Genomic DNA, 56,768 nt, shown 5'->3' on the forward strand with positions numbered 1-56,768 from the left:
CGGGGTGGTGCAAGAGTACGTCCGCGATCACGATCATGCCGCTGCTCGGCGCCACATAGGCGCCGGGCTCGTAGGCCGCCAGCGCCGCATCGACGCTGTCATGGACGGACCGGTCGATCACGACATGACGCTTGCCCGTCGCATGGCAGAAGGCGGTGAATTGATCGGTATAGTCGTCGCAGAAATCATCGAGTTCCGGATGCGACAGCGCCAGCGGCGCACGCAGGGCAGCGAATTTACCGGGATCGCGCACGCTCCAGATTTCGGAGGCGGAGGCGACGGCTGGGCTCTTGCGCCATTCGGCCGAACCCAGCATGGCGCGCGCCGGCCGGCCGGTATTGCAAACCGCGACGACATGGGTCCGGCTGCCGCCGGCACCCATGGAGCGGCAATCGTTGAAGCGGATCACCAGATCGGCGGCGTCGATCTCTTCCGTGACCCCTTCCGCAATCTCACCGTTGCCGACGATCATGATCGTGCGCTTCGCGCTCACTGCGCGCCCTCCGATCCATCTGCCAGCACCTTCAGCTCCTTGGTCCGCTGCTGCGTCAAAGTCGTCTTGCAACCGGAAACGAGCAGCGGCTCCATCGTTCCGCCCCGGGCTTCGAAACCTTCCGCCTCGCACTGGCTGTCACGGAAATCGATCCAGGCGCGCTGTGCCTTCACCAATGCCTTTTCCGCGCCCTTGATATCGGCGTCGAGGTCGGCATCTATCGCGACCATGGCGGTACGGGTCTTCTTGTATTGCTCGTTCAGCGCCTTGTCGGCCCTCTGAAAATCGAGGGCGGCGCAGGTGTTCATATCCGTCTGCGTCTGGGCATTCTTGCAATCGATTTTCGGTTGATCCGCGTCGCTTTGCGCAAACGCCTGACCGCACATCAAAACCGCCGCAACAAACGGACCGAATGCAACCAATTTCAAAGACATGTCGCTCCCCCGCGAGCCTAGAGCTTGCCCATGACCTGCTGCCGAAAGCCATAGACTTCGCGCTTGCCGGAAAGTGGGATGAGCGTCACCGAGCGCGTCTGGCCCGGCTCGAAACGCACCGCGGTGCCGGCGGGAATATCGAGCCGCATGCCCTTCGCCCTGTCGCGATCGAAGGATAGGCCGCCGTTCGTTTCGGCAAAATGATAGTGGCTGCCGACCTGCACCGGCCTGTCGCCGGTATTGGAAACCTCAAGCGTTACTGTGGGTGCACCGACATTGAGTTCGATATCGCCGCTTGCGGCAATGATTTCGCCTGGGATCATGGTCTTTCTCCTTATGCAGCCCGGACGGGCGCACAGCCTTCCGCTTTCAGAACACGTTTGGTCGACGCAGGATATTTGGCGAGCAACGCCGCCGGGCGAATGGGACGCTGAACGAGTTCGCCGCCGCAATTCGGGCAGATGCCGCCGAGAACATTACCGACGCAATTAACGCAGAACGTGCACTCGAAGGTGCAGATCATCGCATCAAGGCTTTCCGGCGGCAAATTCCGGTCGCAGCATTCGCAATTGGGTCTGAGTTCCAGCATCGCAACCTCAGCGGATTGGTTCGTGCACGGTCACCAGCTTGGTTCCATCCGGAAACGTCGCCTCGACCTGTACGTCATGGATCATCTCGGCAATGCCCTCCATCACCTGATCGCGGGTGATGACGTGGGCGCCGGCCTCCATCAGCTCGGCAACCGGACGGCCATCCCGCGCGCCCTCGACCACGAAGTCGGTGATCAGCGCGATGGCCTCGGGATGATTGAGCTTGACGCCACGCTCCAGCCGCCGCCGCGCCACCATTGCCGCCATGGAAATCAGCAGCTTGTCTTTTTCTCTCGGAGTGAGGTTCATCGCCTACCTATGTAATTGCTGTTTTCTCGGACTACAGGTTCCAGACTTTCGGCACTGGCGCTCCGTTGCGCAAGGCGGAAATGATCGGGATCAGGATTTTTCTGAGCGCGAAACCATCGGAGGCCGCAAGCCGCACCACGAGCTTCTCTCTCCAGTGGCTGACGCCTCCCATATGGCTTTCGACAAGCGGCCGGACCTGGCGCAGATAGGTTTCCGCCAGCGGTCCGGCATAAAGCAGCGTCGCGAAGGCGACCTGGCCGCTGAGCACGGCATTCTCGGCCGTCAAAGCCGCAATATCGCCACCAAGCCTCAGTTCCTCGGCATGGATCAGGCGCCCGTCGCGGCGGATGCGCCAACGATCACGGAACAGCCCCTGCACCATCGTCTCGCCCATTGCCTTCCGTCCCAGCAGAATCGCCTCAACGGCAAGAAATTCGGCTGTTTCGTCAAGCTCGACATGCAGCTTGCGAGACAGCGAGGCGCGGTCGAACAGGATGGTTTCCTGCGGCAGCCAATCGACGCGCGCGCCGGCACCGACCCTGATTGATGTCTCCACCACGGCGCTATCGGCCGAAGCCTTGTAGATCTTCTCACAGGCCTGGGTGGTCACGTCAATGCGCGTGCTAGGCCCGGCAACGACGCTCCAATCCATACGGTCACCGCCGGTGAGCCCGCCGGCGGTATTGATGATGACCGCTTCCATGGAACTGTCGAAAGTCTCGGGCAACCGGATCTTCGCCGCTCCTTCCTGGTAAAGCTCGGCAAGACGCGTGCGACCGCCAAGCGACTTGGCCGCCAGATGGCCGCGACCTCGCGCCCTCTGCGGTCTCGTGCTCGCCGCTGCCATTGCCATTCGGTCTCTCCGCTCAACACACCATGCCAATACCCAGGCATTGAAACCCGGCAGGGAATAAACGCAAGCAATTTCTGTGCCTTATGCAATCGCCTGCAATGGCGATCTGCAATAGGCGACGCCCGCTGCATTTTTCACCAGACGCTGAAAAGAAAGGCATTCGCCTCAGACGGTCAGATGTCTGCGGGCTTCAGGTGTATCCAGCGACTCCGCCAGGCCCTCATGCGCGATCTCGCCGCGATCCATGATGTAGACGTAATCGGCAAGCTCGCGGCAGAAATCGAGATATTGCTCGACCAGCAGGATCGCCATACCGGTGGAATCCCTGAGATAGCGGATCGCCCGGCCGATATCCTTGATGATCGATGGCTGAATGCCCTCCGTCGGTTCGTCCAGCACCAATATTTTCGGCCGCGTCACCATGGCCCGCCCGATCGCCAGTTGCTGCTGCTGCCCGCCGGAAAGATCGCCGCCCCGTCGCGACAGCATGGATTTCAGCACCGGAAACAGGCTGTAGATGTCGTCAGGGATATTGCGGTCGCGGCGAGAGACCGGCGCGTAGCCGGTCTCCAGATTTTCCTTCACGGTCAACAGAGGAAAGATCTCGCGGCCCTGCGGCACATAGCCGATGCCCTGCCTGGCGCGGGTAAAGGGCGCCATGCCGTTCAGCGTCACGCCGTTAAAGGCGACCGTGCCAGCCGACAGCGCATGCTGGCCGGTGACGGCGCGCAACAGCGAACTCTTGCCGACGCCGTTGCGCCCAAGGACACAGGTGATCTTGCCCATCTCGGCCTTGATGGAGATGCCGCGCAGCGCCTGTGCCGCGCCATAATGCAGATTTGCGTTTTCGACTGTCAGCATCTCACCGCCCCAAATAATTCTCGATCACCTTCGGATCGCTGCTGACGAAATCGATCGAACCCTCGGCCAGCACCGAGCCTTCCGCCAAACATGTCACCTTGACGCCAAGGTCGCGGATGAAGCCCATGTCGTGCTCGACCACCACGACCGAGCGCGTCTTGGCGATCTCCTTCAGCAAGACCGCTGTCTCCGCCGTCTCCGCATCCGTCATGCCGGCAACGGGCTCGTCCACCAAGAGCAGCTTTGGCTCCTGCGCGAGCAGCATGCCGATCTCCAGCCATTGCTTCTGGCCGTGGGAGAGATTGGCCGCCAGTTCGTCCCGGCGATGCGACAGGCGCACCGTCTCGAGGATTTCGTCGATGCGGTCGCGATCTGCCGGCGTCAGGCGATAGAACAGCGTCGCGAAGACGCCGCGATTGCGGTTGAGCGCCAGTTCGAGATTGTCCCAGACGGTGTGGCTTTCGAAGACGGTCGGCTTCTGGAATTTGCGGCCGATGCCGAGCTGGGCGATATCGGCCTCGTCCTTCTTGGTCAGGTCGACCTGGCCGTTGAAGAACACCTCGCCCTCGTCGGGTCGCGTCTTGCCGGTGATGATATCCATCATCGTGGTCTTGCCGGCGCCGTTCGGGCCGATGATGGCGCGAAGCTCCCCCGGCTCGATGACGATCGACAGCGCATTCAGGGCCTTGAACCCGTCGAACGAGACCGAGACGTTGTTGAGATAAAGCATGCTGTTGGGCTTGATATCCGGGATCATGGTCTCACTCCGCCGCCTGTACGGGCTTGCTGGCTTCGTCTTCCGCGGCTTTGGGCTGCGGGCTCTCCGGCTTGCGCCCTCTGCCGATGTAGGGAGCGATCGTTCCGACGATGCCCTTGGGCAGGAACAGCGTCACCGCGACGAACAGGCCGCCGAGCGCAAACAGCCAGAAGCTCGGGAACAGGCCGGTGAAAACCGTCTTGCCGCCATTGACGAGGATGGCGCCGATGATCGGGCCGATCAGCGTTGCCCGGCCGCCAACCGCCGTCCAGATGACCACTTCGATCGAGTTGGCCGGTGCGAACTCGCCGGGGTTGATGATGCCGATCTGCGGCACATAGAGCGCGCCGGCAATGCCCGCCATCATCGCCGATACCACGAAGACGAAGAGCTTCATGTGCTCGACGCGGTAGCCGAGGAAACGCGTGCGGCTTTCCGCGTCGCGCACGCCGACCAGCACCTTGCCGAACTTCGAGCGCACGATGGCCGAGGACAGCATCAGCGCCAGCGCCAGGATCAGCGCTGTGATGGCGAAGAGCACGGCGCGCGTCCCGTCGGCCTGGATGTTGAAACCGAGGATATCCTTGAAGTCGGTCAGACCGTTGTTGCCGCCAAAGCCCATGTCGTTGCGGAAGAAGGCGAGCAGCAGGGCATAGGTCATCGCCTGCGTGATGATCGACAGATAGACGCCGTTGACGCGTGAGCGGAAGGCGAACCAGCCAAAGATGAAGGCAAGGAGGCCGGGTGCCGCCAGCACCATGATCATGGCGAACCAGAAATGGTCGAAGCCGTACCAGAACCATGGCAGTTCCTTCCAGTTCAGGAAGACCATGAAGTCAGGCAGGATCGGGTTGCCATAGGTGCCGCGCGAGCCGATCTGCCGCATCAGATACATGCCCATCGCATAGCCGCCGAGCGCGAAGAAGGCGCCGTGGCCGAGCGAGAGAATGCCGCAATAGCCCCAGACGAGGTCGAGCGCCAAGGCGAGCAGCGCATAGGTCAGATACTTGCCGAGCAACGACATCAGGTAGGTCGGCACATGCAGTGCGCTGGTTTCCGGCAGAGCCAAGTTCGACAGTGGCACGAGGAAGGCGACGGCGATCAATATCGCGATGGCGATGCTGATGCGGCGGTCGAGAGAGCGGAGGATGAAGGCCGTGATCATGCTTCCACCGCCCTTCCCTTGAGCGCGAACAGACCGCGCGGACGCTTCTGGATGAAGAGGATGATGAGGACGAGCACGAGGATCTTGCCGAGCACCGCCCCCGCATAGGGCTCGAGGAACTTGTTGAGAATGCCGAGCGAGAAAGCGCCGACCAGCGTGCCCCAGAGATTGCCGACCCCGCCGAACACCACGACCATGAAGCTGTCGATGATGTAGCTCTGGCCAAGGTTCGGCGAGACGTTGTCGATCTGCGAGAGCGCGACACCCGCCATGCCGGCAATGCCGGAACCCAGAGCAAAGGTGAAGGCATCGACCCAGGGCGTGCGAATGCCCATGGAGGAAGCCATGCGCCTGTTCTGCGTCACCGCCCGCATCTGCAGGCCGAAGGCGGAACGCTTCAGCAGCAACAGCAGCGCCACGAAGACACCGAGCGCGAAGACGATGATCCAGAGACGGTTCCAGGTGACGGAGAGATAGCCGAGATCGAAGGAACCCGACATCCAGGAGGGATTGCCGACTTCCTGATTGGTCGGCCCGAAGATAGAACGTACCGCCTGCTGCAGGATCAGCGAGATGCCCCAGGTGGCAAGCAGCGTCTCCAGCGGCCGGCCGTAGAGAAAGCGGATGACGCCGCGCTCGATGACGAGGCCGACAGCGCCGGTCACGATGAAGGCGACCGGCAAGGCGATCGCCAGCGACCAGTCGAAGAGTTCCGGATAGGATGTGCGGATGACGCTCTGGACCATGAAGGTGGAATAGGCGCCGAGCATCACCATTTCGCCATGCGCCATGTTGATGATGCCCATGACGCCGAAGGTGATGGCAAGGCCGATGGCCGCCAGAAGCAGCACCGAGCCGAGCGACAGGCCGTACCAGACGTTCTGCAACGCATCCCAGAACTTCAACTGTTCCTGGATGCCGGCAATCGCGGCTGCGACGTCCGGCTTGAGACTGTCATCGACGGAAACGGAGGAGAGGATGCCGATGGCATCACGACCGCCCTCGACCTTGATCGTCTCGATTGCGGCCTTCTTGTCTTCCACAGGGCGATCGGAGCTGAGCACGGCAACAGCTCGTGCCCGTTCAAGAGCGACACGAATTTCTGCGTCCTTCTCGTTCTGCAGCGCCGTCTCGACAGCCTCCAGCGAATCCGCGCTCGGCGATTTCAACACCGATTGCGCCGCCTCCAGGCGGACACCGCGATCCGGGCTCATCAGCGTCAAACTGCCGAGAGCCGCACGAACGGCGCGGCGGAGACTGTTGTTGATCTTGATCTTGCCGAGATTGTCCTGGGCTTCCTGCCCGGCCGCCTGCCCCGTAAGTGGGTCCACCAGGGCCATCGCATCGCCGGAGGACTTGGCGATGAAGACCTGGTTGTCGGATTTCCTGATATAGAGATCGCCATCGGAGAAGGCCTGCAGTGCCGGCACGACCTTGGGGTCGCCGGTCTTTGCAAGATTCTGGACGATTGCAGCGGCCTGCTGGAAATTGGCCTGACCGAGCGAATTGATGAGGCCGTGAGCATCCTCCTGGGCGCGCAGGCTCGTGGCCGTCAGCGCCAGCACCAGGCAGAAGCAGGCGACGAGCGCCAAAGCCATGCGGTAAACGAATTTGTCGAACATTGCGCTTGTCCCCTCAAGCTGCCACGGGCAGAAAAGCCTGCCCGCGGCGGTCTTGCGTTACGGCGGCGAAAATCAGGAACCCTTGCCGCCGCACTTGCCGGTGGAAACGTTGAAGTTGCCGCAGTTCATCGGCATGCGCCAATCCGAGATCAGATCCTTGCTGTCGGGCAGATAATCGGACCATTCCTTGCCGACCACTGCAGGGGTCTGCGAAACCACGTCGAACTGGCCGTTCTCCTGCACTTCGCCGATCAGAACCGGCTTGGTGATGTAGTGGTTCGGCATCATGGTGGCGTAACCGCCGGTGAGGTTCGGAACCGAGACGCCGACGAGTGCGTCGATGACCTTATCGGGATCGGTCGTGCCGGCCTTTTCGACCGCCTTCACCCACATGTTGAAGCCGATATAGGCGGCTTCCATCGGGTCGTTGGTCACGCGCTTGTCGTTTTTGGTGTAGGCGTGCCATTCCTTGATGAAGGCGGCATTGGCGGGCGTGTCGACAGACTGGAAGTAGTTCCAGGCGGCCAGATGCCCCACAAGCGGCTTGGTGTCGACGCCGGCCAGTTCCTCTTCGCCGACCGAGAAGGCGACGACCGGGATATCTTCGGCCTTGACGCCCTGGTTGCCCAGTTCCTTGTAGAAGGGCACGTTGGCATCGCCGTTGATGGTCGAGACGACGGCCGTCTTCTTGCCGGCTGCGCCGAAGGCCTTGATCTTCGAGACTTCCGTCTGCCAGTCGGAGAAGCCGAACGGCGTGTAGTTGATGATGATGTCTTCGTCCTTGACGCCCTTGGACTTCAGATAGGCTTCGAGGATCTTGTTGGTCGTGCGCGGATAGACATAGTCGGTGCCTTCGAGCACCCAGCGCTGCACGCCTTCGTTCTTCATCAGGTAGTCGACGGCGGGGATCGCCTGCTGATTGGGAGCAGCACCCGTATAGAAGACGTTGCGCTCGGACTCTTCACCTTCGAACTGAACCGGATAGAACAGGATCGAGTCCAATTCCTTGAAGACGGGCAGAACCGACTTGCGCGACACGGAGGTCCAGCATCCGAAGACGGCCGAGACCTTGTCCTTCTGGATCAGCTCGCGGGCCTTTTCGGCAAAGAGCGGCCAGTCGGAAGCCGGGTCGACGACGACGGGCTCGAGCTTCTTGCCGAGAACGCCGCCCTTCTTGTTCTGCTCGGCGATGAGCATCAGCATGGCGTCCTTGAGCGTCGTTTCCGAAATCGCCATGGTGCCGGAAAGGGAATGAAGGACACCGACCTTGATGGTGTCGTCGGCGGCAAAGGCGCCGTGGAATGCGGTGGTGGACATGATGGCGCCAAGCAGCGCGCCGGAGACGAGAGTCTTCAGTTTCATTTGTGGTTCCCCTCTTTTGTCTGCCGCAACGGCCGGTAACGAAGATTAACCGTTGCCTTCCGCGACTATCCGGCAGCCCCTGGGGAAACCACATACGTAATATGACGTAGGCGCCGGGGCGAAATGTGCAGTCTATGGTGCCCTCATGCCCTTAAGCACGGTATCGATCCATGTTACGACATTTCTGGACTGCCGGAGTACGATGGGCGGGATTGCTGAAGGGTAAGCATGGCTGCGCGGCAACGCATTATTCCTGTGAGACGCGAGTATAACCGCTGGGTCGCGAACCAGACGCTGGAAGACTACGCCCTGCGTTTCACCGCCAAGAGCGCCCGGCAATTCTCCTCGCAACGCATCTCGCAGACGGCGATCGGCGCTATCTCGTTCCTGGCACTGGAAGCGATCGGTGGCGCGATCACGCTATCCTACGGCACGACCAACGCCTTCTACGCTATCGTCGTCGCCAGCATCGTCATGCTGGCGATCGGGCTGCCGATCAGCCGCTATGCCATCCGCCACGGCGTCGACATCGACCTGCTGACGCGCGGCGCGAGTTTCGGCTATATCGGCTCGACCATCACATCGCTGATCTATGCCAGCTTCACCTTCATGCTGTTTGCGATCGAAGCATCGATCATGTCGGGCGCACTGGAGCTGACGCTCGGCATACCCCTGTGGATCGGCTATATCATCAGCGCCGTGATGGTGATCCCGCTGGTGACCTATGGCGTGCGCCTGATCAGCCGGTTCCAGTTGCTGACGCAGCCCTTCTGGATCGTTCTCAACATCCTGCCCTTCGTCTTCATCGCCTTTTCCGACTGGGGGAAATTCGATCTCTGGCGGGCTTTCGCCGGCATTCATCACGCATCGAGCGCGCCGGGAAGTGCCGCACCCTTCGATCTCGTGGAATTCGGCGCCGCCTCCGCCGTCATTCTGGCGCTGATGTCGCAGATCGGCGAGCAGGCCGATTTCCTGCGTTTCCTTCCGCCGGAAGGGCACCGCAAATGGCGCCATCGCCTGGCGATCTTCCTCGCAGGCCCCGGCTGGGTGATCATCGGTGCGCCGAAGCTGCTGGCCGGCTCGTTCCTCGTCGTCTTGACCTTGACCTCAGGCGTGCCAGCCGATCGTGCCGCCGATCCCGCCCAGATGTACCTCACCGCCTTCGGCTACATGATCCCCTGGCACAATGCCGCGCTGCTCCTCATGGCGGCTTTCGTCATGGTCTCGCAGCTGAAGATCAACGTCATGAACGCCTATGCCGGCTCGCTCGCCTGGTCGAACTTCTTTTCGCGACTGACGCACAGCCATCCCGGCCGCGTCATCTGGCTGGTCTTCAACGTCGCCATCGCCCTGCTTTTGATGGAGCTCGGCATCTACCGGCTGCTGGAGGAGACGCTCGGCATCTTCTCGATCATTTCCATGGCCTGGCTCTGCACGATCTCCGCCGATCTCTTCATCAATAAGCCGCTCGGGCTGGCGCCGCCGGGTATCGAATTCAAGCGCGCGCATCTCTATGACATCAATCCGGTCGGCCTCGGCGCCATGGCACTGTCAGCGACGATCTCGCTGATCGCCCATTTCGGCGCTTTCGGCGCGGTCGCCGCCTCGCTTGCGCCCTACATCACCCTGATCGTCGCGCTCATCGCCTCGCCTCTTCTCGCCTGGGCCACCAAGGGCAAATATTATCTGGCCCGCAAGCCGCGCCAGAGCTGGAAGAATCTCTCGACCATCACCTGCTCGATCTGCGAACATCCCTTCGAGCCGGAAGACATGGCCTGGTGCCCGGCCTATGCCGCGCCGATCTGCTCGCTCTGCTGCTCGCTCGACAGCCGCTGCCACGATATGTGCAAGCCGAAAGCACGGCTCAACACGCAAGTCGGCACCGTCGCCAAGACGCTTCTGCCCGAAAGCATCGTCGCCAGGCTCGCCACGCGTCTCGGTCGCTATGGCATCGCTGTCGCCGTGGCATTGACCGCCGTCGGCGCCATCCTGGCGATGATCGCGCATGAGGTCGGCGCCGCCTCGCCCGAAACGGCTGTCGTGGTCAACCGCACCATCCTCATCGTCTTCTTCGTCTTCGCCGTCATCGCCGGCGTCGTCTGCTGGTTCTACGTACTTGCCCATGACAGTCGCGTGGTGGCGGAGGAGGAATCCTCGCGCCAGAACACGCTTCTCTTGAAGGAAATCGCCGCGCACAAGAAGACGGACGCCGCCTTGCAGAGCGCCAAGGAAGTGGCGGAAGCAGCAAACCGCGCCAAGAGCCGTTATGTCGTGGGTCTCAGCCACGAATTGCGCACGCCGCTCAATGCCGTGCTCGGCTACGCCCAGATCCTCGAGCGCGACGAGACCATTCCAGCTCCCCGCCAATCCTCGCTGAAGGTCATCCGCCGCAGCGCCGAGCATCTGTCCGGCCTGATCGACGGGCTGCTCGACATATCGAAGATCGAGGCCGGCCGCCTGCAGGTCTATTCCAACGAGATCAACATCCACGACTTCCTCGACCAGATCGTCGACATGTTCCATCCGCAGGCGCAGGCGAAAGGACTGGCCTTCATCCATGAGCGCTCGGCCGCCCTGCCCGACTATGTTCGCACCGACGAGAAACGCCTGCGGCAGATCCTCGTCAACCTGCTGTCCAATGCCATCAAATTCACCGATGCGGGCACCGTTCGCTTCGAGGTCGGCTACCGCAACCAGGTCGCCACCTTCACCGTTTCGGATACGGGCCGGGGCATCGCCGAAAAGGATCTCACCCGCATCTACGAGCCTTTCCAGCGCGGCGAGGCCGACAGCGTAAGGCCCATGCCCGGCCTCGGCCTCGGCCTGACCATCACGCAATTGCTGACGAATACGCTCGGCGGCGAGATCTCCGTCGCCAGCGAGAAGGACAAGGGCTCGACATTCCGTGTCCGCCTGATGCTGTCGGCCGTGCTTCGCCCGATGAAGCCGCCGCCACAGGAGCAGCGCATCGTCGGTTATGAGGGGCCGCGCCGCACCGTCGTCGTCGTCGATGACAATGAAGACCATCGCGAGCTGATGCGCGAAGTGCTGTCACCGCTCGATTTCATCGTGCTGACCGCTGCCGGCGGTCCCGATTGCCTGACGCTGATCGAAGGCATCAAGCCGGACCTTTTCCTGGTCGATATCTCCATGCCCGGCATGAACGGCTGGCAGCTGGTCTCGCGGCTGAGAGAAAGCGGCCAGACGGCGCCGATCCTGATGCTGTCGGCCAATATCGGCGATGCCGCCGCCGCAGCCGATAGCGACGACAGCCACAATGACGCCGTCTCCAAGCCCATCGACATCCGCCAGCTTCGCGACAAGCTCGCCCTGCATCTCGGCCTCAAGTGGGCATATGCCGACGCATCGGCCCCGGTCGCCCCGAAACCGCCACCGCCCTTGAAGAGCCCGGGGATGGAGCATGTGCACGAATTGATGCGGCTGGGCGAGATCGGCTATGTCAGAGGCATCGAGGCAAAACTTTCCGACCTCGCCAAGCTGGACGAAAACAAGCCCTTCACCGACGCTTTGCGCACCTATGTCCAGGCCTTCGATCTTGGCGGCTTCCTGGAAGCACTGCGTACCTTCGACAACGAAAAGGTAGAACAGATTGGCTGAGCCCACCCTGCCCCGCGATATAGTCTTGCTGGTGGACGATTCGCCGGAGGCGCTCGGCTTCCTGACCGATGCCCTCGAACAATCCGGCTTCTCGGTGCTGATCGCCACGTCGGGATCGGCGGCGCTGAATATCGTCGAGCGTATCACGCCCGACCTCATCCTGCTCGATGCCGTCATGCCGTCGATGGATGGTTTCGAGACCTGCCGCCGGCTGAAGGCCAATGCGGGCATCGCCCAGATTCCCGTCGTCTTCATGACCGGCCTCACCGAGACCGAGCATGTGGTGCACGCACTGGAATCCGGCGGCGTCGATTATCTCACCAAGCCGATCAATGTCGACGAGCTGCGCGCCCGCATCCGCGTTCACCTGCGCAATGCCCGCTCTGCCCAGAGTGCGCGAGTGGCGCTCGATGCCGCAGGTCGTCATCTCTTGGCGGTCAAAGGCAATGGTTCGATCCATTGGTCGACGCCGCAGGCGACACGCCTCATCAACGCCGCCACCGGCAGCGACGACGGCCTCGATCTCGCGTCGAAACACATCGCTGCCTTCATGCTCGAACGCGAACGGCTCGGCCCGGCGCGCGACAACATCGTTTCGATCAGCAATGGCGGTCAGGCCGCCCTCCAATTCGCTTTCCTCGGCGCCATCGGCCCCGACGAATACCTGTTTCGCCTGACGGCAACCAATCAACGCGCCGACGACGAGATCCTGCGCCAGCACTTCTCGCTGACGCAACGCGAATCCGAGGTGCTGCTATGGATCGCCAAGGGCAAATCCAACCGCGACATCGGCGAAATCCTTGGGCTTTCAGCCCGCACGGTGAACAAGCATCTGGAGCAGATCTACGTGAAGCTCGGGGTGGAAAACCGGGCGTCCGCCGCCGTCAAGGCCGCTCATGTGCTGCACGAGATCTAGATGCGATCACCCTTCTCCTCGCCTTGCGGGGCGAAGGAGCTAGACCACCCGATCTGGCGGCTCGCGCCCCGCAAAGAAGGCGGTGATGTTGTCCACCACCTTCATGCCCATGGCCGTGCGCGTCTCTTCGGTGGCGCTGCCGAGATGCGGCAGAAGCACCACGTTGTCCATCGCTCTCAACCGCTCCGGCACGTTCGGTTCCGCCTCGTAAACGTCGAGACCGGCGCCGCGGATCGTGCCCAGCTCAAGCGCCGAGATCAGCGCTGCCTCATCGACGACATCACCGCGCGCAGTATTGATCAGGAAGGCGCTCCGCTTCATTGCGGCAAAACGGGCGGCATTCATCAGGTGATGGTTTTCCGCACCGCCGGGGCAATGCAGGGAGACGAAGTCGGAGACTGCAAGCACATCCTCCACCGTCGGCAATTGCATAGCGCCATAGCGCGCGGCTTCCATCGGATCGATAGCGGAGCGACTATGGAAGACGACATCCATGCCGAAACCGAAATGGCAGCGCTGCGCGAACGCCCTGCCGATGCGGCCGAAGCCGATGATGCCGACGGTCTTGCCGGTAACCTTGGTGCCGACCAGATGTGTGGGCCGCCAGCCGGTCCACGCGCCGGCGCGCAATTCCCGCTCGCCCTCCCCGCCACGGCGGGCGACGGACAGCAACAGCAGCATGGCGATATCGGCGGTGCAATCCGTCAGCACGCCGGGCGTATTGGTGACAACGATACCCTTCGCCCGGGCGGCGGCGATATCGATGTGATTGAAGCCGACACCGAAATTGCCGAGGATCTTCGTCCTGATCGCATCACCCTCGAAAAGGGCTGCCGGAAGCTTGTCGGAAACGGTCGGCAGAACCGCATCATAAGCTCGCAGCGCCTCGTGCAGCTGCCCCGCATCAAGAGCAATGTCATCCTTATTCAGCGTGACGTCGAAGCGCTCTGAAAGGACCGCTTCGACCGTAGCAGGCCAGCGCCGGGTAACGAGAATACGGGGTCTGCTCATGCTGCACCTCCTCCTGTCGATATCGGGCAGACTTAAAGCAGGTTCGCCGCGAAGAAAATGGCGATCCTCTGCCGGGAACAATGAAAAAAGCCCGGCCAATGGCCGGGCTCCTCAGATCGAACGAATGCCGGCAAGCCGGCAGCGCGAAGATTACTTCGAGATTTCGTCGTAGCTATACTTGCCGTCGGAACCCTTGGACCACTTGTACATGACGTAGTCCGGACGGGTGATGTCGCCCTTGGCATTGAAGCCGAGTTCGCCGATGGCAGTCTTGTACGGACCCTTTGCCTTCATCGCGTCGGCAACAGCCATCGGGTCGTTGGAACCGGCAGCCTTGGCAGCGGCGGCAATGACCTGCAGAGCAGAGTAGGAGTACAGCGTGTAGCCTTCCGGCTCGTAGCCGGCAGCGCGGAACTTGGCGACGAGATCGGTGGAAGCCGGGTTCTTGCGCGGATCCGGAGCGAAGGTCATCAGCGTGCCGTTGACGGCGTCGCCTGCGATCGAAGCAAGTTCGTTCGACACGATACCGTCACCGGACATGAAATGAGCCTTGACGCCCTGGTCGGCCATCTGACGCATGATCAGGCCGGCTTCGGTGTGCAGACCGCCGTAGTAGACGAAATCGACGCCGGCTTGCTTCATCTTGGCGATGAGGGCCGAATAGTCCTTGTCGCCGGGGGTGATGCCTTCATAAAGAACTTCCGTCACGCCAGCGGCGTTGAGGTTCTTCTTGGTTTCGTCAGCGAGGCCCTGGCCATAGGGGGTCTTGTCGTGAACGACGGCAACCTTGGCACCCTTGAAATTGTCGGCGATATACTTGCCGGCAACTGCGCCCTGCTGGTCGTCACGACCGCAGGTACGGAAGGTGTTCCAGAGGCCGCGCTCCGTAAATTGCGGGTTGGTGGAAGCCGGGGTAATCTGGAGAATACCGTTTTCGGCGTACACTTCCGAAGCCGGGATGGAAACGCCCGAGTTGAAGTGACCGACAACGAACTTCACGCCGTCAGCGACGAACTTGTTGGCGACCGAAACGCCCTGCTTCGCGTCCGAGACGTCGTCGCCGAGTTCGATCTTGACCTTTTCCCCGTTGATGCCGCCGGCTGCGTTGATATCGGCAGCAGCCTGCTCGGCACCCTTCTGGAGCTGCGCACCAAACGCAGCATTCGGGCCCGTCAAGGGACCACCAACGCCGATGATGATGTCGGCCTTCGCGACGCCGCCGAACGCGATCATTGCCGACAAAGCCACCGCCGACAGAAGATACTTCTTCATATTGTTACTCCCAATTTTTAAGCGGGTTCCGTTTGATTTGCCCTGCGCGATACCCACCAATCATCACGCCGGTAACGCTTGTATTCCGAATACTTAAAGCATGATCCCGTCAGGTGTCATTCGTTTTTATAAGACAGGATTACGCCGATGTCGCACGCAGACTGTGCCTAGTTTAGGCACAGTGTCAATTCTTCTTCTTCCATGAAAAGGCTGAGGTCTTTTCATAGAGCCAGTAATAATTATTGACCATTTGGTCGGTGCGCCGATAGCGATATCCGGCCGTCGCGAAGATCAGCAGCAGAACCACGTCGAGAGCATAGTTTCCGAGATCGAAGACTGGCCCGTTGAACAAGGCGTGGTGCAGAAATTGCAGCCCGAGCCCGACCAGGAAGGTGTAGATCACCGCCAACGGATAGGAATCCCAGTTGGAGGCCACTGCCCGGCCCGCGCGCCAGGCCGTCCAGAAGCCGAGGAGGACGATGATCGCGCGGATGACGATGCGGCCGCCGGTATCGCTTTCGAAGAAAATTCCCTGCATATCAAATTCTCCGCAAAACGAGGCTCAATGATGCCCGCCTTCGAGATAGGCGGCGCGCACTTCCGGATTGGCAAGCAATTCCTTGCCCGAACCGCTCATCGTCACCCGTCCGTTGACCATCACATAGCCACGGTCGGAAAGCTTCAGCGCCGCAAAGGCATTCTGCTCGACGAGGAACACCGTGAGCCCCTGGGTCTTGTTCAGAACCTTGATGGCTTCGAAGATGCCCTTGACGATCAACGGCGCAAGGCCGAGCGAAGGCTCATCCAGCAAAAGCAGCTTGGGACGCGCCATCAGCGCGCGACCGATCGACAGCATCTGCTGCTCTCCGCCCGACAGCGTGCCGCCGCGCTGCGACTGACGCTCCTTCAGGCGCGGGAACAGCGTGAAGATCTTCTCGACGTCCTCGTTGAAATATTTGAGCTTGTCGAGGCTCGCGCCCATCTGCAGGTTTTCATAGACGGTCATGCGCGGGAAAATGCGCCGGCCTTCCGGCGATTGGGCGATGCGAAGCCGCGCAATCTCATGCGTCGGCATGCGAGTGATATCGCGCCCCTCGAAGATGACCGAGCCGCTGCGCGCCTGCGGGCTGCCGCAGATCGTCATCATGAGCGTCGACTTGCCGGCGCCGTTCGCACCGATCAAACTGACGATCTCGCCGCTGTTGACTTCGATATCGACGCCGGCAAGGGCACGGATATTGCCGTAATAGGTCTCGACGCCCTCAACTTTCAGAAGCGGTTGCCCCGTCATCAATGTTCGCCCTCTTGGAGGTGCTCGACTTCGGCAATCACCTCTTCCACTTCTTCATCCTCGACACCCAGATAGGCCGCGATCACCCTCGGATCGTTCTTGACCTGATCCGGCGTACCATCGGCGATCTTCTGTCCGTATTCGAGCACGACGACATGATCGGAGATTTCCATCACCACCGACATGTCATGCTCGATCAGAAGGATCGACGTTCCGGTATCCTTGCGGATGTTGCGCAGGAACTCGTTGAGCACCAGGGACTCGCGAGGATTGAGACCGGCCGCCGGCTCGTCTAGGCAAAGCATCTCCGGGCCTGTGCACATGGCGCGGGCGATTTCCAGACGGCGCTGGGCACCATAGGAGAGGTCGCCGGCGGGATCGTCGGCCCGGTCGATGAGATCGGCCTTCTCGAGCCAGAAGCGCGCGAGTTCGATGGCATTCTTGGCTTCTGCCCTATAGCGGCCGATGCCGAGCAGCCCGAGGATCGTGTAGCCGGAGGCGCGCATCAGCTTGTTGTGCTGCGCCACCAGCAGGTTTTCGAGCACCGTCAGGCCCGAAAACAGGCGGATGTTCTGGAAGGTACGCGCCACCTTGGCTTCGCGCGTGATCCGGAAATCCGGAAGCCGCTCCAGAAGATATTCCTTGCCGCTTTTCTGTTGAAGCGTGATCATGCCCATCGTCGGCTTGTAGAAGCCCGTGATGCAGTTGAACACGGTCGTCTTCCCAGCGCCGTTCGGTCCGATCAACGCGGTGATGTCGCCACGCTTCGCCTCGAAAGAGAGATCGTTGATCGCCATCAGGCCGCCGAACCTCATCGACAGGTGATCGACCTTCAGCAGGATGTCGTCGGGGGTTGCGGTCACAGCGTTCATCAGCCGTGGCCCTCCTTGGTAAAGCTGCCCGAGACCGCTTTCCGCTCCTTGAGGAAGGCGGTCGGCTCGCGGGTGCCGACGAAGCCGCGCGGCTTGAGGATCATCACGACGACCATGGCGAGCCCGAAGATCAGCATGCGATACAGTTCGGGAGTGAAATCGGGACCGAAGCCGGGAATGATCGTCGTATTGCCCACGACCAGACCGGTCTTAAGGAAATCCATATCGCGCAGCAATTCCGTACCGCCGATCATGGCGATCGCCGCAATGGCGATGCCCTTCAGCGAGCCCATTCCGCCAAGAACGACGATCGCCAGAATCACCGCAGACTCGAGGAACACGAAGGATTCCGGCGAGACGAAGCCTTGACGGGCTGCGAAGAATGAACCTGCAAAACCGCCGAACATGGCGCCGGTGGCGAAGGCAGTCAGCTTCGTCGTCACCGTATTGATGCCGAGCGAGCGGCAGGCGATCTCGTCTTCGCGCAGAGCTTCCCATGCACGGCCGATCGGCATGCGGCGCAGCCGGATCGTCACATAGGCAGTCAGCGCGCAGAGCGCCAGGGCGACGTAAAAGAGGAAGATCTTGTACCAAGCCGACGAGAACGGCAGGCCGAAGCTGCGGATGAAGTTGTGCGGGTCCTTGGTATCGAAGGTGTAGATGCCGAACATCGATGCCTTGGTAATATTGGAAATACCGAAGCTGCCCTTCGTCACGTCAGTCCAGTTCGTCAGGACGATGCGGATGATCTCACCGAAAGCCAGCGTCACGATCGCCAGATAGTCGCCGCGCAGGCGCAGAACCGGGAAACCGAGGATCATGCCCCAAAGCCCGGCAAAGATGCCGGAGAGCGGCAGCAGTATCCAGAACGACAGACCGAAATGCGTCGAGAGCAGCGCGTAGGAATAGGCGCCGACCGCATAGAAGGCGACATAGCCGAGGTCGAGCAGCCCCGCCAGACCGACGACGATGTTCAGGCCCCAGGCAAGCATCACGTAGATGAGGATCTGGATGCCGAAGTTGTCGACATAGGTCAGAGACCCCTGTGGACCGAAAAGCGCCAGTGCCAGCATCGGATAGATAAGCAGGAAAACCAGCGCTATCGCGTTGAAATTCTTACCGACGAAACCCTGCTCGGTCACGACTGGCGCAACCTTGGCTTTCTCGGCCTTTCTAGCCTCCAGACGGGGCCGCACGAACACCGTCATCACGAAGCGTCCTACCGCCGCAATGGCGACGATGATGGCCAAGAGGCCCCAGCGCTGGACGATAACCAGCTTGTTGTCCATGTTCTGATCGGTCTTCAGGCCGATATAGAGCACGAACATCCCAAAGGCGATCAGCGCGGTCCAGAGGGCATCCGTAATCCCTTTCTGGACAAGGCCGGGCGCGGTCTTGTCTGCAACGAAATTTGAATTTGCCATGGCGTTATACCTTTTCGACTTCCGGCCGCCCGAGAATGCCGGTTGGCTTGAAGATCAGAACGAAAGCCAGGATGCCGAATGTCGCGACATCCTTATACGCGATGGGAAAATTACCCGACCAGAACGACTCGATGAAGCCAATCATCAGGCCGCCGAGGACAGCGCCAGGCAGCGAACCGATGCCGCCGAGAACCGCCGCGGTGAACGCCTTGACGCCGGGAGTGAAGCCGTCGGCGAAGTTGGCGACGCCATAGTACATCAGATACATCGTGCCGGCGACGGCGGCGAGCGCGGCGCCCATGATGAAGGTGACGGAAATGGTGCGGTCGACATTGATGCCGAGCAGCGCCGCCATCTTGCGGTCCTGCTCCGTGGCGCGCTGGGCACGACCGAGCGCAGTCTTGTTGACCAGATACCAGAAGGCGGCAAGCAGAACGACCGTTATGATGAAGATGATGATCTGCTTCAGCGACAGCGACACGGCGCCGAAGTTGTAGACATCACCCACCAGCGTCGGGATCGGCTTGTTGCGCGGACCCTGAGCAACCTGGATGAAGTTCGACAATACGATCGACATGCCGATTGCCGTGATCAGCGGCGCGAGGCGGAAGGAACCGCGCAGCGGTCGGTAGGCGATACGCTCGATCACCCAGTTCCAAAGGCTCGTCATCAGCATAGCGACGATCAGCATCACCAAGAGCAAGACCGCCACCGGCAAGCCGGCGAAGAGCGACACGAGAACCAGATAGGTGATGAGAGCGGCAAAGCCGCCGAGCATGAAAACATCACCATGGGCAAAATTGATCATGCCGATGATGCCGTAAACCATGGTGTAACCAATGGCGATCAGGCCATAGATAGACCCGAGAGTCAGCCCGTTTAGGAGCTGCTGGATAAAATAATCCATATGTCATTTCCCCTGGATGCGGCGTCAATCGACCGCACCTCTTATTACTTTTAGGGTTTCCTTCATGAGGACCCGTGGGGGCGATTCCATACCGCTTTCGAGGGAAATGTGAAGCCAAAAAGGCAAGAAATTGACAAATTCTTTTCAAATCGCCGCGCACTGGCGCAAATCAGGCCAAAAATGATATAAAAGCGGCATCCCCTGCCTCAAAAAATAGCCAAAATGATCAACAAGGGAATTTTCGCTGAAGAGCTTTTGTCAGCGGCAGGCCCTCTGCGGGGCCTACCAGTTTCGCTTTCACAAGCATAACTAGGCTCGCATGCGCGCTCCGTCGGCATCGAACAGGGGCTCCGCCTGCAGGTTCGCAGGCAAGAGTTCGCCAAGCAGTTCTATCGACCAGCCCTGTGTCTCATCGGCAATTTCCTTCGGAACATAACCGACGGCAACCGAGAGACCGGAGGCATGAGCATATCCGCCAGACGTGACCCAGCCACAGACCGCGCCATTGTGGTAGATCGGCTCGTCGCCGATGACATCGGCATCCCTCGCCTTGAGGATGAAGGTTTTCAGCCGCAGTGCCCCGCCTTCCGACTTCTCCTTTGTTGCAGCCGCCTTGCCTATGAAGTCGGCCGGCTTGGAAAGCGCCACGAAGCGGCCAAGGCCGGCCTCGAAGGGGCCGTAAAGCGGCCGGTATTCGCGCGCCCAGCTGCCATAGGACTTATCGAGACGCAGCGCATTCAGCGCCCTCAAGCCGAACAGCCGTATGCCGAATTCGGCTCCCTCCTCCATCAGGAGATCGAAGATGTAGCGCTGATGTTCCGGCTTCATCCATATCTCGTATCCCAGGTCGCCCGTATAGGAGACGCGTCCGACGATGGCGGACGCCATGCCGATATCCATGCGCCGGATGGACATGAAGGGAAAGGCGTCGGTCGAAAGGTCCTGATGCGTCAGCTTCTGCAGCAATCTGCGGGCATTCGGACCGGCGATCGAGAGGCCGAGAAGCGACAGGCCCAGCGGTTTCAGCTCGACCGAGCCGTCCTTGGGCAGCAGGCTTTCGAACCAGCGCATATGATAGGCTTCCGCGATACCTGAGCCGATGAGGAGGAAATCGCCCTCGCCGAGCTTTGCCAGCGTGAAATCGCCGATGAGTTTGCCGTCATGCTTCAGCATCGGCGCCAGCGTCATGCGGCCGACGGCCGGAATGCGGCAGGTGAGCAACCTGTCGAGGAAAGCTTCCGCCCCCGGCCCCTTGACCGAATATTTGGCAAAGCCCGAAGTCTCCATCAGGCCGACACTCTCGCGCACCGCCTTCGCTTCGGCGCCGACGACGTCGAAGTCGTTGGAGCGGCGCCAGGAGAATTGGTCCACCTCGCCCTGCGGAGCAAACCACAGCGCCTGCTCGAGACCGTAGTAAGCTCCGAAGACGCCGCCTGCCTCCTTTAGTTTGTCGTAGATCGGCGTCGTCAGCAGCGGACGCGCGGCCGGCAGTTCCTCGTTCGGATAGCGGATGGAGAAGCGCCGGGCATAGTTCTCGCGCACCTTGGCGTTCGTATAGGCAAGCGTCGCATAGTCGCCGTAGCGGGAGACGTCCATGGCAAAGACATCGAAGCCCGGATCGCCATAGATCATCCAGTTGGCGAGCGCCAGCCCGACGCCGCCGCCCTGGCTGAAGCCGGCCATGACGGCGCAGGCCGACCAATAGTTCCTGAGCCCGCGCACGGGACCGACAAGCGGGTTGCCATCAGGCGAAAAGGTGAACGGGCCGTTGATGATCTTCTTGATGCCGGCATTGTTGAAGGCCGGAAAATGGCGGAAGCCGACTTCCAGTTCCGGCGTGATGCGCTCGATATCCTCGGCGAGCAGCTCGTGGCCGAAATCCCAGGGCGTCGTCAGCGGCGACCAGGGGCGACATGCCTTCTCATAGGTGCCCATCAGCATGCCCTGCCGCTCCTGGCGGAGATAGATCTCGCCATCGAAATCGACGCAGTGCATCAGTTCCTTGCCGGTGGTCTTGTTGAAGTCGATCACCTCTGGCATGTCCTCGGTGATCAGATACATGTGCTCCATGGCGAGCACGGGAAGCTCCAGCCCGACCATGCGGCCGACTTCGCGCGCCCAGAGACCGGCGGCGTTGACGACATGCTCGGCGATGATCTCGCCCTGGTTGGTGATGACGCGCCAGGAACCGTCCTCGCGCTGCACCAGCTCTTCCACCTTGGTATGCAGATAGATGTCGGCACCGTTCTTCTTCGCCGAACGGGCATAGGCATGCGTGGTGCCATAAGGATCGAGATGGCCTTCGACGGGATCGTAGAGAGCGCCGACGAACTGATCGGGATCGAGAAGCGGCATCATCTCATGCGCTTCCCTGGGCGTCAGCAGGGTCGCCTCCAGGCCGTTATAGCGTCCCTTGGCAAGGATCGACTTCAGCCAGTCGAAGCGCTGCGGCGTCGCCGCCAGCATAAGGCCCGAGGTCAAATGCAGCCCGATGTCCTGGCCCGAATACTCCTCGATCTCCTTGTAGAGCTCGACCGTATATTTCTGCAGCTTGGCGACATTCGGGTCGCCGTTGATCGTATGCATGCCACCGGCGGCATGCCAGGTCGAACCGGAGGTCAGTTCGGAACGTTCGAGCAGCACCACATCCGTCCAGCCGAACTTCGTCAGGTGATAGAGCACCGAACATCCGACGACACCGCCACCGATGACGACGACCTTGGCATGGCTTTTCATCTAGGAATCCCCTGTTTTCAGCACGAAGTCGCCGGGTGTTTTCCCGTATGACCGGCCGCATTTGCAGGGCAGCCTAGAGACTATCCGGGAAGCCAAATAGCCCGAACTGCGAAACCGATATGTCTGTTTGCGCCATCGCAATTGTTCGGATCGCGCCATCGCTTTTCGAAGACACAAATCGATCGGCAAGGCATTCGAGGTCCGGCGGCCTATGGCTTTTCAGTCGGCAAAACCGGCCGTCAGGGCAAATTCGCGCCCCATCTCCATGATCTCCTCGAACACGCTGCCGGCATAGGAGCGAGGGATGATGATCTCGAAGCGGTCAGGGCCGGTGCGGGCGACATTGGCGCTGACATGGCAGCACAACATGCTGGCCGACTGGCCCTCGGCGAAAACCTGCGGATGCAGGTCGACGGCCATGCATTTCGCCAGGATACGGCGAACGCTGGGGCCGGACATACGAAGCAACACCCGGCCGTCGCTCTGCTCGAAGAAGGAAACGCGGGCAGGATCGAGCGTGAAGAGATCCCGCGCCACACTCTCGACACCAAGCGTCTCCGACAGAACAAGCCATTCTCTCGGCCCGACGTCGCGAACCGACACATCGTCAATCGCCTTCAGGCCGGCCAGAACCCAATCCTTTTCGCCGGCCTTGCCAAGCACCGAGAAGATGACCGGCCGGCGGACAACGGCAAGATGATTCGGATTGGGGGCAGCCTCGAAGCCGGAAATGTGATCTTCCAGCACATGTCTGTTTTGATACGCGACGCTCATTAATCCCTCACCCGAAAAGCTTCTTGTTGTCAGCATCGACGAAGACCGGGGTGCAGACCTCCGCCGGCACTTCCTCGCCGCGCAACCCGTCCCAGACGACCACATGCTCGCCGATCCGTTCCCGGCCCGACTTCAGGAACGCCAGAGCGATGGAATGGCCGAGAACGGGCGAGAAGCAAGCCGAGGAGACATGACCCTGATCGTTCGCGGTCGACGGCCTGGCGCCTTCCCTCAACAGATGCGCGCCGGCATGAATCTCCTTCGTCGTATCGAGCGGCTTCAGGCCGACGAGCTGCACGCGGTCGGCCGCAGTCAATCCGAAGCGGGTGGACAATCTCTTGCCGATGAAATCCGGCTTCTGCGTCGCCATCATCCGGCCAAGCCCGACATCGTCGGGCGTCGTGCGGCCGTCCAGCTCGTTATGAGTGACATGGCCCTTCTCGATGCGCAGCACGTTGAGGGCTTCGACGCCATAGGCGCAGATGCCATGCGCCTTGCCGGCCTCCATGATCGCATCCGCGACGGCCTCGCCATAGCCGGCAGGAACCGCAAGCTCGTAGGCAAGCTCGCCGGAGAAGGAGATGCGGAACAGGCGCGCCTTGAGGCCGCCCTTAAGCATGACTTCGGCGGCAGCGAGGAACGGGAAGAACGCATCGGAAATATCGTCCTCGACGATCTGTTCCAGCACCAGCCGCGCCTTCGGCCCGGCAATCGCCATCTGCGCCCATTGATCGGATGAGGAGACGAAGCGAACGTCGAGCTGCGGCCAGAGCGTCTGCGCGCAGAATTCCATATGCGTCATCACTTCGCCGGCCATCGCGGTCGTGGTGGTGAGGAAGAAGTGATCGGGCGTCAGCCGGCTCGTCGTTCCGTCGTCGAAGACGATGCCATCCTCGCGCAACATCAACCCGTAGCGCGCTTTGCCGATCGGCAGCTTCAGGAAGGCATTGGAATAGAGGCGATTGAGAAATTCCGCGGCATCCTTGCCGAAAACCTCGATCTTGCCGAGCGTCGACACATCGCAAAGGCCGACATTGTTGCGGACGTTCAAGACTTCGCGATCGACGCTGTCACGCCAACCCTTTTCGCCCGTCCGCGCAAACCAGGACGAACGATACCAGAGGCCGGCCTCGACGAAAGTCGCGCCATTCTTCTTTGCCCAGCCGTGCAGCGGCGATTCCCGCACCGGCTGCGCGTGTTTGTCGCGCGCCGTGCCCGCCAGCGCGCCGAAGGAGACAGGGGTGTAGAACGGCCGGAACGTTGTCGTGCCGACGGCGGCAGGACTGACGCCGCGCATGCCGGCGATGATGCCGGCGGCGTTCACGTTGCCGAGCTTGCCCTGATCGGTCGCCATGCCGCTGGTCGTGTAGCGCTTGGCGTGCTCCACATGGCCGAAGCCCTCACGCAGGGCAAGACCGAGATCCTTGGTATGGACGTCGTTCTGAAAATCCACGAACGCCTTGTCCTTGGCGCCGGGCACATGCCAGATCGCCGCGAAGGACGGATCATAGTCCCCCTCGACCTCGGGGACATCCGCCGCATGAACAGTGCGGCCGAGACTTTCGACAATCTTCCGCGCCTTTTCCACACCATCGGCGAGACAGCCGGAAACGCTCTCGATGCCCGCAGCCGATCCGGCAATCTCCAGCTCGCCGCCAACTGTTGGCGCCATGAATGCCTGGCTCTCGTCCGACCAGACCGGCTTGGCGCCGCGCTGGCAAGCAAGATGGATGATCGGCGACCAGCCACCCGACATGGCGAGCGCATCGCAGGCAATGAGTTCATCCAGGCCGCCGCGATCGGCGATGACGCCGCTGATGCGATATTTGCCCTTGGTCGCGTGGACGCTCGCCCCATGCACGACGCGAACACCTTGCGGCGCAACGTCGGAAGAGGCGGCGCGCGTATCCATGATCGCCGAAATCTCGACGCCGGCCGCCGCCATGTCGAGCGCTGTGCGATAGCCCGAGCCGCCATTGGTGAACACGGCCACCTTCTGACCCGCAACGACGCCGTAGCGATTGAGATAGCTGCGCATGGCACCGGCCACCATCACGCCGGGGCGGTCGTTGCCGCCGAAAACCAAGGGCCGTTCCTCCGCGCCGGAGGCAAGAATGGCGCGCTTGGCTGCGATACGCCACAGACGCTCGACCGGCAGATCGGGCGACGGCGTCGCGACATGCTTCTGCACCTTCTCGACCGCACCGAAGACATTGCCGTCATACCAGCCGAAGACTGTCGTACGTGGCATCAGGGTGACACTCTCGAAACCTTGCAGCTCCTCCAGCGTCGCCTGAACGAAGACATCGGCCGACGCGCCGCCGATCGAGACCCTTTCCGACAACAGCGAGCCACCCAGACGGAAGCCCTCATCGGCGAGGACCACGCGCAGGCCGGCACGCGCCGCGGTCAGCGCTGCCATCAATCCGGCAGGACCAGAGCCGATAACAAGCAGATCGCAATGCGCCCAGGCTTTCTCATAGCGATCCGGATCGGCCTGCATGACTGCCTTGCCGAGGCCGGCGGCGCGGCGAATCAGCGGCTCATAGACCTTCTCCCAGAAGGCTGCCGGCCACATGAATGTCTTGTAGTAGAAGCCCGCGCCGAGGAAGGGCGACAACAGGCCGTTGAGCGAGCCGAGATCATATTTCAGCGACGGCCAGCGGTTCTGGCTGGCAGCCGTCATGCCCTGATAGAGTTCGGCGACGGTGGCTCGTGTATTCGGCTCCGTGCGCCCGTCCTTGCCGATGGTGACGAGCGCATTGGGTTCAGCCGAACCTGCCGTCAGGATGCCGCGCGGCCGGTGATATTTGAAGCTGCGTGCGACGAGCAGCTGATCATTGGCAAGGAGAGCGGCGGCGAGCGTATCGCCCTCCAGGCCCCTCATATCCTTGCCGTCGAATTTGAAGGAAAGCGGGCGGCTGCGATTGACGAGCCCGCCGGTCGACAGACGATAGGCCGTCATTGCGCCGCCTCCCTTGCCTTGTCCTCGGCATCGGTGACGGAAAAGACCTCGTGGGTGATGTTGCTGCGCTCAACGACCAGCCAGCGGCGGCAGCCCGCCGCGTGATGCCAGTATTCGAGAATCCGTCCCCGCTCGTTGTCGCGGATATGGACATAGCGATGCCAATCCTCATCCGGAGCCGAAGGAGCCGGACGGGCGACGGACGCGCCGCGAATGGAGAATTCTTCCTTCGGTCGCATGCCACAATGCGGGCAGTTGATCAAGCTTGCCATTGGTTTCGTGCCCTCAATGCAGGTTCGGCTGCGGACCCTTGCCGCTTTCGTCCAGCGCGAAGCCGCGCTCGAAGCGGTCGAGACGCAGGAGACGGCTGACTTCGTGGCTTTCGCCCTTGGCGATCAAGTGCGCGAAGCAGAAGCCCGAAGCCGGCGTCGCTTTGAAGCCGCCATAGTTCCAGCCGCAGTTCAGATAGAGATTGTCGATCGGCGTGCGGTCGATGATCGGCGAGCCATCCATGCTCATATCCATGACGCCGCCCCAGGTGCGCAGCACGCGCACACGCGACAGGCCGGGAATGAGCGCCACCCCCTCCTCCATCGTATGCTCGACGGTGGCGAGGTTGCCGCGCTGGGCGTAGGAGCTGTAGTAATCGATATCGGCCCCGAAGACCAAGCCGCCCTTGTCCGACTGCGAGATATAGAAGTGCCCCGCTCCATAGGTGATGACGTTGTCGATGACAGGCTTCAGCCCTTCGGAGACGAAGGCCTGAAGCACATGGGTTTCGATCGGCAATTCCAGATCGGCCATATTACCCAGGATCGAGGTATGACCGGCCGCCGCCAGCGCCAGCTTGTTGCAGCCGATGAAGCCGCGGTTCGTTTCCACCCCGGTCACAACGCCAGCCTCGCGGCGGATGCCGATCACCTCGCATTGCTGGATGAGATCGACGCCGCGGCTGTCGGCGCCGCGCGCATAGCCCCAGGCGACGGCATCGTGGCGTGCCGTGCCGCCGCGCCGCTGCAGCAGGCCGCCGAGGATCGGAAAGCGCGCATGGTCGAAATTCAGGTAGGGCATCATCCGGCGCACCTGCTCGCGGCTCAAAAGCTCCGCATCGACGCCATGCATACGCATGGCATTGCCGCGACGGGCATAGGCATCGCGCTGGCCGTCGGAATGGAAGAGGTTGACGATGCCGCGCTGGGAGACCATGGCATTATAGTTGAAATCCTGCTCCAGCCCTTCCCAGAGCTGCATCGAGAATTCGTAGAAAGGTTCATTGCCCGGCAAGAGGTAATTGGAGCGGATGATCGTGGTGTTGCGGCCGACATTGCCGGAGCCAATATAGTTCTTTTCCAGCACCGCGACGTTGGTGATGCCGAATTCCTTGGCGAGATAATAAGCCGTCGCCAGCCCATGCCCGCCGCCGCCGACGATGATCACGTCGTAATGCGATTTTGGCTCCGGCGTCCGCCACACCGGCTGCCAATGGCGGTTGCCTGAAAACGCCTGTTTTAGAAGCTGATATGCCGAATATCGCATGCATTCATCCCGATCATTACCCGGCCGCACATTCGCATATGCAATAAAAACGACAAGTCCCGGAAAGACGAAAAAGATTCGCAAACAGAACATGTTCTTTTCCGAATGCGCAGGAGAAGCCGATGATTGTCTCCGGAAGATCACGCCTCGCAGGTCAATGATTTTAGCGGCGACGCAAGCACGCAAAGCGCTGTTGCGAAACCTCGGTTCAGGCGCTAAGCCGAAACGAGCCGGATCTTTTGAAGTCTAAATTTCACAATCGAGACTTACTATCTATAATGTCCGGAAACTTGAACCGCGGACACGGTGCGGAAAGACGAACAGGCAGATGCTTGCAACATTCGAAAGAGCAGCGCTCGAAGCGGGGAAGGCTATATTGGAGGTCTACCGCGCCGGCTACGCCGTCGCCTTGAAACAGGATATGAGCCCTGTAACCCTTGCAGACGAGCGCGCGGAACACATCATCCTCGAACATCTCGCGCGCGATTTTCCGAACATACCGGCCATTGCCGAGGAATCGGTGTCCGCCGGCAGAGTTCCGGATGTTCGCGGCCGCTCCTTCTTCCTTGTCGACCCGCTCGACGGCACGCGCGAATTCATCGAGCATCGTGACGAATTCACCGTCAACATCGCCTATATAAAGAATGGCGTTCCCGTTGCCGGGATCGTCTATGCCCCCGCACTCGGAATAGCCTTCACCGGCGAGCAAGGCAGAGCCCGCAAGTTGATCATCGACGATCATTTTGCCGTCGCCGACCGCCTGACCATCGCCGTGCGCGCACGGCCGGTCAATCTGACCGCGCTTGCCAGCCGCTGCAACAGCAATGAAAGGACCGAAAGCTTCCTTTCGGACAATGCGGTTGCCGCCTGCACGTCGATCGGCTCATCGCTGAAATTCTGCCTGGTTGCCGAAGGCAAGGCCGATGTCTATCCGCGTTTCGCGCGCACCATGGAGTGGGATACCGCAGCCGGCGACGCCGTCTTGCGCGCAGCGGGCGGCGCTACCGTGACGGTCGATGGCCGTCCCCTGGCCTATGGCAAGATCGACCAGAGCGAAGATAGCGACTTTGCAAACCCGCACTTCATCTGTTGGGGCGGCAAGAAGAGCGCCATACACGCTTAAGAGCGCTTTTTTCGAAAGAAAGATCCCCTTTGACGCAACCGGACAACAAAGCCGGCGCAGGGATTTTTGATCCAAAAGCGTAAGTTTTCACTGACAAAAAATGATAGGATGAAAGCTGTTTCCCCTGAAATAACAGGGGATTATCCGGCGTTTTCTCTCTTCGGCCAAAGGCAAATCAGTTGCCGGCCACATTTCTTAAAATTCTTAGCAAAGTCTTACTATGTGCTTAGGCAATTTTTAAATGTGGCAAGATAGAGTGCCACTCGTGGTCTTGAGTGTGTGTAGAGAGTCCAATGACCGAAATGATACGTCCCCGAGTGAAGTATGTCATCGGCCCCGATGGCAGCCCGCTTACGATAGCCGACCTTCCGCCGCCGAATACGCGCCGCTGGGTCATCCGTCGTAAGGCAGAGGTTGTTGCCGCTGTGCGTGGTGGTCTGCTCAGCTTGGAAGAAGCCTGCGAACGTTATACGTTGACCGTCGAAGAGTTCCTCTCCTGGCAGTCGTCCATCAACAGCCATGGCCTTGCCGGCCTGCGGACGACCCGCATACAGCAGTATCGCCACTGACAACAGCGACAGACACGACCTTTATCTGATCTTTGGTTCGGGCCTCCTTCACCCCAAATGGGACGGAAAGAGGCCCGAATTATTTGGCTGAAGCCGCCTTGAGACGAGATTGTCGGTCTCCCTGCAAGCAGGCGCCGACGATGCATCCATCTTAAGATTTCCGCATGGTGCTCCCGCGATGCGTGTCACAGATGCGTGTTACAGGATCCTGGCCAAATGAAGGGTTCAGGCCACTTGCTGCGTCACACGCTACCCACGGTGATTACCCATAATTTCCATCCAGAACGGGGTGCGTTCCACAACGTCTGCGGTCTGCCGCGAGAAGATGCCGAGCGGATCGTCGCCTCGATCCGGCATGGCGGGCATTCCTATCTCAAGGAAAATTATCTGACGCGGCGGTTGCACACTGAAAATTGGCTCATAGCGGAACGCGCCCGAAAGATCGGCGAAACACCCCTCGCCCGCCCCATCTATTTCTTCCTTGGCGACATGGCCGACGGATGGGACAGATCTCGCCCTGCATCTGCTGTCCTTCCGCTCGCCCTGTTCGATCCTCGCACGATCACATTCACCTTTCCCGATAGCATGGCAAGCTGCCCACACATACGCCCGGCGAGCCCTTCCGACAAATCATGGCATGGGCACGTTTTCACCCTTGCAGAGATCACGCAGGTAGTCGCTCGCTACGGCTTCCCCGACCCGACGCTGTCGAGAGATCGACGCGGACCGGATGCCTTCATCGAAGTTCAGGTATGGGACGATCGTCCGCTTGTTGAAATTCGCCGACAGGCCGGACCATGATGCAGCATTCAACGGTTGGCAGCTTGCCGAACCCATGCAATCTTCGCCGCATGGAACGATCAGGGAGATAAGCCATGGATATCCGCAACGAAGACAATGCGTCGGGCGGCCGTTACGTCGCGACCGTCGAGGGTCATGAGGCGGAAATGACGTTTTCCCGCGCCTCCCCCCAGCTCATCATCGTCGATCATACCGGCGTGCCGGACGCCCTGCGCGGCAAGGGGGTCGGTCAGGCGCTGGCTCTTCACGCCGTCGAGGAAGCCCGCCGCGGTGGCTGGAAAATCATTCCGCTCTGCCCCTTCTTCAAGGCGCAGGCGCAACGCCATGATGACTGGCGCGACGTCGTCAATCTCTAGGCAGTGGTGTCAAACAAGGATTCGCTGGTGTGTCCAGGCAAACGCCGGATGCAGGAATGCCCGGCAGATGCCCATATCGACACAGGCGAAAATACAAAAAGCCCCGCATGACCGGCCCTGTCACGGCCGGTCATGCGCGGCTTTTGTGCCGCCTCTGTCTTATCCCGCATATTCCGAGGAAGGCCCCGTGTCGGGGTGGAATGATGCGTGGATCAAAAGAGGACGACGAAATCGCGACCTCAGGCGCGCGCCCTTGCGGGGCCCGAACCGTCACGCTCCTCGAGCGCTGCGGCCTTGGCATATTCAGCCTGCATTTCCTCAAGCGAATATTCCAACGCCTCTTCCTGAACCTGAAGCTCCCGGATCGACACCTGCAGGTTGTCCGCGCGTTGGCGGGCGGCCTTGGCAAAGGTCGGGTAAGCAAAGTGGTTAGGGTCAGAAATGCCGGACTTTTTCTCTTCCAGCACGATCTGGCTCTCCAGATCCTTCGTCATGCGGTCAAATTCCGCCATCATCATCTGCAACTGCTGCAGCTGACGGCGTTTTTCGTTCACCTGAAACTCTTTCAGGCGAACTAGGCTCTCACGTGACTTCATACGCATTACTCCCGTGATGCGAGACCCCGGCTCTCGGTATTTCCGCCCGCCAAACCGGTTTTAAACGACTTGGTTAAAAAAATTTCCAGCGATCTTAATAAAAACCTACCGCTGGTAACCTTTCGTTTACGGGCATCGTTAATGATAGGCGTAATGATTTAAGGGTCAGTAAATGCCGGGGTCGGAATTCGATATGTCGGCATTGATGAGTCAGATGAATCACTTGGCGTGAGTTCCTAATGCGATACTTTAGAAACGGATATTGCTGATTGTCGTTGGAAAACAGTGCAATGGAAAAATTATTTAATAAATTCGATACGACTTGCCAGAGTGAATCAGAATTTGTTAACCATTCCATGGCAGCTTCCAAATCAAGCAGTGATTTGATCGGTATCGCGTAAGGGGGCTGACGACCTTTCGGCGGCGGTAAAGGGGACAATTATGCGGGTTCTACTCATTGAAGACGACAGCGCGACAGCGCAGAGCATCGAATTGATGCTCAAGTCCGAAAGTTTCAACGTCTATACCACCGATCTCGGTGAGGAAGGCGTCGATCTCGGAAAGCTTTACGACTACGACATCATTCTGCTCGATCTCAACCTTCCCGATATGTCCGGCTACGAAGTGCTGCGCACGCTGCGCCTTTCGAAGGTCAAGACGCCGATCCTCATCCTCTCCGGCATGGCCGGCATCGAAGATAAGGTTCGCGGTCTCGGCTTCGGTGCTGACGACTATATGACCAAACCCTTTCATAAGGATGAATTGGTCGCACGCATCCACGCTATCGTTCGCCGCTCCAAGGGCCATGCCCAGTCGGTGATCATGACCGGCGAGCTCATCGTCAATCTCGACGCCAAAACAGTCGAAGTCGGCGGCCAGCGTGTGCATCTGACCGGCAAGGAATACCAGATGCTGGAGCTGCTCTCGCTTCGCAAGGGCACGACGCTCACCAAGGAAATGTTCCTGAACCATCTTTATGGTGGCATGGACGAACCTGAACTGAAGATCATCGACGTCTTCATCTGCAAGCTGCGCAAGAAGCTCGCCAATGCCGCCGGTGGCGCCAACTACATCGAAACCGTCTGGGGCCGCGGCTATGTGCTGCGCGAGCCCGACGCCAGCGATTTCGCCGAAAGCGCCTGAGCCGCCGCCCCGCCATTGCCGCCCGTGCATCGAAATCCCGCCTTTGAGGCGGGATTTTTTGTTGGCGGTGCCGAAAAAAATAAAAGCCGCCCCGAACGGACGGCTGTCATTATTTCGATAATCCTCAGCGGGAACTAGGCGGCGATGGCGCGATTGCCGAAGATCGCCGTCAAGATCTTGCGGTCGAAGGGTTTCAACAGGAAGTCCGTAGCGCCAGCCCGCTTTCCAGCCATCAGCTTGCGCAGGTCCGCTTCGACGACACAATAGTAGATCTTCACGTCCTTGCCGTTCGGCATGGCACGGATGCTGGCAATCAGCTCGAGCGCGCCTTCCATGCCGGCGTCGACAATCAAATAGTCCGGGATCTCGGCCTCGCAACGCATCAGGGCTTCACGGGCATCACCGGCCTCGCTCACCAGGAAATCCAGTTCGGATAGAATTCGCTTGCCGACCTTGCGTACGACATCCGATGTATCCGTTATCATGAACCGCTGCATGTGTGCGCTCCTTAGCGTCAGTTGCCGAGACCTGAACGACAACTTCAAATTGGAACGATAGGATCAGCAAGCTAAGGATTCGTTACCGCTATGTTGTCAATTGCGCGGACAACCGGAAGATTGCAAAAATATCGAATGCACGAAAAGATAATCCCGCGACCGCCATTCGGCCGCGGGTCAAGACATGCAGCTATCAAGAATCCGTCTACGCGGCCGGTATGAGCGCGGTGAAGGTGAGCTCTTCCGGCGTCGCATTGTAGGAGAGCTCCATTCCGCTCTCGTCGGCGAGAAGCACCGTGTAATAGGGCTGGATCGAATGGGCGTCGATTGCCTCTTCCAGCGTGCCCGAGCAGATTTCCGCAAATTTCGGCGGCACACGCATCAGCCGCCCCTTGACGGTGATCGTGAACTTGGCCTCGAGTTCGGGATTTTCCAGCATCACCTCGATATTGCCACCACGCGGAATCGCGCTGTAGGCGACGAGGAAAAGGTTGAGCAGCAACTTCACGCGGTTCTTCGCGATGATGGCGCGGGGACCGACCCAGCTCACCTCGGTCTTCTTCTCCGCGGCGGCAAAATCCTTTGCGGCGCGTTCGGCTTCACCCGTGTCGATCGATGCGCCGACCGAGCCGGACGCGCCAAAAGCCAGGCGCGCGAACTTCAAGCGGACAGAGGCATTGAGCGCGCTGGTGCGGATCAGATCCATCGCATCGGCATCGGCACCACCCTCGTCGAGCAGCTCCAGGCCATTGTTGATCGCCCCGACCGGCGAGATCACGTCATGGCAAACGCGGCTGCACAGCAGCGCGGCCAGATCCGGTCCGGTCAGAGTGAGATTCGGATTCTTCGACATTCATTGTCTCCTGAATGCTGACAAGGCGAAACGCAGTAGATTCCACGTTGCCACGGTAAGGTTGCTCGAGGATTGTCGCAGCCGGTGTACCGCACGCCATAAAGACACCATATTTGGTAAACCGATTGTTAAGACCATCGACGCAAAATGCATTCATCACTATCAGACGTCTTCGCGCGCGAATCATACTGCGATGGACGGGCGGAACGGTCTGAAAGAGGGGGCGAGCCATGCTTGGCACGTCCATCGCACCGACCATGATGAACGGATGACTTTCATGCGCTATGAATTCCTGAAGAGAATGCCAAGCCCCGGCACCAGGACGCTCGGGCTCGGTCTGATCCTGGCCATTGTTGCATTCGTGAGCTTCGCATTGCCGGTCCGTCAGGCCGCTGCCGCGCCCGACAGTCAATATTCGGCGCAGGAAATCGTCGATGCCGGCCATTCCTTCTTCGGCTCCACCAGCGGCGGCCTCGCCAAGGTCATCGAGCGGGCCTTCCAGCAATATGGCCTGCCCAACGGCTACATTCTCGGCCAGGAAGGCTCGGGTGCCTTCCTCGCCGGCCTGACCTACGGCGAAGGCCAGCTGAATACCAAGAATGCCGGCGAGCATCCGCTTTATTGGCAAGGTCCTTCGCTCGGCCTCGACTACGGCGGCCAAGGCACCCGCGTCATGATGCTGGTCTATGATCTGCCGAACATTGACAGCGTCTATACCCGCTTCGGAGGCGTCAGCGGCCAGGCCTTCGTCGTCGCCGGCTTCGGAATGACTGTCTTGAAGAACAACAATATCGTGCTGGTTCCGATCCGCACCGGCCTTGGTGCCCGCCTCGGCGTCAACCTTGGCTACCTGAAGGTCACGCCCAACGCGACCTGGAATCCCTTCTGAGCATTGGCTACATCGTCTCCCAAGCAGCCGATACCTTGGCCCGCCTAGACCGCGGGCCTTTTCTTTCAGCAAATCCGGCCCACGCCGATAAACCATATCCGCTTTAAACGCTTGCCGCATGCCCAGCTCATGATTAATCATTTCATCGAGATCGAAAATAAATCCAGGATACTGGCCGCGTCGTGATTCAATTTGCTCTGTTGTTCGGATTGGGCTTTCTGACGGCCTCTCTTCTGGTCTTTCTCATCGCGCCAGCAATCCATCGTCGCATCGTCTGGTTCACCGAAAAGCGCCTGAAGGCGACCATGCCGCTGAGCCCTCAGGAAGTGCGGGCTCAGAAGGACATGGCGCGCGCGCTCTTTGCCGCCGAAAATGCCAGGACGGAGCAGGCCTTGACGCAGGAGCGCGACAAGACCGTCGCGCTGCAGATTCACAATGGCAAGCTTCAACAGGAAGCCAGCCGGCTTGCCGGCGGAAACAGCGAACTGCAGACACGCATCGACGACCTAGAGATGGAAGCCGGAGAGCTGCGCTCGCGCCTGCGGCGTGAAGAGAGCTACATCAGCCAGCTCAAGTCAGGCATTCATGTCGCGGAGCAGGCCAGTGCGGAGAAGGAAGCCGATATCGATAATCTGCGCAAGCGGATGATGAAGATGTCCGCCGATGCCGACAACCTCAAGATCGACCTTGCAACCAGGGAAACCGAAATCGAGAGTTTGAAGCTTCGCATCAATACATTGCGGGACGAACGGGATACATTGCATCGGGATCTGAACGCCGCAAGCGTACGGGCCGCGGATGCGGAGCGGTCGCTTCGTCAGGAAACCGACAAGAACAAGCGGCTGGACGAACGGCTCACCCGCGAGATCGCCGGCAGCGCCGACAAGGAGACTGCAATCGAGCGGCACGTTCAGGACGTTGTCCGCCTGAAGGAACGGCTCGAAGCCGCCGTCAAGGAATCGAGGGAAGCCAGCAAGGCGTTGCGCGCCGCCGGCATAGCGCCTCCGAAGAAGCCGGCGAAAGCGCCAAAACTCTCGGCAGTGTCCATGATCGTGAATACCGCCGACAATCAGACGAACGCGGCTGAACCGGAACGCACAGTGGAACACGATATCGCGCACATGACGGAAGAGGTCCGCAATCGGGCCGCAGCCCTTTCGGACCGCCTGCTGAAGGCCCGCACGCCGGCCCATGAGGAGGCCGTGCGCGAGGAGATCGCGACGATCGCCGCCAATATGGTGGCGCTGACCGCGCTCAAGGAAGGCAGCGCATCCCCCATCCTTGATCTTCTGCCGAAGGATAAGGTCGCTGCCGAACAGGGCGCGCGCATCAGCCTTGCCGATCGCGTGGCTGCCATGCTGCCGAAGCATCCCTAGTCCGAATAGCATGCACGGCGCTCAGATGCGCTTGATCCTCGACGCCATCTCGAAAAGCGCGATACCGCTGGCCGTCGCGACATTGAGGCTGTCGAGCCCCGGAGCCTGCGGTATCCGCACGCTGCCGAATGCGGACAGGATGTTCTGCGGCAGACCATCCCCTTCCGTGCCGACGACGAGGGCCATGCGGTCCGATGGCGGAACATCGCGAATATCGGCCTCCCCCCGCGGCGACAGGCTCCAGATCGCAAAGCCGCGATCGGCGAGCGCCGCTAGCAGATGGACGTCGCTCGACTGCCGGCAATAGGGCATGGTCAGAACGGAGCCGACGGAAACCCGGAGCGCCTTTCGATAGAGCGGGTCGCAACAGCTCTCGTCGAGCAGCACCGCATCGGCCCCGAAGACCGCCGCGTTGCGGAACATGGAACCCATATTGTCGTGGTTGGAAATGCCGCAACCGACAAGCACGAGCGCCTGTTGCGGCAGGCGGTCGAGAAACGCACTCAGTTCGCTTTCCGTCTTCCGCCGGCCAAGCGCCAGAACACCGCGATGCAGATGGAAGCCGACGATGCCGTCGAGCACCTCTGATGTCGCGACATGGACCGGAACCTCGGGAGGGAGGCCAGCAATGATGTCCGCCAGGCCGGCGACGCGGTTTTGCAGCAGCAGCACCTTTTCGGCGATGAACTCGCCGCCTGCCGCATGGGCCTCGGCAAGCAGCCGCAGCACCACCGTACCCTCGGCAATGAAGCGGTTCTCGCGACCCGTCAGATCGCGCTCGCGGATATCACGGAACTCGGCGATGCGCGGATCGTCAGGATTCGTGATCTCGATGAGCCGATCGCTCGTCATCGCGCGGCCGTCAATTGGACAGAGATATGGTCGCCACGATGCGGCCGATGCCGTAGTCGAAGACGATAGCCTGCCGCTGGCCGCTGGCGAGCGTGCCGTAAAACAGCACCTGGTTTGCCGAAAGAGCCGTGGACTGGACGGTGAAGCCCGCCGGCAGCAAAGCCGTCACGGCCACGGGAGCATCCGAAGGAATGTTGGAGGCAGCCTGGCCTGCCGGCTTTGCCGCCGGCCGCATCGTCTTGTAGACAACGGCGCCGAAGACAGCCATAAGGCTCACCACCATGACGGCCGCGGAGATGATCTGCAGGCGGATCATCTTGCGTCGGACACTCTCCAGGGCCGGATCGAGGGGCTTTTCCTCTTGATCGTCTGGCTCGAGATTTGTCATCGATGCGTCCTTGCTGATTGAGAGCGCCCTCGAGCGCCGGAGAAATACGTTTGAGCGACCCCTTTAAAGAAGCCGCGGGCAATAGAAAAGTCCTAACCGCCGATGAAAGCGCCGAAGGCCGGCTCGATGCGTGGCTGACCGCGGAGCTCGGCAAGGAATTTTCCCGCAGTCGCGTCCAGGCTCTGATCAAAGAAGGCGTAGTGCTGCTGAACGGCAAGCCGGTGACCGATGCCAAGCGCAAGGTGCGCCCCGGCGACGTCTACGAGATCACCCTGCCCGAGCCCGAGGACCCGACGCCGCAGGGCGAGGATATTCCGCTCGACGTGCTCTACGAGGATGAAGACATCATCGTCATCGCCAAGCCTGCCGGGCTCGTCGTCCATCCGGCCGCCGGCAATTGGACCGGCACGCTTGTCAACGCGCTGATCCATCATTGCGGCGACAGCCTTTCCGGCATCGGCGGCGTGCGCCGCCCGGGCATCGTGCATCGGCTGGACAAGGACACGACCGGCGTCATGGTCGTCGCCAAGAACGACGTCGCCCATCGGCACCTCTCCCTGCAATTTGCCGATCACGGCAGGACGACATCGCTGGAACGCGCCTATCAGGCGATCGTCTGGGGACGCCCCCGCCAGCTCATTGGTACCGTCAATGCGCCTCTCGGACGTTCGAACAACGACCGCACACGGCGCGCTGTCAAGCGCCCGGGCTCTCAGGACGCCGACGAGGCCATCACGCATTACGAAGTGCTGGAGCGTTTCCACGAGGCGCCGGATGCGACCGCCCTCGCCTCATTGGTCGACTGCCATCTCGAGACGGGCCGGACCCATCAGATCCGCGTGCACATGGCGCACATCGGCCATCCGCTCTTGGGCGACGCCGTCTATGGCGGCGGCTTCAAGACCAAGGCCAATCTTCTGCCGGAGGCGGCAAAGGAAGTCGTCAATCGCTTCACGCGCCAGGCCCTGCATGCCTACATGCTGCAATTCGAACATCCGCGAACCGGCGAAATCATGCATTTCGAAGCGCCGCTGCCCGACGATATGGAAGACCTGGCAGCTGCGCTCCGCGCATGAGCGGCAACTCCTCACGATGAATGCCCGGCTGGACGCCTGCCCCTTGTCGGCCTATACTCTCTCCCAGAGGGCCGAACTCCGGTGCACCTTCGGTTATCAGAAACGCGGACGCGTTTTTGGAGGCCGATATGGTTGAAACTTATCGTGCCGGAGCATTCGGGAGGAGAATCACAAGGGCGGTATCACGGCGAGACGAGCGGTCACGTCGGGGTAACACTTGCGTGACACTGTTCTTGAATCGCCGTTTCGCCATACTTATCTGTACATCGGTTCAGTGCGGGGTTTTCGTAACCCGCACGCCTTGGTCCGCTTCGCAGAAGGCGCGCAATACGCCCCCAGAAGGAACCAAATCTCGAATTAGGAGGGTGCATTCATGACCCGTAATACCTTACCGTCCATCGCAGCCGGAGAAGCCGGCCTCAATCGCTATCTCGACGAGATCCGCAAGTTCCCCATGCTGGAACCGCAGGAAGAGTACATGCTCGCCAAGCGTTATGCGGAACATGCTGACCGTCAGGCCGCACACAAGCTCGTCACCAGCCATCTGCGTCTCGTGGCGAAGATCGCCATGGGCTATCGCGGTTATGGCCTGCCGATCGGCGAAGTCGTGTCGGAAGGCAATGTCGGCCTGATGCAGGCCGTGAAGAAGTTCGATCCGGAGCGCGGTTTCCGTTTGGCAACCTATGCCATGTGGTGGATCAAGGCTTCGATCCAGGAATATATCCTGCGCTCCTGGTCGTTGGTGAAAATGGGCACGACCGCTAACCAGAAGCGCCTGTTCTTCAACCTGCGCCGGCTGAAGGGTCGTATCCAGGCCATCGATGAAGGTGACCTGAAGCCGGAGCATGTCTCCGAGATCGCCACCAAGTTGAACGTCTCGGAGGAGGAGGTCATTTCGATGAACCGCCGCCTTTCAGGTGACGCTTCGCTGAATGCGCCGATCAAGGCCTCCGAAGGCGATTCAGGCCAGTGGCAAGATTGGCTGGTGGACGATCATGAGAGCCAGGAAGCCGTACTGATCGAGCAGGACGAACTTGATACGCGCCGCCGTATGCTGGCGCGCGCGATGGGCGTGCTGAACGACCGCGAACGCCGCATCTTCGAGGCTCGCCGCCTTGCCGATGATCCTGTGACGCTGGAGGACCTCTCGTCCGAGTTCGATATCAGCCGCGAACGCGTCCGCCAGATCGAAGTCCGTGCCTTCGAAAAGGTTCAGGAAGCGGTACAGAAGGATGCGCTCGAGCGCGCCAAAGCCCTGCGGGTCGTGGAAGCAACGGCTTGACGCTTTCGATTTAAGCGTTTCATCACAACATGAAAAAGGCGGGCCTCGCGGCCCGCCTTTTTCGTATTAATCGACTGAGAATAGCTTACTGACCGCTCGAGGCGACACCGCCGAGCGCCTGCCATTCCCCGATCGCCTTGTTGAAAGCGTCGGTGCCGGTCGGCCCCTTCTCCATCGTCAGCAAGGCACGGCGGCCGTTGCGATAGACGACGGGAATGTCGATCCAGTTGCGGGTCTTCAAAAGGTCGAGATTGGTCTTGCGCGCATCCGGGAAATCGTTGAGTGCGACCATGTAGACGTCGTCGGTGACCTTGGCCGGCACCGCGATCAGCGCATCGCCACGATCCTGCTCGGTCGACTTAAGGGCGATGCGCTGGACGTTGTCGATCGCACCACCCTCGAAATTCGGCGGAACCTGAAAAGCGAGCTCGATCAGATGGCTTGCCGGCAGCGAAGGGTCGCCATTGCGGGAAACGGTGATCGTGGCTGTCAGGCCGCGTTCCGGAACGTTGATAAGGCCCTGGACCGAAGGTTCCGGCCGGCCATCAGCGCCCTTGCCTTCCTGTACCGACCAAGTGACGGTGCCTTCGAAGGCAGCCGGAGACGTCTGACCGAGGCGCTCCTCATAGAGAAAGACTTTCTGCCCGTCCGTGACCGGAGCCGTCTGCTGCGTAACGGGCGGCGGCTGGTTGGCTGGGGCCTGCTGTTGCGGTTGGGCCGCGGGAGCCTGCTGACCGGTCGAAGCCGGCGGGGCAACCGCGGCGGTCACGGGCGGCTGGGTCTGAGGCGCGGCAACCGCGTTGCCAGCAGGCAGCGCCGCTGCTGCGGCAGCGGGTGCTGCTGAAGCGACATTCTGCTCGGCTACGGACTTGCCCTCAACGACGCCCGGTTGGCCGTTTGCAGCCGGCCCTTGATCCTCTTCCGTACCGTCAGGCCGAAGACGCTGCGTGAATTTCGTAGCGACCGTATTGGGGTCGTTGTTCAATGCGGCGACATCCGTATTGCCGGCAGCAGGTGGCTGAGCAGCGGCGGCGTTGGTTTGGGTCTGAGCCGGCGCAGCCGATGGCTGTGCGGAAGCCGCAGCACTGCTGTTGCTGTTTGCCGCATCTGAAGCGGGAGGTGCCGCGGACGTGTTCTTCGGTGCGGAACTGACGAGTTTCGTTACCATGTTGTTGAGCGCATCGCGATTGAGCCAGGCGGCATAGCCGCCGCCACCGACGATGGCGAGGCCGACGAGCGTGAGAACGACGCTGGTGGCATTGAAACGCCGGCGCTTCGGCTCCATGCGGAAGCTTCTGCCCTGCAGCTTTGCCGACATGGCCTGATCGAGATCGGGCGGAACGGAAGAACCGCTGCCTCGCTGGTCTTCGCCCCGTTTGTCGAAACCGGCGAGCTCCTTCAGCTCGCGCCAGCCATCGCCGGCGGCTTCGTTCGCAAGCGCGCCCTTCGACGAAGAATGCACGTCGGCAAAGAGGTCGACGTCTTCAAAGGCGTTGTCCGGCACCTGCCGGGCAGGCTGCACCGGCTGGGGAGCTGCCGGCGTCGGCTGAAGCTCCTCGAAAACATCCGCGTCCCATACGAAGCCCTTGTTGCCGGCAGGTGCCTTCGCCGCTTCAGCCGGCTCGACGGCGTGGCCGAATGGCATCTCGGCAAAAACAGCAGCAGGCATCACGGGCTCGTCAGGCTGTGAAATCGCTGGTTCCGGCGCGCTGCGGCGGGCAGGTGCATCAACCTCCGCCCAAATCTCTTCGACCTGGCTTATGACATCGTCAACCGGTGCCCTGCTCGCTTGAAATGACGGGGCGGCGTGGGCGGGTTCGGTAACAACCTCCGGCGCTTCCTCAGCATAGTCCTTCGGCTCGTCATGATAAGCCGGTTCGGGAGCCGGCTCTTCGTGGAGCTCGGCGTGATGTTCCGCCGCGGCATGCTGCGGCTCGCTCCATTCTTCTACAGGCTCGTGCTCGTGCGTCCGGTCGGGCTCGACATCCGCAACCGGCTCCTCGTAAGCGGGCTCCTCATGGGCATGAACCTCGGCGGGAGCCTGCTCGGGCTCTTCTACGTGAGGTTCCGCAACGGCATGATGCTCCTGAACTGGCTCGGGCGCGACCTCCTCGTGAATCGCAGGCGCTTCCGCGATTGGCTCATCGGTCGCCGGCAAGGCTTCCGCATGTTCGGCCTCAACCTCGACGATCGCAGCTTCGAGCTTGTCCAGCTGGCGGCGCAGCATCTCCTCGGGCGGGCGCGGCTTCATGCTCTCGAGCTGCCGCTGAACGGCACCACGAGCTCGATCGTAAACCTTGACCCGCATCTCGGGATTGTTTTCCGTCAGGCCATCCACGGCCCGTCGAATGACTGCTACAAAATCCGCCATCAGTACTTTCTCATGATACCCGGCAAGCAGCCGGGCCGGGATTCGTCATTGATCCGTAACTCTAGCCCTCAAAGGGGTCGGTCACAAGTATAGTGTCCTCGCGCTCCGGGCTGGTCGAAAGCATCGCCACAGGCGCGCCGATCAGCTCTTCCACCTGCCGGACATACTTGATCGCCTGCGCCGGCAAATCGGCCCATTTGCGGGCGCCTACGGTCGATTCCTTCCAGCCTTCGAGCGTGATGTAGATCGGCTCGACACGAGCCTGGGCGGCCTGGCTTGCCGGCAGATAGTCGATTTCCTTGCCGTCGAGTTTGTAGCCGATGCAGATCTTCAACTCGTCAAGGCCGTCGAGCACGTCGAGCTTGGTAAGCGCAATGCCGGTAATACCCGAGGTCTTCACCGTCTGGCGCACCAGCACGGCATCGAACCAGCCGCAGCGGCGCGGGCGACCGGTGTTGACACCGACTTCGCGACCGACGGTCGACAGGTGCTTGCCGATTTCGTCATGCAGCTCGCAGGGGAACGGCCCCTCGCCGACGCGCGTCGTATAGGCCTTGGTGATGCCGAGCACATAGCCGAGCGCCGTCGGGCCGAGACCGGAGCCGGCTGCCGCCTGCCCCGCCACGGTGTTGGACGAGGTCACGAACGGATAGGTGCCGTGGTCGTTGTCGAGCAACGCACCCTGTGCGCCTTCGAATAGGATGCGGGCACCCGCCTTGCGCTGCTCATCGAGCAGCCGCCAGACCTGATCGATATAAGGAAGAATGTGCTCCGCAACCGAGGTCAACTCGTTGTGCAGGGCATCGAAGGAAATCTCGTCGAGGCCCATGCCGCGGCGCAGGGCATTGTGATGGGTCAGAAGCCGGTCGATCTTCGCGGGCAGCGTTCCCGGTTCGGTCAGATCCACGACGCGGATGGCGCGGCGGCCGACCTTGTCTTCATAGGCCGGGCCGATGCCGCGGCGCGTCGTGCCGATCTTCGTGCCGCTGTTGGAAGCGGCATCTTCGCGTAAAGCGTCGAGATCGCGGTGCAGCGACAGAATCAGCGGCGCGTTTTCAGCGATGCGCAGGACATCCGGCGTAACCGCAATACCCTGGGCACGCAGCCTATCGACTTCGGCTACGAAATGATGAGGATCGACGACAACGCCGTTTCCGATGACGCTCAGCTTGCCGCGCACCAGCCCGGAGGGCAGGAGCGCGAGCTTATAGCTGACGCCATCGACGACAAGCGTATGACCGGCATTATGGCCGCCCTGAAAGCGTACAATCACATCGGCGCGTTCCGAAAGCCAGTCGACAATCTTGCCCTTGCCTTCATCGCCCCATTGCGAACCGATCACTACTACGTTCGTCATTTCTCCATTCCCGCTTCCTGCGCACGGCGGCGCGCCTTGCTCAAACCCGCGCATCTATAAAGCTTTGTTTTTGGGAAAGCGACCCTGTTGTCCCAGGAGATTCGGCTTTTTACGTGACGAATCCGCGCGCCCAACACGATTTTTCCCGCCGGCTGGCCGGATAGGCTTGAAGATCGCCCTACCCGGCCAAGACCGATTCTCTGTCAAATGCCGGGCTTGTGCGCGACAACGTGGAAATATTCGTGTTCGGCCGACGCCACCGCGCCGATCGCCTTTCCATCCAGGTCAAGCAGCAATGCCGGCATGGCAAAGCCGGCTTCAGCCAGTTGCGACTGCAGTTGCGTCGGCGTCGTCGCATAGACCATGACACCGAAATCATGCGCGCCGTGCAGCAGGACAGCATGCTCGCCGTCCCATTGTTCAAGCGGCTTCAGACGACGCTGGCGCAACGTACCGGAAACGCGGCCCTCGACGTAGCGAAGGGTGCGCACGCCGAGCCGTACCGGATTGGGTGTCCATTCCAGCCGGCATCCATATGCTCGAAACGGAGATCGGGATGATTGGTGCGGCAAAGCTCGACCATCTCCGGCGTATAGTCGATACCGATATAATCGCTCGCAATCGGACGCAAGAGCCCGGCCGTACGGCCGCCGCCAACGCCGATATCGAGGATGCGCGCCCTGCCCGCTTGCGGGGCGGCGATCGCAAAAGCGACACGCTCGCCTTCTTTGAGATGGCCGCTGCTGCGACGATAATCCCGCAAGGCCCAGGGACTACGCCAAGTCTACCGATTGACGGTTTCCATTACATGCATGGCTGGACTCCATTTTAAAATGAACGCTTCGGTTGCTCAATTCCCCCAGCTCATCAGTTGCCAATTCCCCACGGCACCTACGCGATCCATATAGCAGGTCGCACCGGACCTGCAGCATCACAAGGCTGGTCAAGCCCTCGATCCGGCCGTTAATCGTTTGTTAAGGTAAAAATCGCGCACACGCCTGGCGCGACAATGGGCTGAACTAGCCGAGTTCGAGCGTGGTCACGCCGAAAACACGATCGAGCGGTATTTCCGGCGCCTGACCGCGATACATGCGCGCCGTCTCGAAGATGGGCGACAGACCGAAGTCCTCTGCAAGCCTGATGGCCTGAGCATTATCAGCCGGCACATCCATATAGATATGCGCACCCTTGGCCTCGGTCACCATCCTCGCCAGCAACGCAGCCGCGACCTCCGGCTTGTTGGCAAACAGCGGACCGATCTTGTAGCCGTCGAAACAGCGCCGGATGGTGCCATAGCCGCGAACTCTGCTGCCACCACCGACGATGAAGGATTTCCGTCTCTCGGGAGAGCCGCACCACGCCTTGATGAAGGAATGGCGCAAGCCGGGGAAAATGGCGGCATCGTATTCCAATAGTCCCTGAAGCTTCCCATGCGTGACCGGCGTTACCTGTGCAGCCTGCTCGCCTGCGTCTAGCACTTTGGGAATGCCGCCATAGCGCAGCGTTCGATAGGCCGCTTTGAAACCGTAACGGCTGTAATTTTCCTGTTGCGCGGCGACGCCGTCCAGCCCGACGGTACGGTCGCCGGTAAGCGCCATGCCCTTGTTCCAGAGCTGCTTGCCATATCCTCGGCCGCGAAACTCCGGATGAAGCATATAAAGGCCGAGAAAGGCAAAGCTCTCGCCATAGCGGACGACGGAGATGCATCCCACAGGCACCTCTCCAATCGCGCCGACCAGAAAGCCGGAAGGATCCGCTTCCCAAAAGGCCGGAGCATCATCGACGCCGGGATTCCATCCCTCCTGCCGAGCCCATTCCAGAGCGAGCTCCAATTCCCCAGCCCGCATTGTACGCACGGCAAAAGTCGATTTCATGCAATAGTCCCGAACCACCGTTTCGAACCGTCCCCGCCGAACGATTGCGCCCGATTCATCATGCTGCAACGCGATGCCAATCACAAGCGACAGACGACGACAAGCTTAACGCAGGAAGCTTTCGCCGCGCGCGGAATGCAACATCCCGAACGCCGTAACCGCGCAAGCCGCTCTTTGTAACACTCCTGTCGCAACTTTCCGGATAAGAGCATCGCATATAGGCGTCACCGGCGATCCTGTGTATAAGCGCAGGCAAACGCCAATGCCGGGATCGCGTTCACTCGCTGAACCCGGCGCCAGCAAAAGGATTGAAATTTCATGCGCATCACCATGATCGGCTCAGGGTATGTGGGGCTCGTGTCCGGCGTTTGCTTCGCCGATTTCGGCCATGATGTCATTTGTGTCGACAAGGACGTGAGCAAGATCGAAGCACTGCAGCGGGGCGAGATACCGATCTTCGAACCCGGTCTTGAGCAGCTTGTCGCGGACAATGTCCGCGCCGGCCGCCTCTCCTTCACGACAGAGGTCGAGGCGAGCGTCGCAGCCAGCGATGTGGTCTTCATCGCCGTCGGCACGCCTTCAAGGCGCGGCGACGGCCATGCCGATCTTTCCTATGTTTATGCCGCCGCCCGTGAGATCGCGCAGCATGTCGACGGTTTCACCGTCATCGTCACCAAGTCGACGGTACCGGTCGGCACCGGCGACGAGGTCGAGCGCATCATTCGCGAAACCAATCCACAGGCCGATGTCGCCGTGGTCTCCAATCCCGAATTCCTGCGTGAAGGCGCTGCTATCGAGGACTTCAAGCGGCCGGACCGCATCGTCATCGGCCTCAACGACGACCGCGCCCGCGGTGTCATGACGGAAGTCTACCGGCCGCTCTACCTTAACCAAGCACCGCTGCTCTTCACTGCCCGCCGCACCTCGGAGCTGATCAAATACGCCGCCAACGCCTTCCTCGCCATGAAGATCACCTTCATCAACGAGATGGCAGATCTCTGCGAGAAGGTCGGCGCCAATGTGCAGGAAGTGTCGCGCGGCATCGGCCTTGACGGCCGCATCGGTTCGAAATTCCTGCATGCCGGCCCTGGCTATGGCGGCTCCTGCTTCCCGAAGGACACGTTGGCGCTGGCCAAGACAGCGCAGGACTTCGACACACCCGTACGCCTCATCGAAACCACCATCTCCATCAACGATAATCGCAAGCGCGCCATGGGCCGCAAGGTGATCGCCGCGATGGGCGGCGATATCAGGGGCAAGGCGATTGCCGTCCTCGGCCTGACCTTCAAGCCGAATACCGACGACATGCGCGACAGCCCGGCGATCTCTGTCATCCAGACGCTGCAGGACGCCGGCGCCACGGTAACGGGCTACGACCCCGAAGGCATGGACAATGCCCGGCTGGTGATCGACAACATCACCTATGCCGACGACGCCTATGGCGCAGCGCGCGGCGCCGATGCGCTCGTCATCGTCACCGAATGGAACCAGTTCCGCGCGCTGGATTTCGCGCGGCTCAAATCCATCATGAAATCGCCCGTCCTTGTCGACCTCAGAAATATCTATCGCCATGAGGAGGTCACAAAGCACGGCTTTGCCTATACCAGTATCGGCAGACCGATGAACGGCGCCGAACTGTAAGCAAAGGCCGACCAATGCGTTATCTCATCACCGGAACCGCCGGGTTCATCGGCTTCCATCTTGCAAAGCGCCTGCTCGACGAAGGCCACTTCGTCGTCGGTTTCGACGGCATGACGCCTTATTACGACGTCAAGCTCAAGGAGAAGCGCACAGCCATCCTGGCACGCTCCAACGGCTTCAAAGCCGTCACCGGCATGCTGGAAGACAAGGCCGCGCTGGATCACGCCGCAGAGCTGGCGGAACCTGACGTCATCGTCCACCTCGCGGCCCAGGCCGGCGTTCGCTACAGCCTCGAAAATCCGCGCTCTTACGTCGATTCCAACGTCACCGGCTCGTTCAACGTCCTGGAACTGGCGAGAAACCTGCAGCCGAAACACCTGCTGCTCGCCTCCACCTCCTCCGTCTACGGCGCCAACGAGAAGATCCCCTTCGCCGAAAGCGATAAGGCCGACGAGCAGATGACGATCTACGCGGCGACCAAGAAGAGCATGGAGCTGATGGCGCATAGCTACGCCCATCTCTTTCACGTGCCCACGACCGCCTTCCGTTTCTTCACCGTCTACGGCCCCTGGGGTCGCCCGGACATGGCGCTGTTCAAGTTCGTCGACGCTATCAGGAACGACAGGCCGATCGAGATCTACGGCGAAGGCAAGATGAGCCGCGATTTCACCTATATCGACGATCTCGTCGAAGGTATCATCAGGCTGATCGGCGTCATTCCATCGGAAGAAAACCGGGTCGTATCGGATACGATCACCGATACGCTCTCGAAGAACGCCCCCTTCCGCGTCGTCAATATCGGCGGCGGCCAGCCGGTGGGGTTGATGACGTTCGTCGAGACCATCGAGACCATGCTCGGCAAGAAGGCGATCCGCCAGATGCTGCCGATGCAGCCCGGCGACGTGCACAATACCTATGCCGTTCCGGACTTGCTGGTAGCGTTGACCGGCTTCAAGCCGCAGATCGAAGTCGACGAGGGCGTGCGCCGCTTCGTCGAGTGGTATCAGGAAAATTATTGAGGAAAACGACTATCCGGCCGGGTGATAGGCCCGGTCGAAATAGATAAGTCCCTGCCCGCCGTCACGCAGGCGGATAGCATCGACTTCGCACATCAGAATGTCGTGCGTTCCGCCATCGGCCTGGCGCACGATGCGGCAGTCGAACGAGACGAGCGCATCCTCCAGTACGGGCGCACCGGTGGCCAATTCTGACCATGCAGCGGCCGCAAAGCGCTCCTCGACCGGCGTTTTGCCGCCGAAAAGGCGCGAAAGATCCTGATGTGCCTCGGATAGGACGTTGACGCAGAGCACGCCATTCTCAGTCACCGCCGGATGCACCGAAGCACCACGATTGAGGCAGACGAGCAAGGTCGGCGGGCTGTCGGTGACGCTGCAGACGGCGGTCGCGGCAAAACCAGCCAGTCCGGCAGGGCCGTTGGTCGTGACGATGTTAACGGCTGCGGCCATTCGCGCCATGGCGTTGCGAAATTCGGCTCGCACAGCATCGGGATCGGCAACAGGCACCGCATTCTCGATCGCCACGGACGTTTTCATGTTCATTCCCACTATCCCCACAACTCGCGCCGGATGATCCAACGTATCGGGTCGAGGCGCTTATCTCAAGCAACGGCGTTTCACGGAAGCGGCATCCAATAAGCAATTAGTTTTCTATAAAATCTATCAACAATAGGAAAAGCAATCCCTCCCGCTGACATCTGGGGTATTTCCGCCTGTTACATGCAAGCGGAATGCCAAAACTTGCGGCTTGCGATGGCCGTGCATTGCAAGTGCACGCAAAAAGGCAGCGGCACGCCCGCAAATTGATGCTTTCCACCGCCATCATCCTTACCGTATCCGTTTAGCCACAAGATGCAGACGAGAGGATATGGCAAATGGCAAAGCCCTTTTATTGGAACGAACTCAATACCTATGATTTCGCCGGCCTCTCGCCCGATACCACGATCGCCATCCTGCCGATCGCCTCGACTGAACAGCATGGCCCGCATCTGCCGATTGCGACTGATGTCGCGATCGCCGAGGGCATGCTGGCGGAATTGAAGGTTCAGCGCCCCGACGATCTGGATTTCCTTGTGCTGCCGACGCAGGAAATCGGCAAGGCCAACGAACATATCTACGGGCCCGGCACGCTGTCGCTCGGCGCGGAGCTGCTGATCCCGGTCTGGACTGCAATTGGCGCGAAAGTCGCCGAAGCCGGCATTCGCAAGATGGTGATCGTCAATTCCCATGGCGGCAATCTCGATATCATGGGCATTGTCGCGCGCGAGCTGCGCGTGCGCCATCAGATGGCCGTCGTCGCCACCCAATGGACGCGCTTCGGCACGCCGGATGGCATGATCGACGAGCATGAACAGCGTTTCGGAATCCACGGCGGCGATGTCGAAACCTCGCTCATGCTGCATTTCCGGCCCGAACTCGTGCGGATGGACAAGGCTGAGAATTTCGCCTCCAAGGCGGAATGGATGAAGGAACATTCCAAATATCTGCAGCCGTTGCCGCCGCATTCGCTTGCCTGGATCGCGCACGACCTCAACCCGAACGGCGTCGTCGGCAATGCCGCCAACGGCACGGCGGAAAAGGGCGCGCTCATCTGCCGGCATCAGATCGCAGGCTTCGTCGAGATGCTGCGCGATCTTCGCGACTATCCGCTCTCCAACCTTTATTCGAAATAAGCATCCCCGCGGCGGCGTTCCGAGGGCAGGATGATATGCCCCTTCGCCTGCAATTCCTCGACCATTCCGGCCAGTTCGGCGAGCAGATATTCGACGAACAGGCTGGTTGCGGCATCGAGCGGCGCACGCGTTCGGGCAAAGAGCTTCATGGGCTGAGACCGTGAATGTGGTTCGGCAATCGGCCGGAATACCAGTTCGCCGCGCCGACAATCGGTGATGACGTCGAGCGGATTGAGCAGCGTCAGCCCTGCCCCGCACTTGACCAATTGCTTCAGCATTTCCGATGCATTGCTCTCCAGCACCGGCTCGACCTGCACGGCGAGACGCGCCAGCGTCAGATTGATAACGTCCCTGAGGCTGGTGCCCGGCTGCGCCAGCAGCAAGCGCTCCTCCACGACATCAGCGAGGTTGATCGGCCCCGGCCCGATCAGGGGATGGCCGGGCGGCAGCACGACGCCGATCGGAATATCGAAATTGCCGAGCGAGCGGATGCCGGGCGTCGCCGGTATGTTGAAGCCGAGGCCGATATCGACTTCGCCCGAAAGCACCGGCGCCATTGTCGTCGAGCCGGAATCGTTGCGCAGCTGAATGAAGACGCGCGGATGCTCGGCGAGAAAGCGCGCGATGATCTCTGGCAACGGCCCTGACGCCAGCCCGACCGTTGCCACGATCCGGACCTTGCCTGCCTGCTGCATCTTGAGGCTGCGGATGCGTCCCTCCAGCCGCTCGTAGTTCTTCAACACGTCGCGAATGTGCTCGATGCAGAGCTCGCCGGCCGCCGTCAGCCGCAGGCCGCGCGGCAGGCGTTCGAAGAGTGGAGCGCCCATTTCTTCCTCCAGCGCCAGAATCTGCCGGTTGATCGCCGATGAAGCGACGTTGAGCCGTGCCGCTGCTTTGCGGATCGAGCCGCAGCGGGCGATTTCGTTGATGTAAAGAAGCCGTCTCGAGTGCAGCATGCGCATCCCCATTGCATAAATTTTGCCCAGGCCGCACAATTTAGGCACAGACCCAGGGACAGATGCCTAAAAGGCATCAATGCGCACGAATTTTGATGCTTTTCAAAGCGCAACGCAACCGCTCAAATGCAGAAAATGGGCGTCACTGGCGGCGTCCCATGGCAGATAAGGGGAACAGTCAGCCATGTTTAGGGCATTGAAGACAAAAGCATTTCTCGCCGTCATCGGCCTATCGGCCGCCATCGCCGCTGCAGAGCCCGCAAATGCTCTCGACAAAGTCACCTACGGCACCAACTGGCTCGCCCAGGCGGAACATGGCGGCTTCTATCAAGCCGTCGCCGACGGGACCTACAAGAAATACGGTCTTGACGTGACGATCGTCCAGGGCGGCCCCAATGCCGCCAACTCGGCGCTGCTGATTTCCGGCAAGATCGATTTCTACATGGGCGGACCACAGCAGGAAATCGACGCGGTGAAGCAGGGCATCCCGGTCGTCGACGTCGCCGCGATCTTCCAGAAGGATCCGCAGGTGCTGATCGCCCATCCGGATGCCGGTGTCGAGAAGTTCGAGGATCTTGCCAAGCTGCCGACGCTGTTCATGAGCAAGGACGGCTACATCACCTATTTCGAATGGATGAAGGCGAACTATTCCGGCTTCAAGGACGAGCAGTTCAAGCCTTACAACTTCAGCCCGGCGCCGTTCCTGGCCGACAAGCAGTCCGCCCAGCAGGGATATCTGACCTCCGAGCCCTATGAGATCGAAAAGCAGACCGGCTGGAAGCCGAAAGTCTTCCTGATCGCCGACGCCGGCTATTCGCCCTATTCGACGATGATCACGACCCAGACCTCCCTGGTTCAGAAAAACCCCGATCTGGTGCAGCGCTTCGTCAACGCCTCGATCGAGGGCTGGTACAACTATCTCTACGGTGACAACAAGGCGGCCAACGATCTGATCAAGAAGGACAATCCCGACATGACGGACGGCCAGATCGCCTATTCCATCGCCAAGATGAAGGAATACGGCATCGTCGAGTCCGGTGAAGCGCTCGACAAGGGCATCGGCTGCATTACCGATGCGCACTACAAGAAGTTTTTCGACGAGATGGTGCAGATCAAGGTCTTCGATGCCGACATCGACTACAAGAAGGCGTTCGATCCGCAATTCGTCTGCAAGGGATTTGGAATGGCCCTGAAGAAGTAAGTTTTAGCACCTCCCCCTTGAGAGGGGGGAGGTCGCCGCAAAGCGGCGGGTGGGCGTGACGCTCCGAGATTCCGTAGGATCACCCCACCCCGGAGCCTTGCTCCGACACTCCCCTCAAGGGGAGGGTGGATCAACAAAGAGCCGAACCATGACCCTGTCTGAAGCCACTACGATTACCAAACCAGAGACCCGCAAGCGGCCGCTTGTTGTCATGGAGCAGGTCTCCAAGGTCTTCTCCAACGGCACGCTGGCGCTTTCCGGCATGTCGATCGACGTGGAGAGCGGCGAGTTCATCAGCCTGCTCGGCCCCTCCGGTTGCGGCAAGTCGACGGCGTTGCGCATTATCGCCGGCCTCGGCGGCGCCTCAGGCGGCAGGATCGACTGGCCGAGTTCGCGCATCAACGCCAAGGGTCTTCCGGACGGCGATATCAGCTTCGTTTTCCAGGAACCGACGCTTCTCCCCTGGAAAACGGTCTTCGGCAATGTCCATCTGCCCTTGAAGCTGCGGGGGGTTTCGAAGGCGGCGGCGTATGAGCAGATCATGGAGACTTTGGCGACGGTCGGCCTTCAGGATTTCGCCGAGGCCTATCCGCGCGAATTATCCGGCGGCATGAAAATGCGTGTCTCGATCGCCCGCGCTCTGATCACCAAGCCGAAGCTGCTGCTGATGGACGAACCCTTTGCTGCGCTCGACGAAATCACCCGCCAGAAGCTCAATGATGACGTCCTGCGCCTCTGGCAGACAACGGGTATCACCGTCATCTTCGTCACCCACTCCGTTTATGAATCCGCCTATCTCTCCAACCGCATCGTCGTCATGAAGGCCCGTCCCGGCCGTGTCCACACGGATTTCCCACTGGTGACCAGCGGCGAGCGCGACCCTCTCTACAGGTCATCGGAAGAGTACCGGCAGGTTTGCGAGAAAGTCTCCCTCTCCCTGATCGAGGCCATCGGCTGGCCGGAGGCCCATTGATGAGCGACAGCACCAGCCTGCCCGCCGATCTTTCCACCAACGCCTCCGAGGCACCGCCTGCGCCGGCAATCAGGAAAAGGAACGCTGAGCGCCTCCTCGGCGTCACCGTGCCGGTGCTGACCGTCGTCGTCCTGGTCGCCCTCTGGCAGCTCCTCGTCGTCGGCGCCGACATCCCGCAATATATCCTGCCGAGCCCGATCGCCGTCGCCAAGGCGCTCGTCTCCGACTGGGGCATCCTGTGGCCGGCATTGTGGGTGACCACCCAGATCACCTTCATATCGCTGGTGCTGGCGCTCATCGGCGGCGTCGGCTTTGCCATCTTCCTCGTGCAGTCGCGCTGGATCGAGCTCGCCTTCTATCCGCTGGCGGTCATCCTGCAGGTCACGCCGATCGTGGCGATCGCGCCGCTGATCCTGATCTACGCGCCGACCCGCGAGTCGGCGCTGCTGATCTGCGGTTTCCTCGTCGCCTTCTTCCCGATCCTGTCCAACATGGTGCAAGGGCTGAAGAGCGTCGATCACAATCTGCTCAATCTCTTCGATCTCTATGGGGCCTCGCGCTGGCAGGCCTTGCTGCATCTGAAGCTGCCGGCCGCCCAGCCCTATTTCATGACGGGACTCCGGATCGGTGGCGGCCTGTCGCTCATCGCATCCGTCGTCGCGGAATTTGCCGCCGGCTCCGGCGGTCCGAATTCCGGCCTGGCTTTTCGCCTGCTCGAAGCGCAATACCGCCAGAACATGCCGCGCCTCTTTGCAGCCTTGCTGCTGTTGTCGGCGCTCGGCGTCGCCATCTTCGCCTTCACCTCCTTCATCTCATGGCTGAGCCTGCATCGCTGGCATGAGAGCAGCCTCAAGCGGGAGAACTGATGTCCCACGCCTTCATGTCTCCGCCGAATGCCGCCCGCTTCGTGCTGAGCAACGCCACCGTTCCCGCCGTGACGCTGTCCGGCTTTCGCGCACCCGCCAGCGAAGGGCTCGTCAGGGCCGATATCGTCGTCGCGGACGGCCTGATCAAGGATATCCTGCCGGCCGGCACCGCGCCGCCTGAATATGCCAAGGTCGATATGAAGGAAGGCATGATCTGGCCGACCTTCGTCGACATGCACACCCATCTCGACAAGGGCCATATATGGGAGCGACGCTCCAATCCGGACGGCAGCTTCATGGGCGCGCTCGATGCCGTGCGCTCCGACCGGGAAGCCAACTGGTCGGCCGACGATGTGCGCAAGCGCATGGAATTTTCGCTACGCTCAGCCTACGCCCACGGCACCGGCCTGATCCGCACCCACCTGGATTCGCTGGCGCCGCAGCACCGCATTTCCTTCGAGGTCTTCACGTCGGTCCGCGAGGCCTGGAAAGACAGGATCGCGCTGCAGGCTGTCGCCCTCTTCCCGCTCGACAGCATGGTGGACGATGCCTTCTTCGCGGATCTGCTCGGCGTCGTGCGCGATGCGGGCGGCCTGATGGGTGGCGTCACGCAGATGAACCCGGACATCGATGCGCAGCTCGACAAGTTGATCCGCGCCTCTGCCGACAACGGCCTCGACATCGATCTGCATGTCGACGAGACCGAGGACAGAGAGGTGCTGACGCTGAAGGCGATTGCCGAAGCCGTGCTCCGCAATGGCTTCACCGGCAAGGTCACCGCCGGGCATTGCTGCTCGCTCGCCCGCCAGGACGAGGATGTGGCCCGCGCCACCATCGATCTCGTCGCCAAGGCCGGGATTTCCATCGTCTCCCTGCCGATGTGCAACATGTATCTCCAGGACCGCCATGTGGGTCGCACACCGCGCTGGCGTGGCGTCACCCTGCTGCACGAGCTTGCCGCGGCCGGCATACCCACAGCCGTCTCCTCCGACAATACCCGCGATCCCTTCTATGCCTATGGCGATCTCGACCCTGTTGAGGTGTTCCGGGAAGCCGTGCGCATCCTGCATCTCGACCATCCGCTGGATACGGCCGCGCGCGTCGTCACCACCTCTCCCGCCAGCATCCTTGGTCGCCCGGACATCGGCCGCATCGCCGTCGGCGGCCCGGCCGATCTCGTCCTCTTCAGCGCCCGGCGCTGGAGCGAATTCCTTTCCCGCCCACAGTCCGACCGCGTCGTCCTTCGCAAAGGCAAGGTGATCGACCGGAGCCTGCCGGACTATCGTGAACTCGACAGCGTCATTGGAGCGTAAAATGCCGGATTATCAGCGCATCAAGAAGGAACTTGAAGGCATCGCCGTCGAAGACAATCCGGCGCTCGTGCGCCAGAAGAGCCGCGACTTCTATTGGTATTCGCCGATCCTGAAAGCGCAGCTCGACAATGTCACCGCCGACCTCGTCGTCACGCCGAAGACCGAGGAAGAGGTGATCCGCACGCTGAAGGTCGCCTATGCGCATGACGTGCCCGTAACGCCGCGCGGCGCCGGCACCGGCAATTACGGCCAGGCCATGCCGCTCTCCGGCGGCATCGTGCTCAACCTCGCCGCCATGAACAAGGTCAAGGAAATCCACACCGGCCGCGTCATCTGCGAACCCGGCATCGTCATCGCCGAACTCGACCGCCAGACCAAGGCCCATTCCGGCCAGGAGCTGCGCTTCCACCCCTCGACCGCACAGACGGCGACGATCGGCGGCTTCATCGCCGGCGGCTCCGGCGGCGTCGGCTCCATCACCTGGGGCGGGCTGCGCGATCTCGGCAATATCCTGCGCCTGCGCGTCGTCACCATGGAAGCAGAACCGCGTGTTCTCGACCTGACCGGTTGGGATTTGACCAAGGTCAGCCATGCCTATGGCACCAACGGCATCATCACCGAGATCGAAATGCCGCTGGCGCCCGCCTATGACTGGGTGGACGTGCTGGTCGGCTATGACGACTTCATGTCTGCCGTGCGCTTCTCCGATGCTCTCGCCAAGTGCAACGGCATACTGGTCAAGGAAATCGCACCGATCGCAGCACCCATCCCGCACGAATACTTCACCCGCCACAAGCCCTATATCCGCGAGGGACAGTCGGTCGTGGCGTTGATGATCGCGCCGCATTCGATGGATCCCTTCGTCGCCTTCGCCAGCCAGCAGAAGGGTGAGATCACCTTCCGCTCCGACAAGGTGGAGAGCATGAAGGGCATCCCGCACGCCTATGAACTCGCCTGGAACCATACGACGCTACGCGCCATCAAGGTCGATCCGTCGATCACCTACCTGCAGGTGCAGTATCCGGGACCGGACCATGTCGCCAAGGTGCAGAAGATGGTGGAAATCTTCGGTGATGAGGTGCCCGGCCATCTCGAATTCATCAAGTTCGACGGCCAGATCCAGTGCTCCGGCCTGCCGCTGGTGCGCTACACCTCCGAAGCCCGGCTCGAGGAGATCATCAAGATCCATCAGGATCACGGCTGCCCGATCTTCAATCCGCATCGCTATACGCTGGAGGAAGGCGGCATGAAGCAGACGGACGCCGTCCAGCTCGCCTTCAAGCGGGAAACCGACCCGAAAGGCCTGCTCAACCCCGGCAAGATGATCGCCTGGGACGATCCGAATTTCGACTTCAAGTCAGGCAAGAACTACCTCTTCCCCGGCCTTGCGGCGCTGATGGAGGCCTCATGAAGGTTCTCGTCCTTCATTCGCATCCGGTGGAGGAAAGCTTCGGTGCGGCGCTGCACCGGCAAACCATCGAGAGCCTGAAGACCGCCGGCCACGACGTCGATGACTGCAACCTCTATGCCGAGGGCTTCGATCCCGTGCTGTCGCGCCGCGATCGCATGATCTATCACGACTATCCCGACAATACCGAGGTGGTGAAGCCCTACGTCGAACGGCTGGAGCGCGCAGAAGCGCTTGTCATCGTCACGCCGGTCTGGAACTTCGGCTTTCCGGCCATTCTGAAAGGCTATTTCGACCGCGTCTGGCTCCCCGGCGTCTCCTTCGAGCTCGTCGACGGCAAGGTGCGCTCCAAGCTGCAGCATATCCGCAAGCTCGGCGCGGTGCTCACCTATGGCGCCGATCCCTTCCGCGCCTTCATCGCCGGCAATCCGCCGAAGAAGATCGTCAAGCGTGTCCTGCGGGCGCAGATCAAGCCCTTTGCCCCGGTCGTCTTCCTCGCCCACTACGACATGAACCGCTCGACCGACGAGACGAGAGGGCGGTTCCTTGA

Annotated in this window: 55 protein-coding genes (2 of these 55 running past the window's edge); 20 read left to right on the top strand and 35 right to left on the bottom strand. The window is 60.8% G+C overall.

Annotated elements, in window-relative coordinates; genetic code table 11:
• The 11 genes from AB8B29_RS11685 to urtA form a co-directional block, all read right to left on the bottom strand.
• Positions 1-472: the 5' portion of a Urease operon accessory protein gene (locus AB8B29_RS11685; protein WP_113118515.1), read on the bottom strand. 152 nt of this gene lie to the left of the window's left edge; the window shows 472 of its 624 coding nt (coding positions 1-472); its start codon is at positions 470-472; its stop codon lies beyond the left edge, outside the window.
• 17 nt (positions 473-489) lie between these two features.
• The gene (locus AB8B29_RS11690; protein ID WP_037195182.1) at positions 490-927 is read right to left on the bottom strand and encodes a lysozyme inhibitor LprI family protein; all 438 of its coding nucleotides are present in this window, start codon (positions 925-927) and stop codon (positions 490-492) included.
• A 17-nt stretch (positions 928-944) separates the two neighbouring features.
• Positions 945-1,250, bottom strand: coding sequence for an urease subunit beta (locus tag AB8B29_RS11695; RefSeq protein WP_037195184.1), 306 nt, complete (start codon positions 1,248-1,250; stop codon positions 945-947).
• An 11-nt stretch (positions 1,251-1,261) separates the two neighbouring features.
• Positions 1,262-1,516, bottom strand: coding sequence for a DUF1272 domain-containing protein (locus AB8B29_RS11700; protein ID WP_037195186.1), 255 nt, complete (start codon positions 1,514-1,516; stop codon positions 1,262-1,264).
• A 7-nt stretch (positions 1,517-1,523) separates the two neighbouring features.
• Positions 1,524-1,826, bottom strand: coding sequence for an urease subunit gamma (locus AB8B29_RS11705; protein WP_034503828.1), 303 nt, complete (start codon positions 1,824-1,826; stop codon positions 1,524-1,526).
• A 31-nt stretch (positions 1,827-1,857) separates the two neighbouring features.
• Positions 1,858-2,679, bottom strand: coding sequence for an urease accessory protein UreD (locus tag AB8B29_RS11710; protein ID WP_037195190.1), 822 nt, complete (start codon positions 2,677-2,679; stop codon positions 1,858-1,860).
• Between the two features lie 165 nt (positions 2,680-2,844).
• On the bottom strand, positions 2,845-3,540 hold the full coding sequence (gene urtE / locus AB8B29_RS11715; RefSeq protein WP_113118451.1) for an urea ABC transporter ATP-binding subunit UrtE: 696 nt from the start codon (positions 3,538-3,540) through the stop codon (positions 2,845-2,847).
• A gap of 1 nt (position 3,541) precedes the next feature.
• Positions 3,542-4,297, bottom strand: a complete 756-nt coding sequence (gene urtD / locus AB8B29_RS11720; RefSeq protein ID WP_037195194.1) for an urea ABC transporter ATP-binding protein UrtD — start codon at positions 4,295-4,297, stop codon at positions 3,542-3,544.
• A 4-nt stretch (positions 4,298-4,301) separates the two neighbouring features.
• Positions 4,302-5,462: an urea ABC transporter permease subunit UrtC gene (gene urtC, locus AB8B29_RS11725; RefSeq protein WP_037195196.1), complete on the bottom strand. Its 1,161-nt coding sequence runs from the start codon at positions 5,460-5,462 to the stop codon at positions 4,302-4,304.
• Entirely contained in the window at positions 5,459-7,084 is a 1,626-nt protein-coding gene (urtB, locus tag AB8B29_RS11730) for an urea ABC transporter permease subunit UrtB (RefSeq protein ID WP_080760680.1), read from the bottom strand. Before urtB ends, urtC begins: the two co-directional genes overlap by 4 nt.
• Positions 7,085-7,156: 72 nt before the next feature.
• Entirely contained in the window at positions 7,157-8,446 is a 1,290-nt protein-coding gene (gene urtA, locus AB8B29_RS11735; RefSeq protein ID WP_037195197.1) for an urea ABC transporter substrate-binding protein, read from the bottom strand.
• Positions 8,447-8,674: 228 nt separating this feature from the next.
• Here urtA and AB8B29_RS11740 point away from each other — a divergent pair, with 228 nt between their 5' ends.
• Both AB8B29_RS11740 and AB8B29_RS11745 read left to right on the top strand, forming a co-directional pair.
• A complete protein-coding gene (locus tag AB8B29_RS11740; RefSeq protein ID WP_047638733.1) occupies positions 8,675-12,064 on the top strand; it encodes an ATP-binding protein in 3,390 nt (1,129 codons plus the stop codon).
• Complete coding sequence (locus AB8B29_RS11745) at positions 12,057-12,980, top strand: response regulator transcription factor (protein ID WP_037195201.1); 924 nt, start codon at positions 12,057-12,059, stop codon at positions 12,978-12,980. The genes AB8B29_RS11740 and AB8B29_RS11745 overlap by 8 nt, the downstream gene beginning before the upstream one ends.
• Positions 12,981-13,019: 39 nt before the next feature.
• On the opposite strand, the gene AB8B29_RS11750 is transcribed toward AB8B29_RS11745, so the two are convergent.
• From AB8B29_RS11750 to AB8B29_RS11805, 12 genes are all read right to left on the bottom strand, one after another.
• Entirely contained in the window at positions 13,020-13,991 is a 972-nt protein-coding gene (locus AB8B29_RS11750; RefSeq protein WP_037195202.1) for a 2-hydroxyacid dehydrogenase, read from the bottom strand.
• 150 nt (positions 13,992-14,141) lie between these two features.
• A complete protein-coding gene (locus AB8B29_RS11755) occupies positions 14,142-15,263 on the bottom strand; it encodes a branched-chain amino acid ABC transporter substrate-binding protein (RefSeq protein WP_037195203.1) in 1,122 nt (373 codons plus the stop codon).
• Positions 15,264-15,447: 184 nt separating this feature from the next.
• On the bottom strand, positions 15,448-15,801 hold the full coding sequence (locus AB8B29_RS11760) for a DUF6867 family protein (RefSeq protein WP_037195204.1): 354 nt from the start codon (positions 15,799-15,801) through the stop codon (positions 15,448-15,450).
• Between the two features lie 24 nt (positions 15,802-15,825).
• Positions 15,826-16,554 (bottom strand): ABC transporter ATP-binding protein, encoded by a 729-nt coding sequence (locus tag AB8B29_RS11765; RefSeq protein ID WP_037195206.1) that lies wholly within the window; start codon positions 16,552-16,554, stop codon positions 15,826-15,828.
• Positions 16,554-17,426 (bottom strand): ABC transporter ATP-binding protein, encoded by an 873-nt coding sequence (locus tag AB8B29_RS11770; RefSeq protein WP_047562409.1) that lies wholly within the window; start codon positions 17,424-17,426, stop codon positions 16,554-16,556. Before AB8B29_RS11770 ends, AB8B29_RS11765 begins: the two co-directional genes overlap by 1 nt.
• Positions 17,426-18,850 (bottom strand): high-affinity branched-chain amino acid ABC transporter permease LivM, encoded by a 1,425-nt coding sequence (gene livM / locus AB8B29_RS11775; RefSeq protein WP_037195210.1) that lies wholly within the window; start codon positions 18,848-18,850, stop codon positions 17,426-17,428. The genes AB8B29_RS11770 and livM overlap by 1 nt, the downstream gene beginning before the upstream one ends.
• Before the next feature lie 4 nt (positions 18,851-18,854).
• Complete coding sequence (locus AB8B29_RS11780) at positions 18,855-19,757, bottom strand: branched-chain amino acid ABC transporter permease (protein ID WP_037195212.1); 903 nt, start codon at positions 19,755-19,757, stop codon at positions 18,855-18,857.
• 309 nt (positions 19,758-20,066) lie between these two features.
• Positions 20,067-22,493: an FAD-dependent oxidoreductase gene (locus AB8B29_RS11785; RefSeq protein WP_113118450.1), complete on the bottom strand. Its 2,427-nt coding sequence runs from the start codon at positions 22,491-22,493 to the stop codon at positions 20,067-20,069.
• Between the two features lie 219 nt (positions 22,494-22,712).
• Positions 22,713-23,267, bottom strand: coding sequence for a sarcosine oxidase subunit gamma family protein (locus tag AB8B29_RS11790; RefSeq protein ID WP_047562924.1), 555 nt, complete (start codon positions 23,265-23,267; stop codon positions 22,713-22,715).
• A gap of 7 nt (positions 23,268-23,274) precedes the next feature.
• Entirely contained in the window at positions 23,275-26,232 is a 2,958-nt protein-coding gene (locus AB8B29_RS11795; RefSeq protein WP_113118449.1) for a sarcosine oxidase subunit alpha family protein, read from the bottom strand.
• Positions 26,229-26,504 (bottom strand): sarcosine oxidase subunit delta, encoded by a 276-nt coding sequence (locus AB8B29_RS11800; RefSeq protein WP_034503810.1) that lies wholly within the window; start codon positions 26,502-26,504, stop codon positions 26,229-26,231. The genes AB8B29_RS11795 and AB8B29_RS11800 overlap by 4 nt, the downstream gene beginning before the upstream one ends.
• A gap of 13 nt (positions 26,505-26,517) precedes the next feature.
• On the bottom strand, positions 26,518-27,768 hold the full coding sequence (locus AB8B29_RS11805) for a sarcosine oxidase subunit beta family protein (protein WP_037195439.1): 1,251 nt from the start codon (positions 27,766-27,768) through the stop codon (positions 26,518-26,520).
• Positions 27,769-28,096: 328 nt separating this feature from the next.
• On the opposite strand from AB8B29_RS11805, the gene cysQ reads away from it, so the two are divergent.
• The 4 genes from cysQ to AB8B29_RS11825 all read left to right on the top strand — a co-directional run bounded on the left by cysQ (position 28,097) and on the right by AB8B29_RS11825 (position 30,617).
• Complete coding sequence (gene cysQ, locus AB8B29_RS11810) at positions 28,097-28,891, top strand: 3'(2'),5'-bisphosphate nucleotidase CysQ (RefSeq protein WP_113118448.1); 795 nt, start codon at positions 28,097-28,099, stop codon at positions 28,889-28,891.
• 293 nt (positions 28,892-29,184) lie between these two features.
• Entirely contained in the window at positions 29,185-29,460 is a 276-nt protein-coding gene (sciP, locus tag AB8B29_RS11815; RefSeq protein ID WP_007533628.1) for a CtrA inhibitor SciP, read from the top strand.
• Between the two features lie 216 nt (positions 29,461-29,676).
• Complete coding sequence (locus tag AB8B29_RS11820) at positions 29,677-30,261, top strand: hypothetical protein (protein ID WP_037195224.1); 585 nt, start codon at positions 29,677-29,679, stop codon at positions 30,259-30,261.
• 74 nt (positions 30,262-30,335) lie between these two features.
• A complete protein-coding gene (locus AB8B29_RS11825; protein WP_037195233.1) occupies positions 30,336-30,617 on the top strand; it encodes a GNAT family N-acetyltransferase in 282 nt (93 codons plus the stop codon).
• Positions 30,618-30,856: 239 nt separating this feature from the next.
• Here the strand turns inward: AB8B29_RS11825 and AB8B29_RS11830 are convergent, their stop codons facing one another.
• Positions 30,857-31,213, bottom strand: a complete 357-nt coding sequence (locus AB8B29_RS11830; RefSeq protein ID WP_037195441.1) for a hypothetical protein — start codon at positions 31,211-31,213, stop codon at positions 30,857-30,859.
• A gap of 441 nt (positions 31,214-31,654) precedes the next feature.
• Between AB8B29_RS11830 and ctrA the strand changes: the two genes are divergently transcribed.
• Positions 31,655-32,356: a response regulator transcription factor CtrA gene (gene ctrA / locus AB8B29_RS11835; RefSeq protein ID WP_037195234.1), complete on the top strand. Its 702-nt coding sequence runs from the start codon at positions 31,655-31,657 to the stop codon at positions 32,354-32,356.
• A 134-nt stretch (positions 32,357-32,490) separates the two neighbouring features.
• Here ctrA and AB8B29_RS11840 read toward each other — a convergent pair whose 3' ends face one another.
• Together AB8B29_RS11840 and chpT are read right to left on the bottom strand one after the other, a co-directional pair.
• On the bottom strand, positions 32,491-32,853 hold the full coding sequence (locus AB8B29_RS11840; RefSeq protein WP_034503804.1) for a response regulator: 363 nt from the start codon (positions 32,851-32,853) through the stop codon (positions 32,491-32,493).
• A gap of 205 nt (positions 32,854-33,058) precedes the next feature.
• Positions 33,059-33,706 carry a histidine phosphotransferase ChpT gene (gene chpT, locus AB8B29_RS11845; RefSeq protein WP_037195238.1) on the bottom strand — a complete coding sequence of 216 codons (648 nt, stop codon included), beginning with the start codon at positions 33,704-33,706 and terminating at the stop codon, positions 33,059-33,061.
• Positions 33,707-33,983: 277 nt separating this feature from the next.
• On the opposite strand from chpT, the gene AB8B29_RS11850 reads away from it, so the two are divergent.
• Together AB8B29_RS11850 and AB8B29_RS11855 are read left to right on the top strand one after the other, a co-directional pair.
• Complete coding sequence (locus AB8B29_RS11850) at positions 33,984-34,595, top strand: DUF1134 domain-containing protein (protein WP_051963398.1); 612 nt, start codon at positions 33,984-33,986, stop codon at positions 34,593-34,595.
• 182 nt (positions 34,596-34,777) lie between these two features.
• The gene (locus AB8B29_RS11855; protein ID WP_047562401.1) at positions 34,778-35,971 is read left to right on the top strand and encodes a hypothetical protein; all 1,194 of its coding nucleotides are present in this window, start codon (positions 34,778-34,780) and stop codon (positions 35,969-35,971) included.
• 21 nt (positions 35,972-35,992) lie between these two features.
• Here AB8B29_RS11855 and AB8B29_RS11860 read toward each other — a convergent pair whose 3' ends face one another.
• Both AB8B29_RS11860 and AB8B29_RS11865 read right to left on the bottom strand, forming a co-directional pair.
• The gene (locus tag AB8B29_RS11860) at positions 35,993-36,823 is read right to left on the bottom strand and encodes a TrmH family RNA methyltransferase (RefSeq protein WP_047562400.1); all 831 of its coding nucleotides are present in this window, start codon (positions 36,821-36,823) and stop codon (positions 35,993-35,995) included.
• Between the two features lie 10 nt (positions 36,824-36,833).
• Entirely contained in the window at positions 36,834-37,211 is a 378-nt protein-coding gene (locus AB8B29_RS11865) for a hypothetical protein (protein WP_037195244.1), read from the bottom strand.
• Positions 37,212-37,261: 50 nt separating this feature from the next.
• On the opposite strand from AB8B29_RS11865, the gene AB8B29_RS11870 reads away from it, so the two are divergent.
• Positions 37,262-38,287, top strand: a complete 1,026-nt coding sequence (locus AB8B29_RS11870) for an RluA family pseudouridine synthase (RefSeq protein WP_047638738.1) — start codon at positions 37,262-37,264, stop codon at positions 38,285-38,287.
• Between the two features lie 373 nt (positions 38,288-38,660).
• Complete coding sequence (gene rpoH / locus AB8B29_RS11875; RefSeq protein WP_034503797.1) at positions 38,661-39,569, top strand: RNA polymerase sigma factor RpoH; 909 nt, start codon at positions 38,661-38,663, stop codon at positions 39,567-39,569.
• A gap of 85 nt (positions 39,570-39,654) precedes the next feature.
• On the opposite strand, the gene AB8B29_RS11880 is transcribed toward rpoH, so the two are convergent.
• The 5 genes from AB8B29_RS11880 to AB8B29_RS11900 all read right to left on the bottom strand — a co-directional run bounded on the left by AB8B29_RS11880 (position 39,655) and on the right by AB8B29_RS11900 (position 45,171).
• A complete protein-coding gene (locus AB8B29_RS11880; RefSeq protein ID WP_047562394.1) occupies positions 39,655-41,940 on the bottom strand; it encodes a hypothetical protein in 2,286 nt (761 codons plus the stop codon).
• A 61-nt stretch (positions 41,941-42,001) separates the two neighbouring features.
• Positions 42,002-43,297 carry an adenylosuccinate synthase gene (locus AB8B29_RS11885; RefSeq protein WP_113118447.1) on the bottom strand — a complete coding sequence of 432 codons (1,296 nt, stop codon included), beginning with the start codon at positions 43,295-43,297 and terminating at the stop codon, positions 42,002-42,004.
• Positions 43,298-43,500: 203 nt separating this feature from the next.
• On the bottom strand, positions 43,501-43,746 hold the full coding sequence (locus tag AB8B29_RS11890; RefSeq protein ID WP_439006543.1) for a hypothetical protein: 246 nt from the start codon (positions 43,744-43,746) through the stop codon (positions 43,501-43,503).
• Positions 43,728-44,060: a class I SAM-dependent methyltransferase gene (locus AB8B29_RS11895; protein ID WP_439006544.1), complete on the bottom strand. Its 333-nt coding sequence runs from the start codon at positions 44,058-44,060 to the stop codon at positions 43,728-43,730. Before AB8B29_RS11895 ends, AB8B29_RS11890 begins: the two co-directional genes overlap by 19 nt.
• 256 nt (positions 44,061-44,316) lie before the next feature.
• Entirely contained in the window at positions 44,317-45,171 is an 855-nt protein-coding gene (locus tag AB8B29_RS11900) for a GNAT family N-acetyltransferase (RefSeq protein ID WP_113118514.1), read from the bottom strand.
• Between the two features lie 318 nt (positions 45,172-45,489).
• Here AB8B29_RS11900 and AB8B29_RS11905 point away from each other — a divergent pair, with 318 nt between their 5' ends.
• Together AB8B29_RS11905 and AB8B29_RS11910 are read left to right on the top strand one after the other, a co-directional pair.
• Positions 45,490-46,812, top strand: coding sequence for a UDP-glucose dehydrogenase family protein (locus AB8B29_RS11905; RefSeq protein WP_047562387.1), 1,323 nt, complete (start codon positions 45,490-45,492; stop codon positions 46,810-46,812).
• A 14-nt stretch (positions 46,813-46,826) separates the two neighbouring features.
• Positions 46,827-47,831, top strand: coding sequence for an NAD-dependent epimerase (locus tag AB8B29_RS11910; protein WP_113118446.1), 1,005 nt, complete (start codon positions 46,827-46,829; stop codon positions 47,829-47,831).
• Positions 47,832-47,840: 9 nt separating this feature from the next.
• Here the strand turns inward: AB8B29_RS11910 and rutF are convergent, their stop codons facing one another.
• The gene (gene rutF, locus AB8B29_RS11915) at positions 47,841-48,365 is read right to left on the bottom strand and encodes an NADH-dependent FMN reductase RutF (RefSeq protein ID WP_037195448.1); all 525 of its coding nucleotides are present in this window, start codon (positions 48,363-48,365) and stop codon (positions 47,841-47,843) included.
• A gap of 338 nt (positions 48,366-48,703) precedes the next feature.
• Between rutF and AB8B29_RS11920 the strand changes: the two genes are divergently transcribed.
• Positions 48,704-49,501 carry a creatininase family protein gene (locus AB8B29_RS11920; protein WP_037195256.1) on the top strand — a complete coding sequence of 266 codons (798 nt, stop codon included), beginning with the start codon at positions 48,704-48,706 and terminating at the stop codon, positions 49,499-49,501.
• On the opposite strand, the gene AB8B29_RS11925 is transcribed toward AB8B29_RS11920, so the two are convergent.
• A complete protein-coding gene (locus tag AB8B29_RS11925) occupies positions 49,489-50,457 on the bottom strand; it encodes a LysR substrate-binding domain-containing protein (RefSeq protein ID WP_047638791.1) in 969 nt (322 codons plus the stop codon). The genes AB8B29_RS11920 and AB8B29_RS11925 overlap by 13 nt on opposite strands.
• Positions 50,458-50,641: 184 nt before the next feature.
• Here AB8B29_RS11925 and AB8B29_RS11930 point away from each other — a divergent pair, with 184 nt between their 5' ends.
• The 6 genes from AB8B29_RS11930 to AB8B29_RS11955 form a co-directional block, all read left to right on the top strand.
• A complete protein-coding gene (locus AB8B29_RS11930; protein ID WP_037195258.1) occupies positions 50,642-51,658 on the top strand; it encodes an ABC transporter substrate-binding protein in 1,017 nt (338 codons plus the stop codon).
• A 148-nt stretch (positions 51,659-51,806) separates the two neighbouring features.
• Positions 51,807-52,631 (top strand): ABC transporter ATP-binding protein, encoded by an 825-nt coding sequence (locus AB8B29_RS11935; protein WP_037195260.1) that lies wholly within the window; start codon positions 51,807-51,809, stop codon positions 52,629-52,631.
• Positions 52,631-53,497: an ABC transporter permease gene (locus AB8B29_RS11940; protein ID WP_037195262.1), complete on the top strand. Its 867-nt coding sequence runs from the start codon at positions 52,631-52,633 to the stop codon at positions 53,495-53,497. The genes AB8B29_RS11935 and AB8B29_RS11940 overlap by 1 nt, the downstream gene beginning before the upstream one ends.
• Entirely contained in the window at positions 53,497-54,810 is a 1,314-nt protein-coding gene (locus AB8B29_RS11945) for a cytosine deaminase (protein ID WP_037195264.1), read from the top strand. The genes AB8B29_RS11940 and AB8B29_RS11945 overlap by 1 nt, the downstream gene beginning before the upstream one ends.
• A gap of 1 nt (position 54,811) precedes the next feature.
• Positions 54,812-56,221, top strand: a complete 1,410-nt coding sequence (locus tag AB8B29_RS11950; RefSeq protein WP_037195266.1) for an FAD-binding oxidoreductase — start codon at positions 54,812-54,814, stop codon at positions 56,219-56,221.
• Positions 56,218-56,768, top strand: the 5' portion of a protein-coding gene (locus AB8B29_RS11955; protein WP_037195268.1) for an NAD(P)H-dependent oxidoreductase. 31 nt of this gene lie beyond the right edge of the window; only the first 551 of its 582 coding nucleotides appear in the window; the start codon lies at positions 56,218-56,220; its stop codon lies beyond the right edge, outside the window. Before AB8B29_RS11950 ends, AB8B29_RS11955 begins: the two co-directional genes overlap by 4 nt.

It is taken from the genome of Rhizobium sp. 11_C7_N12_5 (genome assembly GCF_051811145.1).
Classification (GTDB): Bacteria; Pseudomonadota; Alphaproteobacteria; order Rhizobiales; family Rhizobiaceae; genus Rhizobium; species Rhizobium lusitanum.

Bases quoted from the DNA above. Each gene is read 5' to 3' on its own strand.
- AB8B29_RS11710 (WP_037195190.1), bottom strand. From the start codon at position 2,679: ATGGCAATGGCAGCGGCGAGCACGAGACCGCAGAGGGCGCGAGGTCGC.
- AB8B29_RS11805 (WP_037195439.1), bottom strand. From the start codon at position 27,768: ATGCGATATTCGGCATATCAGCTTCTAAAACAGGCGTTTTCAGGCAAC.
- chpT (WP_037195238.1), bottom strand. From the start codon at position 33,706: ATGTCGAAGAATCCGAATCTCACTCTGACCGGACCGGATCTGGCCGCG.
- AB8B29_RS11820 (WP_037195224.1), top strand. From the start codon at position 29,677: ATGAAGGGTTCAGGCCACTTGCTGCGTCACACGCTACCCACGGTGATT.
- AB8B29_RS11920 (WP_037195256.1), top strand. From the start codon at position 48,704: ATGGCAAAGCCCTTTTATTGGAACGAACTCAATACCTATGATTTCGCC.
- urtC (WP_037195196.1), bottom strand. From the start codon at position 5,462: ATGATCACGGCCTTCATCCTCCGCTCTCTCGACCGCCGCATCAGCATC.
- AB8B29_RS11860 (WP_047562400.1), bottom strand. From the start codon at position 36,823: ATGACGAGCGATCGGCTCATCGAGATCACGAATCCTGACGATCCGCGC.
- urtA (WP_037195197.1), bottom strand. From the start codon at position 8,446: ATGAAACTGAAGACTCTCGTCTCCGGCGCGCTGCTTGGCGCCATCATG.
- AB8B29_RS11910 (WP_113118446.1), top strand. From the start codon at position 46,827: ATGCGTTATCTCATCACCGGAACCGCCGGGTTCATCGGCTTCCATCTT.
- AB8B29_RS11850 (WP_051963398.1), top strand. From the start codon at position 33,984: ATGCGCTATGAATTCCTGAAGAGAATGCCAAGCCCCGGCACCAGGACG.
- AB8B29_RS11740 (WP_047638733.1), top strand. From the start codon at position 8,675: ATGGCTGCGCGGCAACGCATTATTCCTGTGAGACGCGAGTATAACCGC.
- AB8B29_RS11700 (WP_037195186.1), bottom strand. From the start codon at position 1,516: ATGCTGGAACTCAGACCCAATTGCGAATGCTGCGACCGGAATTTGCCG.
- rpoH (WP_034503797.1), top strand. From the start codon at position 38,661: ATGACCCGTAATACCTTACCGTCCATCGCAGCCGGAGAAGCCGGCCTC.
- AB8B29_RS11865 (WP_037195244.1), bottom strand. From the start codon at position 37,211: ATGACAAATCTCGAGCCAGACGATCAAGAGGAAAAGCCCCTCGATCCG.
- AB8B29_RS11750 (WP_037195202.1), bottom strand. From the start codon at position 13,991: ATGAGCAGACCCCGTATTCTCGTTACCCGGCGCTGGCCTGCTACGGTC.
- AB8B29_RS11885 (WP_113118447.1), bottom strand. From the start codon at position 43,297: ATGACGAACGTAGTAGTGATCGGTTCGCAATGGGGCGATGAAGGCAAG.
- AB8B29_RS11695 (WP_037195184.1), bottom strand. From the start codon at position 1,250: ATGATCCCAGGCGAAATCATTGCCGCAAGCGGCGATATCGAACTCAAT.
- urtE (WP_113118451.1), bottom strand. From the start codon at position 3,540: ATGCTGACAGTCGAAAACGCAAATCTGCATTATGGCGCGGCACAGGCG.
- ctrA (WP_037195234.1), top strand. From the start codon at position 31,655: ATGCGGGTTCTACTCATTGAAGACGACAGCGCGACAGCGCAGAGCATC.
- AB8B29_RS11800 (WP_034503810.1), bottom strand. From the start codon at position 26,504: ATGGCAAGCTTGATCAACTGCCCGCATTGTGGCATGCGACCGAAGGAA.
- AB8B29_RS11705 (WP_034503828.1), bottom strand. From the start codon at position 1,826: ATGAACCTCACTCCGAGAGAAAAAGACAAGCTGCTGATTTCCATGGCG.
- AB8B29_RS11900 (WP_113118514.1), bottom strand. From the start codon at position 45,171: ATGAAATCGACTTTTGCCGTGCGTACAATGCGGGCTGGGGAATTGGAG.
- sciP (WP_007533628.1), top strand. From the start codon at position 29,185: ATGACCGAAATGATACGTCCCCGAGTGAAGTATGTCATCGGCCCCGAT.
- AB8B29_RS11935 (WP_037195260.1), top strand. From the start codon at position 51,807: ATGACCCTGTCTGAAGCCACTACGATTACCAAACCAGAGACCCGCAAG.
- AB8B29_RS11795 (WP_113118449.1), bottom strand. From the start codon at position 26,232: ATGACGGCCTATCGTCTGTCGACCGGCGGGCTCGTCAATCGCAGCCGC.
- AB8B29_RS11690 (WP_037195182.1), bottom strand. From the start codon at position 927: ATGTCTTTGAAATTGGTTGCATTCGGTCCGTTTGTTGCGGCGGTTTTG.
- AB8B29_RS11880 (WP_047562394.1), bottom strand. From the start codon at position 41,940: ATGGCGGATTTTGTAGCAGTCATTCGACGGGCCGTGGATGGCCTGACG.
- AB8B29_RS11930 (WP_037195258.1), top strand. From the start codon at position 50,642: ATGTTTAGGGCATTGAAGACAAAAGCATTTCTCGCCGTCATCGGCCTA.
- AB8B29_RS11830 (WP_037195441.1), bottom strand. From the start codon at position 31,213: ATGAAGTCACGTGAGAGCCTAGTTCGCCTGAAAGAGTTTCAGGTGAAC.
- urtD (WP_037195194.1), bottom strand. From the start codon at position 4,297: ATGATCCCGGATATCAAGCCCAACAGCATGCTTTATCTCAACAACGTC.
- AB8B29_RS11770 (WP_047562409.1), bottom strand. From the start codon at position 17,426: ATGAACGCTGTGACCGCAACCCCCGACGACATCCTGCTGAAGGTCGAT.
- AB8B29_RS11925 (WP_047638791.1), bottom strand. From the start codon at position 50,457: ATGCTGCACTCGAGACGGCTTCTTTACATCAACGAAATCGCCCGCTGC.
- livM (WP_037195210.1), bottom strand. From the start codon at position 18,850: ATGGCAAATTCAAATTTCGTTGCAGACAAGACCGCGCCCGGCCTTGTC.
- AB8B29_RS11825 (WP_037195233.1), top strand. From the start codon at position 30,336: ATGGATATCCGCAACGAAGACAATGCGTCGGGCGGCCGTTACGTCGCG.
- AB8B29_RS11765 (WP_037195206.1), bottom strand. From the start codon at position 16,554: ATGACGGGGCAACCGCTTCTGAAAGTTGAGGGCGTCGAGACCTATTAC.
- AB8B29_RS11755 (WP_037195203.1), bottom strand. From the start codon at position 15,263: ATGAAGAAGTATCTTCTGTCGGCGGTGGCTTTGTCGGCAATGATCGCG.
- AB8B29_RS11790 (WP_047562924.1), bottom strand. From the start codon at position 23,267: ATGAGCGTCGCGTATCAAAACAGACATGTGCTGGAAGATCACATTTCC.
- AB8B29_RS11840 (WP_034503804.1), bottom strand. From the start codon at position 32,853: ATGCAGCGGTTCATGATAACGGATACATCGGATGTCGTACGCAAGGTC.
- AB8B29_RS11950 (WP_037195266.1), top strand. From the start codon at position 54,812: ATGCCGGATTATCAGCGCATCAAGAAGGAACTTGAAGGCATCGCCGTC.
- cysQ (WP_113118448.1), top strand. From the start codon at position 28,097: ATGCTTGCAACATTCGAAAGAGCAGCGCTCGAAGCGGGGAAGGCTATA.
- rutF (WP_037195448.1), bottom strand. From the start codon at position 48,365: ATGAAAACGTCCGTGGCGATCGAGAATGCGGTGCCTGTTGCCGATCCC.
- AB8B29_RS11780 (WP_037195212.1), bottom strand. From the start codon at position 19,757: ATGGATTATTTTATCCAGCAGCTCCTAAACGGGCTGACTCTCGGGTCT.
- AB8B29_RS11945 (WP_037195264.1), top strand. From the start codon at position 53,497: ATGTCCCACGCCTTCATGTCTCCGCCGAATGCCGCCCGCTTCGTGCTG.
- AB8B29_RS11760 (WP_037195204.1), bottom strand. From the start codon at position 15,801: ATGCAGGGAATTTTCTTCGAAAGCGATACCGGCGGCCGCATCGTCATC.
- AB8B29_RS11940 (WP_037195262.1), top strand. From the start codon at position 52,631: ATGAGCGACAGCACCAGCCTGCCCGCCGATCTTTCCACCAACGCCTCC.
- urtB (WP_080760680.1), bottom strand. From the start codon at position 7,084: ATGTTCGACAAATTCGTTTACCGCATGGCTTTGGCGCTCGTCGCCTGC.
- AB8B29_RS11785 (WP_113118450.1), bottom strand. From the start codon at position 22,493: ATGAAAAGCCATGCCAAGGTCGTCGTCATCGGTGGCGGTGTCGTCGGA.
- AB8B29_RS11905 (WP_047562387.1), top strand. From the start codon at position 45,490: ATGCGCATCACCATGATCGGCTCAGGGTATGTGGGGCTCGTGTCCGGC.